This window comes from Endozoicomonas sp. ALC020, assembly GCF_049275935.1.
Classification (GTDB): domain Bacteria; phylum Pseudomonadota; class Gammaproteobacteria; order Pseudomonadales; family Endozoicomonadaceae; genus Endozoicomonas_A.
In genome coordinates this window covers 2087501-2145171 of record NZ_CP184830.1, presented here as the reverse complement: position 1 = coordinate 2145171, position 57671 = coordinate 2087501, and the positions used below count along the sequence as shown (strand labels likewise).

Genomic DNA, 57671 nt, shown 5'->3' with positions numbered 1-57671 from the left:
AGATTAGCCACGTTCAACGCATTAGACTCAATAAAGTCTCTTCGAGGCTCAACCTGATCACCCATCAATGTATTGAAGATCTGGTCAGCTGCAATAGCATCTTCAATGGTCACCTTCAGCATTCTTCTTACTTCCGGATCCATGGTGGTTTCCCAAAGCTGTTCGGGATTCATCTCACCCAGACCCTTATAGCGCTGAATGTTGTGGCGTTTGGTCGATTCAGTCATCAGCCATTCCAGACCTTCCTCAAAGCTTTCTATCGCTTTTTTGCGCTCACCTTTCTGGATGAATGCGGTCTCTTCCAGCAAGCCTTGTAGCTTGGCTCCCAGGGCTTTGATAGAGCCGTAGTCTCCGGAACCAAAGAAGTCGACATTCCAGATATATTCAGTTGGCACACCGTGAGAAATGATAGTGACCTTGGGCAACCACACCTGATGCTCACGGTCTTCAAACAGCTCAAAGCTCATCTCACGACCAGCCAGCTTCAGCTCCTGAATGCGAGTATTCAGGGTATCCAGCCAGGACTGCATTTTTGTCTGGTCTTTCAAGTCTTCCTGGGAAACTGCATCCAGATAAATCATCTCTTTCATGATTTCAGAAGGGTAAATGCGAGACAGACGCTCAATGGTTGCAATGACTTTTCTGTATTCTTTTACCAGAGATTCCAGAGCTTCATCACCAATACCCGGTGCATTTTCATTGACATGCAGTGTGGCATTTTCCAGTGCAGACTGGGTTAAATAGTCATCCAGTGCAATATCGTCTTTCAGGTATTGCTCCTGTTTGCCTTTCTTCACTTTATAGAGAGGCGGCTGAGCAATATAGACATAGCCATTTTCAATCAATTCTGGCATCTGACGGAAGAAGAATGTCAATAGCAGGGTTCGAATGTGAGAGCCGTCAACATCAGCATCGGTCATGATGATGATGTTGTGGTAGCGCAGTTTCTCAATATTGAACTCTGTGCGACCAATGCCACACCCCATTGCGGTAATCAGGGTACCAACCTCCTGGGAGGAAAGCATTTTGTCAAAGCGTGCTTTTTCAACGTTCAGGATCTTACCTTTCAGTGGCAGGATGGCTTGTGTTTTCCGGTTTCGACCTTGTTTGGCAGAGCCCCCCGCAGAGTCACCCTCCACTATGTAAAGTTCGGAGAGAGCAGGGTCTTTTTCCTGACAGTCAGCCAACTTTCCGGGCAGTCCAGCTATGTCCAGAGCGCCTTTCCTGCGGGTCATTTCACGGGCCTTACGGGCGGCTTCACGGGCTCTGGCTGCATCCAGCATCTTGTTTACAACCGCTCGGGCTTCTTGTGGGTTTTCCATCAGATAGTCCGCAAGATAACTGCTCATCTCCTGCTCAACAGCTGTTTTCACTTCAGAAGAAACCAGCTTGTCCTTGGTCTGGGATGAGAATTTGGGGTCTGGAACCTTGACCGAAATAATCGCTGTGAGACCTTCACGAGCATCATCACCGGAAGTGGAAACTTTCTGGTTTTTAGCAAAACCTTCGCGCTCAATGTAGCTGTTCAGGTTTCGGGTCAGGGCGGCTCTGAAGCCGGCAAGGTGGGTACCACCATCTCGCTGAGGAATGTTATTGGTGAAGCAAAAAATGTTTTCCTGAAAGCCATCATTCCACTGCAATGCCACCTCTACACCAATGCCATCTTCCCTTGTTTTTGTGAAGTGGAAGACCTTGTTGATATTGGTCTTATTGGTATTCAGATATTCAACGAATGCACTCAGACCACCGTCATAACGGAACTGATCTTCTTTACCTGTACGCTCATCAATCAAGCGGATAAAAACACCAGAGTTCAGGAAAGAGAGCTCTCTCAGTCTTTTTGCCAGAATGTCATAGCTGAACTGAATATTGGAGAAAGTCTCCTCAGAAGGTACAAAATGAACCTCTGTACCGCTCTTTTCAGTCTCTCCTATCACCTTCATAGATTCCTGTGGAACACCGTGAGAATAGACCTGCTGATGAACCTGACCATTCCTGCGAATGGTTAACTTGAGCTCTTTGGAAAGGGCGTTTACCACGGAAACACCAACACCGTGCAGACCACCAGAGACCTTATAGGTGTTGTCATCAAACTTACCGCCGGCATGGAGTACCGTCATGATCACTTCTGCGGCGGAGACACCTTCTTCTTCGTGGATATCTACAGGGATTCCCCGACCGTTATCACGAACGGTAATGGATTCATCCGGATGGATAATGACGGCAATTTCATCACAGAAGCCTGCCAAGGCCTCATCGATCGAGTTGTCTACCACCTCAAAAACCATGTGGTGAAGGCCGGTACCATCATCGGTATCACCAATGTACATGCCCGGGCGCTTACGAACTGCATCCAGACCTTTCAGCACTTTAATATTGGACGCATCGTAATTTTGTTCACTCATACTCTTTCTCCAGCGATTCAGTCTGGCGAATCTCACGCCCAGATTCCAAGTTCACAGATCCCTGTTTCACGTGAAACACTTTCAGATTGATTTCAGGCTCCCAGCAATCCACCAGTGCGCCCGGCTCTACGCAGGTAATAAATACCTGACTCTGCATATTCTGTAATATCTTGCACATAGCTTTTCTGTGGGGAGCGTCTAGCTCTGAAGGTAAATCATCCACAAGAAAAACACACTGGCTACGGGTCATTTTTGAAAAGAGATAACCTTGTGCCAGCTTTAACGCACAAACGACTAATTTCAGCTGACCACGAGAAAGAATATCAACGGCATTACTTCCTTCCAGACGCACCCTTATATCTGCTCGTTGTGGCCCTGATTGTGTGTATCCGGTCTGAGAATCACGAACTGTATTTTCTTTTAACACCTCAGCCAGACGTCGTTCTCTGTCCCAACCCCGGTAATAACTTATCTTGATATCACCCAGCGAGGTCAGCTGGTTTAGAACATCCTGAAAAACGGGTGTCAGTTGATCAAAGTATTGCTGTCTGAGTTGATCTACAGCCTCAGCCGCTTTTACCAGTTCCTCATCCCAGACAGACAGCTGAGATGAGTAGGATGAACCCGTTATTTTACCATGCCGAAGCAAACTGTTCCGCTGTTTAAGCACTTTTTGAGTTCGCTTCCAAAGAGGTAAGAATTCACGGTGTTTCACGTGAAACACCCCCCAATCAAGAAACTGTCTTCTTTGCTTGGGTGAACCTTCCAAAAGTTTGAAAGTGTCGGGATTAATAATTTGTAAAGGTAGAAGTCTGGCCAACTCGGACGTTGACTTAAGCGTTTCACCCGCGACCCGAATTTGAAAATTCTCTTCTTCCATATCTCGGGAAACGCCAACCGGTATCAGTCGGTCATTATTGGATTGAATTTGCGCAAATACCGTGCACTTACCCTTTTTATGACGAATGACCGGCTTAAGTCTGGCACTTCGAAAAGATCGAGCCAAACCCAAGAGATGAATAGACTCAAGAATACTGGTTTTTCCACTGCCATTAAGACCGTAGAGAATATTGATATCCGGGGAAGGGGAGAAGGTAGCGGATGCCAGATTCCTGACATCCTTAATCATCAGCTTGTGAATTGTCATCGGCTTGAACAAACCTCAGAGATGAGACTTTTCACAACGGCTTTCAATGATAAGAGGGCCTTTTTTTCTGAAAAGACCCAGAACACTAAAAAGGCCTTCAATGATGGTAAAAACACCTTCATTAAAGTCTCATAGGCATAACAACATAACTGGAATCACTGGCGTCAGACTCTTCCAGCAGGGCACTGCTATTAGGATCAGAAAGGGTAATCTTCACGGATTCACCTGAGATAACAGACAACACATCCAGCAAGTAACTGACGTTGAAGCCCATCTCCAGAGTTTCACCGTGGTATGCCAGACTGATTTCTTCTTCCGCTTCTTCCTGCTCAGGGTTATTTGCTATCACCTTTAGCAAGCCATCGGAAAGTATCAGGCGAATACCACGATACTTTTCATTGGAAAGAATGGAAGCACGTTGGAAAGCCTGACGAAGCTCCTGACGATCTCCAATAATAATCTTGTCACCACCACGGGGAATAACACGGTCATAATCCGGGAACTTCCCATCCACCAGCTTGGAGGTGAACATAAAGTCTCCGGTTTTCGCTCTGATATGGTTGGCGCCCAAAGTAATATGAACCATCTCGTCTCCTTCTGTCAGAAGACGGGCCATCTCCATAATCCCCTTACGCGGGACTATAACCTGGTGACGGTCTTGCTGATTAATATCAGCATCAACGGTACACATAGCCAGACGATGGCCATCAGTAGCAACAAAACGCAGCGTATTCTGGCTGACTTCTATCAGCATACCATTCAGATAGTAACGAACGTCCTGTTGCGCCATGGCAAAGCCAGAACGATCAATCAATCGGCGCAAACGGCTCTGACCAATGGTAAAGGTCATTGAACCCGGTTCTTCGTCAATACTTGGGAATTCATTGGCGGGCAAAGTCGACAAAGTAAAACGAGAACGGCCTGCTTTCAGTTTGACTCGTTGATCATCCTGAGAAAACTCAATCAAAGCGTTTTCCGGAAGAGACTTACAGATATCCATCAGCTTCCTGGCTGGAACGGTAATTTCTCCGCCCTCAGAGACCTCATCCAGTGTCACTCTACCGACCAGTTCTACTTCCAGGTCAGTACCTGTCAGAGAGAGTTGATCACCGTCCACCACCATCAGGACGTTGGACAATACAGGTAGAGTCTGTCTGCGCTCAACAACACCCGCCACCAGTTGAAGTGGCTTGAGCAATGCTTCCCGATTAATGGTAAATTTCATCGCTTTCCTTTCTCTTGGCTATCTGGAAGTAAGTCACAATGACCTTCTTCCTGAATTCATTAAATATCTGCTGGCTGAATCAAAATCAGCTAGTCAGAGATCTCAAAAGATTTTTGTAATCATCACGGATTTCACCGTCTTCATCCACCAGCTCTTTCACTTTACGGCAGGCATGAAGCACAGTGGTATGATCTCGTCCGCCGTAGGCGTCACCAATTTCAGGCAGACTGTGACTGGTCAGCTCCTTGGAAAGAGCCATTGCAATCTGTCTGGGCCGAGCCACAGAACGACTACGACGTTTAGATAGAATATCAGCTACCTTGATCTTGTAATACTCAGCCACCGTTCTTTGAATATTATCGATACTGACCTGCTTATCCTGCAAGGCAAGCAGATCCTTCAGGGACTCCCTGATGAGATCAATATCAATCTTGCGCCCCATAAAATGAGCACTGGCAATCACCCGTTTCAGAGCGCCTTCCAGCTCACGAACATTGGATCGAATTCGCTGGGCAATAAAGAAAGCCGCTTCATGGGGTAAATCAACTTTTTGCTGCTCTGCCTTCTTCATTAATATGGCTACTCGGGTTTCAAGCTCGGGAGGCTCCACTGCGACCGTCAGGCCCCAGCCAAATCGGGACTTTAATCGTTCCTCCACACCACTGATTTCCTTGGGGTAACGATCACAGGTCAGAATCATTTGCTGTCCCCCCTCAAGCAGGGCATTGAAGGTATGAAAAAATTCTTCCTGTGAGCGCTCTTTACCGGCAAAGAACTGGATGTCATCAATCAGCAGGGCATCGACGGAGCGATAGTAGCGTTTAAAGTCATTGATGGCATTTAATTGCAGCGCCTTGACCATGTCGGCAACAAATCGTTCGGAATGCAAATATACGACTCTGGAATTACGATTTTGACGAACCAGAGAATTACCCACGGCATGCATAAGGTGAGTTTTACCCAGGCCTACACCGCCGTATAAAAACAGTGGATTGTATGCAGCTCCCGGGTTTTCAGACACCTGACGGGCTGCTGCAAGTGCCAGCTGATTCGATTTACCTTCAACAAAGGTATCAAAGGTGAAGTGGGCATTCAGGGAACTGTTATGTTTTATTGAACCCTCGACTTCTATTTGTCGTCCGGAAGAAGGTTCTTCTTTCCTGGCAGGATGACTGCTGGCAGTGTCCTCTTTTGCTTTCAGAGGATTGACTTTCTTGGGTATGGCATGGGGCTCAATACTTTCAGACGACACAGGTTTACTAGTAGAAAGGCCCGATGCTTCACTGAGGCTGGACACCAGCTCCCGGGTCACCGCCTTCTTTTCTTCTACGACAGGCTTGGGTTGTTCAGGGCGTACAGGACTGCTGGCAGGCGAAGCACTCCTTCGGCTGAGAGACTGGGGGCGACGGTTCGAGACGGCCAGTGCCACCGCCGGAGCCTGTCCATCAGTCAGTTCATCAAGTATCTCTTCGATGCGCGGCAGAAACTTCTCTTTCACCCAGTCTGCGACAAAACGATTAGGAGCCAGCAGGCAAAGATCGTGTTCATCACCCATGACTTTCAATGGGCGAATCCAGGTATTGAACTGCTGTGAGGACAGTTCATCTTGAAGCAAGTCCACACACTTTTGCCAGAGCTCTAAGGGCACGGGCGCTCTCCTGAAAATGGGTGAAATGGAAGCCGGTCAGCCTGCCTGCTGGACGACTTCGCTAATGGCAGGAAACAGAATCTGTCCAGAAACACCTATTCCTCCACAGCAGAACAGTGCAGATACGCAAGAAGAACAGGCCAAAAAACAGCTTCAATTGTATCCTTTCAGGGAAAAGTTATCCACACCTTAAATTTGTTGAAAGCATGGCCAGAAAATAATCTTTTTACTTAATTATCAACACTCTATAAGCAAAAAGAGACGAAAAAAGAGACAATCAGTGATGAAAAAATAATGTGGAAAAGGCTGTGTTCACAAAGGCTGATGAAGGATGAGTGAGCTGTGAATAAGTATAATGCATCGACGTACTGTGTATAAGGTACCAAATTATACACAGGCTGTGAGCAGGCAGAGAACAGTATAGTCGCTTATTTTCTACACATTCACACACACGAACAAACCCAGAGTACAAAAGGCTTTACAGAACTTATCCACATAAAAAGTGTTGCCTAATATTTATTAAAAAAACAAAACACCATCACTCAAGTACATATGTATTATATGTACTTAATTTTCCAGAATGACTCTCAAAAGATTTTTAATTTATAAATGTCATTTGAAATTAGTGGTGTGTTATTTTTCCCTATATATAAGGGACGTAATTTCCCCTATAAAAATGCACTTTTACGATAACCCTACTTAATATCCGCAAAGAGCTGGCTGCCCTCTAAGGATTGAGCCCTGAGCCCAGGTGGCAAACTCTTGACAAATGCAAATTGACGCTTATCCCTCAATTACTTAGAATGCCCGTCTTTTTGTAAATCGATAAAACGAGTAACGTCATGAAAAGAACATTTCAGCCCAGTAATCTGAAGCGCAAGCGCACTCACGGTTTCCGTGCTCGCATGGCTACCAAGAACGGTCGTGCGGTAATCAACCGTCGCCGTGCCAAAGGTCGCAAGCGTCTGGCTGCCTGATTTGGACTGACAGGTGAGCTTCGCTTTTGGTCGCGATCTGCGACTTTGCTCAGCAGCTGATTTTAAGCAGGTTTTCAACCGTACGGATATCAAGGTCAGTAGTCGCCATTTACTGATACTGGCTTGCCAGAATGAGCTTGACCACCCCCGTCTGGGGTTGGTGATCGCCAAAAAAAATATCCGTAAAGCTACCGGTCGCAATCGAGTCAAACGACACATTCGGGAAACCTTTCGCCTCCATCAGGGGGAACTGGGAAACCTGGATATTGTTGTTCTGGCCAGAAGAGGTCTGGGTGAGCTGGAAAGCTGCGATATCAATAAACTGCTCACCCATCAATGGTTTAAACTGGCCAGACGTCGGAACGAGCAGAAGGTTTCCTGAATGGAGACCATTGCCTGAAACAGGCACTCTATGGGGCTGCGTGACAGTGGAGGTAGAAACTGCCTCCAGTCACTCTTCAGAAAGCCAGTCATACTGTCTCCACTCAAATCAGCCGATGCGTTTCCTGTCTATTCGGCACAGACAGAGTAAAGTCGACATGACCAGACCTGTGATTAATTTTCTCGTGCTTTTGCCCAGACGCTCTGCCATGGGATTGATCAAGGTGTACCGTTACTGCCTGAGCCCTATTATGGGCAGGCATTGTCGCTTTTACCCCAGCTGTTCCAGCTATTCACAGGAAGCTCTCCAACATCATGGTTTTCTGAAAGGCAGTTTTCTGACCTTGAAACGACTGCTGCGTTGCCATCCCTGGCATCCAGGAGGTTATGATCCGGTGCCTGCTCCCTTGGACAAGCAACGCCGGTCATCAGACGATCATATTCATCACCAAGACTCTTTGGCTCGGACATCATGGATCTGCAAAGAACACTCTTGATAGGTGCTATAGCCGTTGTTGGTGTGTTTACACTTCAGCAATGGAATGAAGATTACAATCAGACCCGGCCGGCCAGCGATGCTGTTGTGGCTAATGTCTCCACTTCTCAAAGTGGTTCTGATTTACCCACTATCTCACCATCATCTTCCTCTCCGGAAATTCTGGATGACAAGGTTCAGACTTCTGCTCAACTGATCAACGTTAAAACAGACACACTGAACCTTCAGATTGACCCCGCCGGTGGTGACATTGTCGGACTCAGCCTGCCCAAATACCCAGCCTGGCTGCCTGAAGAAGGCGAAAAAGCTACGCCTTTCCAGCTACTGGTTAACAGGCCCAACTGCACACCGGGTGAAGTGACCTGTGTCTACACTGCCCAAAGCGGCCTGATTGCTACTGATGGTCCCACCAACGATCAGAATCAGAGACCCCTCTACAGCACTGCACAGACCAGTTACACCTTGCCAGCCGGTCAGGACCAGCTGACGGTTAAACTGACTCGCAGCACTGGCGAAGTTCAGGTAACCAAAAGTTATACTTTTAAGCCCGGCTCCTATGAAGTCGTATTGGCTTACGAAATCGCCAACAACAGCGACAAGGAATGGCGTGACACCTTCTATGCTCAGCTGAAGCGGGATGGTTCAGAAGACCCAAGCTCAGTAAACTCCAGCGCCCCCATGAATACCTACCTGGGGGCGGCTGTTCGTTCTATTGATGAGCCATACAGAAAGCTGCCTTTCGATGATTTCCGAAAAGAGCCTTTCAAGGAAAGAGTCGAGGGTGGTTATGCAGCCATTCTTCAGCACTACTTTGTCAGTGCCTGGGTACCCGCTCAGGACAAGCCTCACAATTATTACACTCAGGAATCCCGTAACAATGAATACTATAGGGTGGGTTTCTACAACGACCCTCTGGTAGTCAATCCTGGTGAGAAAGTTGTCACCGGTGCAACGCTTTATGCTGGTCCTAAAGATCAGCCTGCCCTGAAGAATCTGGCGGATGGTCTGCAGCTGACCATGGACTTCGGCATGCTGTGGTTCCTGGCTCAGCCACTGTTCATGTTGCTGCAGTTTATCCATTCTCTGGTAGGCAACTGGGGTTGGGCAATTATCCTGCTGACAGTTTGTGTGAAAGCGGTATTCTATCCACTGAATCAGGCCAGCTTCCGTTCTATGGCTAAAATGCGCAAGCTGGGGCCAAAAATGCAGGAGCTGAAAGAAAGATACGGCGACGATCGCCAGAAGATGTCTCAGGCCATGATGGAGATGTACAAGAAAGAGAAGGTCAATCCAATGGGTGGCTGCCTCCCGATTCTTGTCCAGATGCCAGTATTCATTGCCCTCTACTGGGTGTTGCAGGAGGCTGTAGAGCTGCGTCAGGCACCCTGGCTCGGCTGGATTCAGGATCTGTCCCAGATGGACCCTTACTTCATCCTGCCGTTGATCATGGGTGCTTCCATGTTCGCGCAGCAGATGCTGAACCCGACACCTCCTGACCCTGTTCAGGCTAAAGTGATGAAGTTGATGCCGCTGATTTTTACCATATTCTTCCTGTGGTTCCCGGCAGGTCTGGTACTGTACTGGGTAACCAACAACATTCTGTCGATTATTCAGCAATACATCATTACCAAAAAGATCGAGAAAGAAGGCTCCTGAGTCTGAAAATCTCAAAAAAAACGGACCGCAATGGTCCGTTTTTTTAGATCCATGACGGCCATGGCACCAGCAGCCACCTTAGATTAGACTAATCATTTTTCTCATTTCTCAGCCAGTAATTGCTATGTCCGATCTCCGTGCACTCCATAAAGACACTATTGCCGCTCAGGCAACCGCTCCCGGAAGAGGTGGGGTGGGGATCATCAGGGTCTCAGGCCCTGAAGCTTTGTGGGTTGCCAGAGAGGTTCTGAAAATGGAGCCCAAGCCTCGTTACGCTCATTACGGTCCTTTTTACGATGAGCAGGATGAGGTTCTGGACGAAGGACTGGCTCTTTACTTTCCTAATCCAAATTCATTTACTGGAGAGGATGTCATAGAGTTCCAGGGACATGGTGGTCCTGTCATTTTGGACTTACTGTTGAAAAGAATTAATGCCCTTGGGGTCAGGCTGGCCAATCCCGGAGAGTTTTCCGAAAGAGCCTTCCTGAATGACAAGATGGATCTGGCGCAGGCCGAGGCCATCGCAGATCTGATCGACAGTACTTCAGAACAGGCAGCCAGATCGGCATTAAGATCACTGCAAGGCGCTTTCTCCAGAAGAGTCAACGAGCTGGTAGAATCCCTGATTGAACTGAGAATTTACGTTGAAGCTGCCATCGACTTTCCCGAAGAAGAGATTGATTTCCTGGCCGACGGCAAAGTGGCAGGCGATCTCAAAACCATCATCAGCCATCTTGCCCAGGTCATGAGAGAAGCGGATCAGGGGGCTATTCAGCGTGAAGGTATGACCGTAGTCATTGCCGGACGTCCCAATGCCGGTAAATCCAGCCTTTTGAATGCGTTATCAGGACGGGAGTCGGCTATTGTAACGGACATTGCCGGTACCACCCGTGATGTTCTCAGGGAGCACATCAATATCGACGGTATGCCCTTGCATGTTATCGATACCGCCGGTCTGCGAGAGACAGATGATAAAGTCGAACAGATTGGAGTAGAACGTGCCTTCAGGGAAATAGAAGACGCTGACAGAGTACTCCTGATGGTGGACGGATCAAGCACTGACGCAACCGATCCTCACGACATATGGCCTGAGTTTGTTGATCGACTTCCTTCCAGAGAAAAGCTCACTGTGATCCGTAACAAGATTGACCTGACAGGCGAACAGGCAGGCATAGAGGACGCTGGAGGGGTCCCCCTGATCAGGGCCTGTGCCATGAGAGAACACGGCCTGGACGCTCTCAGAGAGCATCTGAAAGCCTGTATGGGCTATGAGGGCGCCATTGAGGGTGGTTTTTCTGCCCGGCGCAGACATCTGGATGCGCTGCGAAGAGCAGAAGAGTTTCTGGATAACGGTCAGAAGCAGCTTGAATACATGGGGGCAGGTGAACTTCTGGCTGAAGATCTGCGACATGCCCAGAAGGCCCTGGGTGAGATTACCGGCGAGTTCTCCAGCGACGATTTGCTGGGCAGGATTTTCTCCTCGTTCTGTATTGGCAAGTAGGTGAAATTCAGAGGTTCAGTTTACTTTTTTAAGGTTTGCTCTGAAGTTTCAGGCTCTGCCTCCGTGGGTTTATCACCGGGTGGAGCCAGAAAGATCTTCAGGCGCTGCTTTGGTGTCAGGTGTTCACCTTTTGCTTCTCTAAACATATCCCGCCATTCAGAGAAGGTAACCGTCAGAGGGTTATGGCTGTTGACAGGCTTACTGACCCCGTAGCGCACAGTTTCTACTTCTGGTTCAAAGGTACCGAATAGCTTATCCCAGACGATCAGAACACCGGCATAGTTTTTATCGATGTAATGAGAGTTGATACCGTGGTGAACCCGATGATGGGACGGTGTGTTAAAAATAAGCTCGAACTTGCCAAGACTGCGAACCCACTGAGTATGGACAAAGAACTGAAGCCCCAGATTAAGCAGCACTGCAAAGATAACCCATTTAGGCTCAAAACCAATGATGACTAAAGGAACCCAAAACAGCCACATACCGGCAATTGGGTACATCAGGCTTTGGCGAAACGCGGTGCTGAAATTCATTCTTTGCGAACTATGATGTGCGACATGGGCAGCCCACATCCAGCGTATCCTGTGGCTGGCACGATGAAACCAGTAGTAGCAGAAATCCTGTAAGATCAGCAAAGCAACAAAGGAAGCTGCGTTCATTTCAATCTCTAGTAACTTCCAGCCAAAAAGCCAGAAATAGAGTTTGACGATCACCAGGCCTGTAACGATATCTGCCAGTTGATGCATACCTGCTAATGAGAAATTGCACAGTACTTCTGGCAGTTTATAGGCGGAATTTTCCGGAAGCATTCCGCCCCTTTGGCCGATGAAATATTCTGCCAACATTAAACCAATAAACAGCGGAGCCAGCAGCATCAGCAACCATTCGGGATGGTCAATAATCATTTGAAACTCCATCTTCTGCCTTCGTCAATAAGGGTTAACATTTGGCATAGTGATCTTTACTTTGCCCGGGTAAGTAGCCAAATAAACTAATGCTCTTTTGGGGCTTTAAGAGAGGCTTTCAGGTTGTCGAGCCAGAGCGTGATTCTTTTCTTGTTCGCGCCAAGATCGGAGTAGCCGTAATGTGAGCGAGAGTAAATGGCCAGTGTGCTGGTATCTTCCCCCTGACTATAAAAACGTACGGTAATGGTATCCGGATAGCCCATGAAAGGGGTTCTCTGAACGTAGTCGACCTGCTGACCATCGTCACTTGTCCGCAAGACTTCTACCTTCTCCTGACTTTGGGCAAGGTCTGAAAACCGCTCTTGCAGCTCTGTGACACCAACGTTCAGAACAGGGCTGATCTGATGGGGCTCTGCTAAAAACTTGCCTTCTGGCAAAACCAGATATTGATTGGGCTTTTCGTGTAGTTTTAATGTTTCAAAATCAATGACCCGGTCATCAATCGCTGTGAAAAGGAAGTCCAACATCAGATTTTCTCCGAATCAGTTTTCAGGGCGTCAGTATGACGGATCTGAGTGGAGCCTGAAAGACCCCTGTATGCGTTAAACCTCCCTAAGCTCATTTCAGGGCCTCAAGCATAATCAATATCCCTGATCACACCTTCGTCAGAAGTTTCCAGCAAAATCGGTTTGTGGATTTTGAGAATAGATTTAGCACCTTCATCACCACTGAGCAATGTTAAATCAGATTGCAGAAAAGCCGGAAATAAAACGGGATGAGCAGGGACGGGATCTGAATCTTCAGATTGATAGATTGGCCTGATGATTTTCTTGTACTCATTGTTTTTAAAGCTTTTTATGAGCTGCCTGTAGGTGTCAAATTCAATGTAAGGCATATCTCCCAGGCAGAGAAGGATGTTTTGATCTTCAGGAATATTGTTAATAGCTATAACAATGGATGAGCTCATACCTCTTTCAAAGTCAGGGTTTTCAGTGTAAGCAAGACCGTATTTGTCTAATGAATGTTTAAGAATGTCATCCTGAGGCCTGACGATCACTAAAACCTGATTAACATGGGGCTGGACATTCAACGCACTAAGAATGGCCATTGGGATGCCGTTAATCTCATGCATCATTTTATGGCCATTAAATCGCGAGCCTTTGCCTGCAGCTAAGATAACCGCTGTTATTTTCTCGCAAGGGTTGAATTTTTTGATGTTAGCTGATGTCACAGGCGGTCGTCTGACTTATTTGATCTTCTTTCTTTTCCAGCGCCTTACCAGGCTGTATGCCATTTTTAATGGCAGTGATTTCAGCAAGAATAGAAAGTGCAATTTCTGCGGGGGATTTACTACCGATATTTAATCCAACCGGGCCATGGAGCTGGTTAACCTCAGCATCACTGAAATCAAAGTGCTCCCTGAGTCGTCTGCGACGCTCCTGATTGTTGAGTCTTGAGCCAAGAGCACCAACATAGAATGCATCGCTTTTTAATGCCGTTAGTAAGGCCATGTCATCTACTTTCGGGTCGTGGGTTACTGCGACAATGGCAGTGCGGACATCGACATTTAAATCCTGAATGACATCATCGGGAAAGCCTTTTAATAACGGCAAGTCTTTTAAGGGCCAGTTGCTTCGATAATCAGGTCTGGGATCGCTAACCAAAACTTCAAATCCAAGGCCTTGTGCAAATTCAGCCAGATATCGGCCGGTTTCACCGGCACCAATCACCATTAATCGCCAGATTGGTCCAAAGACGTTTTGCCAGTGGGTTTGTGACAACCCTGGTTCTTGTTGCTTCCAGGGCGTATAAATCACTTGACCCGTTTCAAGGCTTACCTTTCTTAAGCAGGTTTTTCTCGCTTCAATGTGATCAATAAGAAATTTAACGTCTGCTATTTCATTGAGAGGCTCCGCCATGAGTTCCAGAGCCCCTCCGCAAGGTAATCCGAATCGGTGACGTTCTTCAGCAGTTTCTCCGTACATGATTTTTTGCACGAATCTGACAGGGTTTTGGGCTAGCTGTGCAATTAAATCTTCTTCAACACATCCGCCACTGACGCTACCAAAAAAGCGACCAGAAGAACTTACCGCTAAAAGGGAACCTACCGGTCGGGGTGAGGTGCCCCAGGTTTTAGCGACACTGACGAGGGAGATTTCATCACCTTGTTCAAGACAAGATAAACAACCTTTCAGAACGTCTAATTGTGAACCTTGCATAGTGAACCTTTGCTTATACATTCCAGGCAGGATTCCGTCCCTCAGGCAGCCTCTGGGCAGTAAACTGCTGCAATACCTATCCAGCGGTTTGATGCTGAGGGACGAAGCTCGACAAATCAACTGAGTTTAAGAGGCAAGCTTCTTAAACGATTACCTGTTGCTGCAAAGATGGCATTGCCCACAGCCGCTGCAATTGGCGGCAGGCCTGGTTCACCTACACCGCTTGGTGCTTCATCACTGTCAACGATGACTACATCAATTTCTGGTGATTCATGCATTCGCAGTATCGGGTAATCATGGAAGTTACTTTGAACCACTGCACCGTCTTTGAGTGTGATCTCTCCGTAGAGAGCAGCAGTTAAACCAAATAAGATGCCACTTTCCATTTGTTGGATAACTATTTCGGGGTTAACCGCTAAACCGCAATCTACCACACAAGTCACTTTGTGAACTTTGATTTGGCCGTTGTTCACAGATACCTGTGCGATTTCTGTCACATAGGACATGAACGAAGTATGAGCTGCTACGCCATGATAATGACCTTCTGGTAAAGGTTTTCCCCAGCCCGCTTTGTTGGCAGCAATTTTTAGAGTGTTCGCCAATCGAGGATTATTTTTCAAGTGTTTAAGGCGATAGTCGACAGGATCCTGTTTTTGCAAAATGGCGATTTCATCCATCATGCTTTCTTTAAAGAAACCACTGAATGAGTGACCAACACTTCGCCAAAAACCTATGGGCAGTCCCGGATCAACCGTGACATGGTCAACGGATTTATGGTCGGCATCATAGTCTTCGAATAAGCCTTCTACTGAAGTAGGATCTACCGTCCAGCCATCAAACAGGCCGTAACCGGCTTTACTGATCCAGTCGACCATACCGTCAGGCAGGAATGCTGGCATCATGGCATCGGCCAGTTCATCCATGGTATAAGGTATGACGTTTGCACCAGAGCGCTTAACGTTCCAGCTGTCGATATTACCGTCTTTATCTAAGCCAACTTGAAACTTAGCCAGGGTCGCAGGGCGGTAATAGTCGTGTTTTGTATCATCTTCGCGACTCCAGATCAGTTGCACTGGCAGGCCTGATGCCTTGGCTATGGAAACGGCTTCGGCAACAAAGTCGCTTGATATACGACGTCCGAATCCTCCCCCGAGGAATGTACTATGAATCGTGACATCATCTTTTGCTACATCACCATAAAAAGCACCCAGTTTGGCGGCAATTCCGGGGTTTTGGCTTCCTGTCCAAATGTCTAATTTGTCACCCGTGAATTTCGCAGTACAATTCATAGGTTCCATGGTGGCGTGAGCCAGGAAAGGGGCCCAGTATTCTCCAGATACAACGGTGTCGGAAGCTTTTAAGGCATTGCGACCCTCTCCTTCTTCGTGTGCATTATCCGCTTCATCGCTATCCAAAGCTTCTTTAAAGAGTTGTTTACCGTTACCTGCTTCAGTGGCAGCGCTGGAAAAGTTTGAAAGGGTTTCAGGTAATTCCCACTGCACGTCTAACAGAGGTAAGGCCGCTTTTGCCTGATAGTAATGATCAGCAACCACTGCTACACCGTTGAAGATTCTGACAACAGCTTTTACGCCGGGCATGCTTTTCACTTTGCTGTCATCAAAGCTTTTCACAGTGCCACCAAATACCGGGCAACGCTTTAACACAGCCCGGTGCAGGCCCTCAAATTCTACATCCAAACCAAATTCCGCCAAGCCTGTGCTTTTTGCTACAGCATCAAGACGTTTTGAGTATTTACCAATATATTTGAAGTCTGCTCTTTTCTTGATGGGTGTGTCTTCAGGAAGGCTCAATTGAGAAGCCGCTTCGCTGAATGCAGCGTAAGGTAGCTTTTTACCTTTGGCTACAATCATTCCATTATCAGTTTGAATTTGATCAACTGACAAATGAAGTACCTTTGCTGCAGCTTGTCGAATAACCATACGAACATTTGCCGCCATTTGGCGAAGTGGAATGAAATGAGTACGAATACTGTTGCTGCCACCTGTTAGTTGCAGCCCATATTCCGGGTTTGCATATTCTTCGCAGGCGCCAACCTGTTTAACCTTGATTTTATCTGGATGAACGTCGAGTTCTTCTGCCAGCACTGTGGTCAGGCCTGTGAATACGCCCTGTCCCATTTCCGAGCGGGGAAGATAAAAATAGATTTCATTATTGCCGGTAATTTGCAGCAAAGCATTGGGTTGCAGATCACCGTTCATAGTATTCGGGGATTTATTGCTGGCACAGGCAGCCAGGGGGATTCCAACGACCAGACCGCCACCAATAATGCCCAGTTTTTTAAGAAAGCTACGGCGAGAGCTGTTTTCTAATGTCTGATCGTTTTTCGTTAGCAATTTGTTTTGTTCAGTGACACTCATGATTGCACTTCCTGTGTTTCCAGTGAAGAAGTTGCCCTTGGATCAAACAGTTGCACGGCGTGCAAATGGCCTTTGCCATTTCTTAAATCTGCTGCTGCATTTTTGATGGCTTTTTTCACATTAGGATAAGTACCGCAGCGGCATAGGTTGCCGCTCATGGCGTTGTCGATGTCACTGTCACTGGGGTTTTTATTCTGGCTTAGTAATGCGGTAGCACTGATGATTTGCCCGCTCTGGCAATAGCCACATTGTGGAACGCCGACTTCTACCCAGGCGTTCTGTAAAGTGGACATCATTTCTGGATTACCAATGCCTTCAATGGTGGTTATATTTCTATTGGCCACGGCCTGAACGGGCATAATGCAGGTTCGGGAACTCACACCATCGATTAACATGCTGCAGGCACCACATAAGCCCATACCGCAACCGAATTTTGTACCTTTCATTTTTAAATGTTCGCGAACCACCCAAAGCAAGGGTGTATCGCCCGGTGCGTCTACATTGACTGTTTGTCCATTGAGTTTAAAGCTAATCACTTGTCCCACCCGGCTGTGCCAGTTTCTTATCTGGCTCATAAGTTTTGATAGACTTTGAGCCATTTATTATTTTTGTGGTTTACAGAAACCACTTTATATCCGTCGTTTATACTGCTTAAACAATTGTCCCGGCAGCCCGGCGAAAGTGGTATCAGTTGTGGGTCATTATACGGAACTCTACCCACAAACATAGTGGGAAATCTGGTCACATTTTCAAAGACGACAATGGCCTGACAGAGAGAGCGGGCATGAATGGTTCGTAGCAGCAGTTCGGATCAGCCTGACAACCTGATTTTGTTTTCAGGATACTCAGGCTTGGCTGCAGCGGGTAAAACATAAACTCTGAAGCATCAGATTGAATCCCCTTTCTGATCAAACAGAAGCAGGTCGTGAGGTCTTACCGAAATATCCACAGGTGTGCTTTCAGGGAACGGGGTTGAGTTTTCCACAACCAGAACATTTTCTTTCAGCTTAACCTCGGTCCTTAATCGGGTTCCCATAAACTGCTGGCTTTTGATCTGGGCAGGATTCACCGGTTTTTCGCACCGACACCTTTCAATCGAAAACATTTGTGGACGGATAAACAGCTCCGCAGTCTGACCGGGGTCTGCTGAAATATCAGTGGATGACTCAACGACACCGACTGGTGTTGAAACGGTGCGACTGTTTATTACTTCACAGGGCAGGAGATTTCCAGACCCCATAAACTCTGCCACAAAACGAGATGCCGGGCGGTTATAGACGTCGAAAGAGTGACCTCGCTGCAGAATATTGCCATTGTGCATAATGGCAACGGAATCGGCAAAGGCAAAACCTTCATCACGGTTATGGGTGACAAACAGTCCAGTGACTTTCTGTTGCTTGAGAATATCCCTGACCTCCCTCACCAGTTTCTGTCTTACCTGACTGTCAATATTGGAAAAAGGTTCATCCAGTAACAACAGGGAAGGGTTGTTAGCCAGGGCTCTGGCAATGGCAACACGTTGCTGCTGGCCGCCGGAAAGTTCATGAGGATAGCGCTTGTCCAGGCCAGAAAGGTTGACCAGCTCCAGCATGGCTTCCACACGCTTACGGGTATCTCTGCGGGAAAGGTTTTTCAAACCAAAAGCAATATTGTGAAACACGTTCAGATGAGGGAACAGAGCGTAGTCCTGAAAGATCATCCCCATTCCACGCTGTTCCGGGGGCAGTGTTCCATGGACTGAACTGACGACCTGACCGTGCAGGGAAATGGTCCCTGCAGAAGGCTGAAGAAGACCTGAAATGGCTTTTAAAAGCGTGGTTTTGCCGCAGCCGCTTCGACCCAGCAGGCAAACAATTTCTCCCTGTTCTACCTCAAGGCTCAGGTTAGAGAGTACTTCTGTCTGTTCATAACGGCAGCTCAGGCCAGCAATTGTCAGGGCGGTCATTTTTGTTCTGCCTCCAGTGAACGGTTCAGAAGTATCAGTGGTATCAGCCCGGCCAGTACCATTATCAATGCTGCCAGAGCAGCCTCTTCCAGTCTTTCATCGGAAACAAACTGGAAAACCCGGGTAGCCAGTGACTCAAAGCCAAAAGGTCTTAAAAGGAGAGTCGCCGGCAGCTCTTTCATGGATTCGATAAAAACCAGCAGAAATCCGGTCAACAAGCCTTTGCGAATCATGGGAATATGAACGCGCCTCACCATTTCTGAAGGTTTGCATCCCAGTGTTCGGCTGGCCATATCCAGAGACGGGGAAACTCTTCCCAGGCTGGATTCAACACTGCCAACGGCCACGGCAGAGAAACGAACGGTATAGGCGAAAACAAGCGCAAATATCGAGCCACTGAAAATAAGGCCAACGGGCGGTAACTCAAAGGCCATAATCAAATCATTCAAACCGTGGTCAGACAGGGTTAATGGGGTTAACACCGCTATCGCCAGAACATTTCCGGGAAGGGCATATCCGCTGGAAACCAGCCGGGAAGGAATATTGGCAAAGCGACTGCCCTGAAGGCGCTGATACAGTCCCAGAAATAAGGCGACCAGTGTTGCAGATGTGGCTGCGGTTAATGAAACCTTCAAACTGTTGAAGCTGTAAGTCAGCCATTCCTGGTTCCAGGAATCACTGAAATATCGGAAAACGTAATCCAGCAAAATAGCAGCAGGTAGAAGAAAGCCCAATATGACCAGCATCCAGCACCAGAACAAGGCCAGGGCCTTTTTCCAACCCCTCAAAACGGAGGCTTTCCTGTGGTCCTGCCCGGTGCTTTTCTGGTACAGCTGTTGTCTCCTGCGACTGAAGCTTTCCAGTGAGATCAGCAGCATCACTGCAACCAGCATGATAGCTGAAAGTTTGGCAGCGGCATTCAAACTGCCATAACCCAGCCAGGTATCATAGACAGCTGTCGTGAGAGTCGGTACAGCAAAGTAATCAACCGTGGCAAAATCACCCAGTGTTTCGATACCCATGAGGGCAAGGCCGGTGACAATAGCCGGTCTGGCCATGGGGATTGAGACCCTCAGAAAACTGGAAACAGGAGAGCATCCGAGCAACCGGCTGGCAAGCATCTGACTCTGGGAATGTTCAAGAAATGCGGTTCTGGCCAGTAGATAAAGATAAGGATAAAGCACTAGCGCCAAAATGATGACTGCGCCACCCAGACTGCGAATATCCGGGAAAAAATAATCCGCAGCACTCTGCCAACCCGTTAAATCCCTCAGCAGTCTTTGCACAGGGCCTGCGTATTCCAGCAGGTCTGTATAGATATAGGCGACCACGTAAGAGGGCATGGCCAGAGGCAGTACCAGAAGCCATTGCAGATAACGTTTACCGGGAATTTCACAGTTTGCCATGATCCAGGCTGCAGGAAGGGCAAGGATCAAACCCAGAATACCGACACCCAGGATCAACAGTACGGTGTTGAGGATATAAGTGCCCAGCACAGTATTTCGCAGATGAGCAAAAATCTCACCGCTAGGCGCCGAGGCCTCATAGACCAGAGCCAAAAACGGAGTAAAAAGCAGAAGAGCCAGCAACCAGCTGCCAGCTCTCCAGAAGATCGAAAGGCCTTGTCTTGAATATGACTTATCAATGCCACACTGCAAAGAGAGTGGTGATAAGTCATTTTCCTGTGTTTCTAAGGCGGTAAGCACCTGTTTCATGAAAGTCTGTTTAAATATCTGTCCGAACTCTGCCAAGCGGCCAATTTTACAGAAAACGGAATGAATATCAGTAAAATTTGCATCTCTCTTTCAAACAGCAACGCAATTAGGCGTAGACTTGCCTTTTAAATGCCTGCTCTCAATTGTGTACGGTAATAATGCACACCAAAGGTAGAGGTAATTTATGAAAAGTGTCAGCGTTAATCAGTTCAGGGATAACCTGAAAAGTTTTGTAGAGAAGGTTGTGGGCAACAGCACTCCGCTTAAGGTCACTCGGCGCGGTGGAGAAGACTTTGTGATGATCAGTGCTGATGACTGGGAGCAGGAACAAGAGACTCTTTATGTGCTGCAGAATAGTAGCTTGATGCGGCAGATTGCAGACTCACAGAGTACACATAGCCAGGGTGAGGGCTATCAGCCAAGTGAAGAGGATATCAGTGAGATCATTGGTCTTTGAGGGTAATACTTGGCAGGTATACGAAGCTCTACGCGAGAAAGTTGACATCCTCCCCACCCTGAAGAGGGGGTCGCAAAACTCTCTCCGCCGTGGGAACGCGCTGACTCCCGTCATTGCCGGCTTCATTCCCGCGAAGGCGGGAATCCACACTGACTCACCACCAGAACCATACTGCCCGGTGTCCCCCTGGCCTTGTCATCCCCGAGAAGGCAGAGATCCACCGTTGGCGCTGGATTCCCGCCTTCGCGGGAATGACGACTTCAGAGCGAGAGAACGAGCTGAAGTTTTGCGACACCCTCTGAAGAGGGTGTCGTAAAAGCCAAAATTCAAATCCAGTAGGACGGGGATTCCTGTTAGTCACCTGCAGGTTCCTGTTTCACAGTTCGTTGCTCAGGGAACAAGCGGAGCCGCCCTGGCTTGGTTCTCGCATACAAAGTAGTGAACTAAATCATTTCCTTTCTGTCTAAATATTAGGGCGATAGTACAAGTTACGAATAATTTACCCCTTCTCTTGAGATTGCCTTTAGAACTGTCATGAAGCATTAAATTTGCAAGGCAAATGAGCTAACCACAAGGACGGTATTAACAACAGCTACAACTTAATAAAGGACGATTAATTATGGATAATGTAAAAACTTTTGCTACCGGCTACGGCTATAGCTATCTGCCCGGTGTAATAGCTGCTGAAAATAGCTCCCCCACCTCAAGAGCTGTAAAGCCCTCACCAGTAAAAAATGGTGGTGAGATGAGCGTCGCTGACAACCCCAAAGAAATGACGGATTCAAGCGGGCAAACGCAGAGCCTGATGAAAAGGAAAATTGAAAATTCTAAAACTGCTGCAGACGGTGCAGTCATATCTGCACAAGGCTCAGAACAAAATCGTCCCTGCTCTGATAACCCTGACTTCCGATCTGATGATTATATTGTGGCAAATCAATTCGCATCTTTACGTCCGATAACTCCCTCTTACGAACGCTTCCCGGTAGGTGACAGTAGTAAGCCCATGGATGAACAATTTGCCAATAAAACGATTCATTGGCTCCAGCAACTTAACACATCATACGAAGAGCGGAGCTCAGTCATGACAAGATTTCGTGAAATACCTAAGACATTGGTCATAACTTACACCTATTCGAGCAGTGGTATACCCAGTGCAACCTTTACGTACGATTCTTCTCGTGTGCCAGAATTGTTGGAAGAAAGAAAACGCCTGGGTGTTTATTATGCTGAGGATTATAAGGCCTACGAACTTCCCGAGCTGTCAAAAGCCAGCGGCTTGGGATTGCTCTCACTGCCAAAATATTTTGATCATACTTTCAGATACAGCTTTGTAGCAAAGGATAACGGGCGTACACCCAGTGAGTGTCTGAATGCTTTTTTTCATGGTCCTACCATTTCAGACTGTGCGACAACTATTCTGGCCTGTCAGTATCGAGCCATTGAATCGATCATTGGCACCGACGAATTCAACCGAATCTTTGGTGCACCGGTCTCAAAGTTCAGAATTTCCTGCACGATTATGTCGCATACCAGCAAAAACTCTTCTAGCCTCGCGAATATTGCTGAAAAATTAGAACCGATCGACTTGAGCAACCCTATCTATAATCTGTTTCACGATCTTAACCGCACTGACGATAACTGCCCTGTCAGGAAACTGTCAGAACGGGATATCAAAAAGGGTGATCTCATCTACATTCAGGGCGTAGCGATCTACATGGAGAAACATAAATTCGGTACTGCTATAGGTTTTAATCTGATATGCACCGGGCAAAATAGCAGTGGACAGAATCTCTATCTGGGGTTTGGTCCGGATAAATTTGATGAACCGAAAACCTACGACCAAGTCAAAAAAATACTGATTGATGGTTACAACAAACCACAGAGTCCTGAAACAATCCATGCAATTAAAAGGGGGGGAACGCATTATGCAGACCTGAAAGACAGTATTCTGCCCTATGACTCCCCTATTGTTGGTATCACTCGTGGGCTTCGCTTCAGTAATGAGCGATGGGAAGATTTTTTGTCGCAGTGCGATCAAGTCTGGCATTGCCAACCACTGTTGCCTGTCACATCGACTATGGAACCAAAGCCGGTGCATCAGGTTTCACCGTTCACCATTGAAAATCTTGATTCTGATTTTGATCAATTCAAAGCCGACTCAATACAGCAGAAACTGATGAAAGGTACGGCCCTGAAGTTCGCACACACTGTGATAAATAATCAGTGTGAAGCCTCGCATAAAAAGCCCATGGGACTATTCTTGAGCGGATCAGCGGGAATAGGAAAAACACATCTATGTACAGCGGTTGCCAAAAAAGCAGCCGAATATGGTGTTGACACCCTTTATATAGACGATTTTACAGCAGGTACTCTGTTCGAGGACTTAGAGGGTAATGAAACGCTATGGGCTGAAAAGATCGACGAAAAGCTTGCCGGAAAGGAATTGGTGGTCATCGATGATGCCAACGGCTTACTTAGCAAAAAACTTCTGGCAAAAACAATGAGACATGTGATGACTCATAACAAAGCCATCATGGTCAGTTCAAATGTTCATATTCCTGCCAAAGATGCAACCCCTGGCATTATTGATCCCTTAACCAGGAAAGCTCATAACTTTCTTTACCTGAGCGATTTGCAGGGAGACAGTCACCGTTCCCAATGGTGGCATAGCCCTGAAGTTCAGACGGCTGATGCATTATCGCAACTGGGTCAGTATCAAGGCCCCAGGGCGGCAGCAGTCATCACTGAGAGGGCTATATCAATAGACGAAATGGCCAAAATACTCAGTATTCCGGAAGAACAGATCCGCCGGGTGGGTCCCCCTCTTTTGCCCGGACTCCCACAAAAAGCAAGCCCCGATTCCCATCTCAGCGATTTATCCAAAACACAGCATCAGGCTGTTTTTATGGAGTGTGATGCTGCTGGTGGTAAAATTAAAATTGAGCAGTTCATAAATATTGTTCAGAGAGTACACGATGAAGGCTTAAAGCTGGTGGTTAAAACCGAAGACCGCTCATTATTGTTAAAAGATGTACTGAATTATTTAGAGAAAGATTTCAGTATTAGAAAGTACAGGATCCGTATTGCTGACCGACTCAAGCATATGTTCCGGGATTTTTCGGAATCCGGACTGTAAAGTTGACTCGGGGCTCGGCCCCCAGAATTGCTTTTAGATTGAAAGCTAAGGCGCCGAAGCCTCGACCAAAGTCAGTCATTAGCAGAGCAAGAAGCCAGGCAGATCGTCGGATTTGGACTCACCCCATGAAACGACCAGTCAGCTTCAATTACACAATTTAGTACATTAGGGTTCAAATTCATTTGAGCCCCCTTCAGCAGTGAACTAAATCATTTCCTTTCTGTCTAAATAAATAGAGCGATAGTACAAGATTCGGATAATTTACTCCTTCTTTTTAGAGTGCCTGAACAATGAGTCAGAAAATATGATTTCGTATGGTTGAGTACTTAACCAGAAGGACGGTATTAACAGCAGATGCAACTTAATAAAGGACGATTAATTATGGATAATGTAAATGTTTTTGCTACCGGCCATCAGTCAGGTGTACCTCTCCAATACGGAAAAACAGTGACTAAATCATCTGAAATAACGGCTGAAAATAGCCCCTCTCTCACCACTTCCGGTTCCACCTCTAGAAGTGTAAAACCCTCGCCAATAAAAAATGGTGGTGAGATGAGCGTCACTGACTACCCGAAAGAAAGGGTGGATTCAAGCGGGCAGACGCAGAGCCTGAGGAAAAGAATAATTGAAAATTCCAGTACTTCGTTCTCCGCAAGCGGTACTGTCATATCTACACAAGGTTCAAAAGAATACCGACCCTACTTCTATGACCCTTTCGACGAAGTTGATCGGGGTATTCAAGAACACCATATTGAATCTTTGCGCAAGATAACTCCCTCTTACAAATCCTTCCCGGCAAGTGTCAGTAATAGGCCCATGGATGAACTATTTGCCGAACATACGATTCATTGGCTCCAGCACATTAACACATCATACGAAGAGCGGAGCTCGGTCATGACAAGCATTTATGATTTTTATAATTTTCATAAAAAAGCACCGTTAGAAAAAGTCAGTGTTACCAAATTGAACACTGGCTTAGACTCGACAAGTTTTTCTCTTTCTGACTCAGCCAGGGCAGACTGTTCTCCTTCCTTTGCTCAGATGTATGAGGGGATAGAACGGCTGGAGTTAAGAAAACGTCTGGGTATATTTTATCCTGAGGATTATAAGAAATATGAACTTCCCGAGCTGTTATACGGTATCTACCTCGGGCGGCACACACTACCAGAATTTTTTGACCTGGGTAACAGAAACAGCTTTGTAGCAGTGGATAACGGGCATACACCCAGTGAGTGTCTGAATGCTTTTTTTCATGGTCCTACCCTTGCGGACTGTGCAACGGCTTTACTGGCCTGTCAGTATCGAGCCATTGAATCCATCATTGGCACCGACGAATTCAACCGGATCTTTGGTGCACCGATCTCAAAGTTCAGAATTTCCTGCACGATTATGTCGCATACCAGCAAACACACTACTAACGTCGGGAATATTGATCCAATCGATGCCAGCAACCCTATCTATGATCTGTTTTACAATCTTTCGCTCAGTGACGAAACCGGCACTAATTTAACTGGCAGGGAACTGTCAGAACGGAATATCAAAAAGGGTGATATCATCTACATTCAGGGCGTTGAAAGCTACCTGGAGAAACATAAAAGCGGTTGTTCTATAGGTTTTAATCTGATGTGCACCGGGCAAAACAGCAGCGGACAGAATCTCTATCTGGGTTTTGGTCCGGATAGATTTGATGAACCGAAAACCTACGACCAAGTCAAAAAAATACTGATTGATGGCTACAATAAACCACAGAATTCTGTGACAAACTATGCAATCAAAAAGGGGGAAACGCAGTATGCCCGGCTGAAAGACAGTATTCTACCCCATGACCACCCTATTATTGGCATCACTTGTGCGCTTCGCTTCAGTAATCTGTTCTGGGAATATTTTTCGTCGCAGCGCGATCAAGTCTGGCATCATCAACCGCAGTTGCCTGTCACACCGACTATGGAACCAAAGCCGGTGCATCAGGTTTCACCGTTCACCATTGAAAATCTTGATGCTGATCTGGATCAATTGGAACCCGACTCAGAACAACAGGAACTGATGAGGGATATGTCCCTGAAGTTCACACACGCTGTGATTAATAATCAGGGTGGAGCCTCGCACAAAAAGCCCATGGGACTATTCCTGACTGGATCACCGGGAATAGGAAAAACGTACCTTTGTGTAGCTGTTGCCAAAAAAGCAGCCGAATACGGTGCCAACGTCCTTTACATAGACGAAGCTATGGTAGGCGATCTGTATATGGACTACCAGGGTAAAGAAGAGCAATGGGCCAGAAAGATCGACGAAATGCTTGCCGGTAAGGATTTGGTGGTCATCGATGATGCCAACACCGGATGCCTTAGCAAAAAATTTCTGGCAAAAACAATGAAACATGTGATGACTGATAAAAAAGCCATCATGCTCAGTTCAAATAATTATATTCCTGTCAAGGATGCAACCCCTGACGTTATTAATCCCTTAACCAGGGAAGCCCATAACTTTCTTTACCTGAGCGATTTGCAGGGGGACAGTCGCCGTTCCCAATGGTGGCACAGCCCTGAAATACAGGCTACTGATGCAATATCGCAACTGGGTCAGTATCATGGCCCCAGGGCGGCAGCAGTCATCACCGAGAACGCTGTATCAATAGACGAAATGGCCAGAATGCTCAGTATTCCGGCAGAACAGATCCGTCAGGTGGGTTCCCCTATTTTGCCCGAACTCCCACTAAAAATAAGCCCCGATTTCTTTCTCAGCGATTTATCCAAAACACAGCATCAGGCTGTTTTTATGGCGTGTGATCCTGTTTATAGACGTGATGTTGAGCAGCTCATAAATATTGTTCAGAGAGTACACGACGAAGGCTTAAAGCTGGTGGTAAAAACCGAAGACCGCTCATTATTGTTAAAAGCTGTACCGGATATCCTGGAGAAAGACATTTATCTTGAAACGTACAAGCTCCGAATTGGTGACCGATTCAAGCATATGTTCCAGGACTTTTCGGAATCCGGACTCTAGAGTTGACTCGGGGCTCGGCCCGCAGAATTGCTTTTACATCGAAAGCTAAGGCGCCGAAGCCTCGACCAAAGTTAGTCATTAGCAGAATAAGAAGTCGGCAGATCGTCGGATTTGAACTCAGCTCGGGAAGCGACCAATCAGCTTCAAATACGCAATTTAGTAGATTAGGGTTCAAATTCCTGATTTGAGCCCCCCTTTAGCAGTGAACTAAATCATTTCCTTTCTGTCTAAATAAATAGAGCGATAGTACAATATTCGGATAATTTACCCCTTCTTTTTAGATTGCCTGAAGTACTGTCATAAAGAATTAAACTTGCCAGGCAAATGAGCTAACCACAAGGACGGTAGTAACAGTAGATACAACTTAAAAGGACGATTAATTATGGATAGTGTAACTTTTACTTCTACCGGCTATCTGCCCGCTGTACCTTTCCAATTCGGAAAAACAGAAAATAGCCCCACTTCCACCACTTCAGGTTCCACCTCAAGAAGTGTAAAGCCCTCGCCAGTAAAAAATGGTGGTGAGATGAACATCGCTGAAAACCCGAAAGAAAGGGCAGATTCAAGCGGGCAGACGCAGAGGCTGAGGAAAAGAATCATTGAAGAGTCTAAAACTGCCGCAAGCAGTACTGTTATATCTGCACAAGGTTCAAAACAATATCGTCCCTCCTCTAATGCCTCTGTCTCAAAAGCTGATGATGCTATTATGGCAATTCATTTCAAATCTTTAGACGTGATAACTCCCTCTTACAAACCCTTCCCGGTAAGTCACAGTAACAAGCCCATGGATGAACAATTTGCCAATAAAACGATTCATTGGCTCCAGCAACTTAACACATCATACGAAGAGCGGAGCTCAGTCATGACAAGCTTTTATGATCCCGTCCCGTTTATGGACGAAAGTTCTACCCAATGGGACAATAGCTTTGTCACGGCAACCAACAATGCTTCCAGTTCGCCAAAAGTCCTGGAAGTAAGCAAACGTCTGGGTGTTTTTTATGATGAGGATTATATGGACTATGAACTTCCCAAGTTGTCAAACGGTATTAACCTCGTGAAACACACTCTACCAAAATATTTTGATAGGACTTATATAAACAGCTTTGTAGCAGAGGATAACGGGCATACCCCCAGTGAATGTCTGAATGCTTTTTTTCATGGCCCTACCATTGCAGACTGTGCGACAACCATGCTGGCCTGTCAGTATCGAGCCATTGAATCCATCATTGGCACCGACGAATTCAACCGGATCTTTGGTTCACCGGTGGCAAATTTTAGAATTTCCTGCACAATTAGCCAAAGCTCTTCTGACTTCGTGAATGGTGCTGAAAATTTAACACCGATCGAAATCAGCAACCCTATCTATAATCTGTTTTACAATCTTTCGCACCTTGACGAAACCGGCATTACTTCAAGTGACAAGGAACTGTCAAAACGGGATTTCAAAAAGGGTGATATCATCTACATTTCGGGCGTAAGTGACTACACGAAGAAACATAAATTCGGTAATGCTACAGGTTTTAATCTGATATGCACCGGGCAAAACAGCAGCGGACAGAATCTCTATCTGGGGTTTGGTCCGAATGAATTTGTTGAACCGAAAACCTACGACCAAGTCAAAAAAATACTGATTGATGGTTACAATAAACCACAGGGTCCTGAAACAATCCGTGCAATCGAAAAGGGGGAAAGGCATTATGCCCAGCTGAAAGACCATACAGTACCCCATGACTACCCCATTGTTGGCATCACTTGTGCACTTCGCTTCAGTAATAATTACTGGAAATATTTTTTGTCGCAGTGCGATCAAGTCTGGCATTGTCAACCAGTGTTGCCTGTCACACCGACTATGGAACCAAAGCCGGTGCATCAGGTTTCACCGTTCACCATTGAAAATCTTGATTCTGATTTTGATCAATTCAAAGCCGACTCAAAACAGCAGGAACGGATGAAAGATACAGCCCTGAAGTTCGCACACGCTGTGATAAATAATCAGTATGAAGCCTCGCATAAAAAACCCATGGGACTATTCCTGAGCGGATCAGCGGGAATAGGAAAAACACATCTATGTACAGCGGTTGCCAAAAAAGCAGCCGAATATGGTGTTGACACCCTTTATATAGACGATGTTACAGCAGGTACTTTGTTCGAGGACTTAGAGGGTAATGAAACGCTATGGGCTGAAAAGATCGACGAAAAGCTTGCCGGAAAGGAATTGGTGGTCATTGATGATGCCAACGGCTTATTTAGCAAAAAACTTCTGGCTAAAACAATGAGACATGTGATGACTCATAACAAAGCCATCATGGTCAGTTCAAATGTTCATATTCCTGTCAAAGATGCAACCCCTGACGTTATTGATCCCTTAACCAGGGAAGCCCATAACTTTCTTTATCTGAGCGATTTGCAAGGAGACAGTCGCCGTTCCCAATGGTGGCGCAGTCCTGAAGTTCATGCTGCTGATGCAATATCGCAACTGGTTCAGTATCAGGGTGGCAAGGCGGCAGCAGTGATCACTGAGCGCGCTGTATCAATAGACGAAGTGGCCGGAATACTCAGTATTCCGGCAGATCAGATCCGCCAGGTGGGTTCCCCTCTTTTGCCCGGACTCCCACAAAAATTTAGTCTAGATTACTTTCTCAGCGATTTATCCAAAACACAGCATCAGGCTGTTTTTATGGAGTGTGATGCTGCTGGTGGTAAAATTGAAATTGAGCAGTTCACAAATATTGTTCAGAGAGTACACGATGAAGGCTTAAAGCTGGTGGTTAAAACCAAAGACCGCTCATTATTGTTAAAAAGTGTACTGAATTATTTAGAGGGTGACTTCTATATTAAAAATTACAGGCTCCGTATTGATGACCGACTCAAGCATATGTTCCGGGACTTTTCGGAATCCGGACTCTAGCAGCCTGTCGGACTTAAGACTGTCCTACACGGCAACTGCTCCTGCGTTGCTCTAGCTCCTGCATCCATGCAGTCGTGCGGTTGCAATAAATTGGTCTAAAAATCTCTGTTTCTTGCAATCCTCGCTACGGACGCTTAAGTCCGACAGGCTGCTAGGAGCCTGACCGAGAATAGACTGCCCTACTGCGGCGGCAGCAAATTGGTCTGAAAATCCGCTTTTGTTCGTCAAATAGCTCGCTATTCTCCTCACAAAACCGAATTTTCATACTCAATTTTCTGCCGTCCTCGCTACGGGCGCTATTCTCGGTCTAATGGGATGGTCCGCCCCTCCTAAACGGCTTCAAATGAGCCAAAATGGAGTTAACCATTTAAACAGGATTAACCGGAGCGAACCACCCATGACTATTTCAGTACTTGGTATCGATATTGGCAAGAACAACTTTCACCTGTTTGGTGTTGATGACCAGGGTAGCAAAGTCATCAGAAAGAAGTTGTCCAGGAAGAACCTTCTGGAGTACGTGGCAAATCTGGAGCCATGCATTATCGCTATGGAAGCTTGTGGTGGTGCTCACTATTTGGCTCGGTTATTCAAGAACTATGGGCATACTGTCAAGCTGATTTCACCTCAATTTGTCAAGCCTTATGTCAAGACCAACAAAAATGACTACAACGATGCTGAAGCGATTGCAGAAGCAGCTTCACGGCCCAGCATGCGTTTTGTACCTGTTAAAACGTCAGAGCAGCAGGCCTGGCAACTTCTGCACCGCTATCGTCAACAAGCGGTTGATCAGAGAACTGCCCTGGTTAACCAGATCCGGGGGTCACTATTGGAAGAAGGTATTGTGGTTGCCCAGGGTATTGGTAAAGTTCGTGCACAGCTTCCACGAATTCTGGAAGATGCTGAAAATGGACTCCATTCGCTGACTCGTGAGCTGCTACATGGTTTATCAGAAGAGTTGGCCAGTCTTGACAAGCGTATTCAACAGTATGACCAGAAAATTCAGGAGCTGGCTGAAAACGACGACGAATGTCGTCGAATGATGACTATGCCGGGTATCGGAGCCATCACTGCCACAGCATTGAAGGCAGCCGTTGGTGATGCGACGTATTTTAAATCTGGTCGACACCTTGCCGCATGGTTGGGATTAGTTCCAAGACAGCATTCCACAGGCGGTAAGTCAGTCCTGCTGGGCATCAGTAAACGGGGTGATAAATACCTGCGCACATTATTGATACACGGCGCACGTTCGGTACTCCACTGCCTCAAAAATAAGGATGACCGCTGTAAAAAATGGGTTAGCCAACTTAATGAGCGCAGCAATCACAACGTTGCCGCCGTTGGTCTGGCTAATAAAATGGCTCGGATTGTCTGGGTCATCATGACCCGAAATGAAGTTTACAAGGCTGCATAATGAGGTAAAGGCGGCAGCGGCAAAGTAAAGCATAAGCTTAATCAAAGGGGACCCCCCGCAGATTGCGATGAGCATGTACAGTTGATGGCAAACAGGTAAAAACCGGCAACCTGAAACCTGATAGGAGCCTTGGCCCTTGAGGCCGTCGGACTGATAAGGCCAGGTTGCGCGGATACCCATCAGGGCCAGAGGGTTAGACCTCATGAATAGGCCGTATATATGATTGCAGTTATCTTTGTTTGCTAATTAACAAAACAGGCTCTTGCAAAACGGGGCGGACCATATAAGGCTCCTAGGAGCCTGACCGAGAATAGGCTTATCTGTTATGATAAGCCTTAAACCAACTCTGATTATGCCAAATGTCACCACCACCAAAGTTTAAGGACAGTCCTGTTGAGTTTGATCAGCATCTGCTGTTCCCAACCAACGTTTTCGATTTGCTTCCCAAAGATCATGATTGTTTTATTTATGAAAGCATTTTTCAGAACATTAATACGTCTGAAGTCGAAAAAAAATATCACCACCTTGGTCAGCACGCATACCCTCCAAAGCTCATTGTCGCTATTCTGATCTACGCATACAGCCATGGTGTTTTCAGTTCCCGTGAGATTGAGCGACGGTGTCGACAAGACTTGGCGTTCATGTATATCTCACAAATGAACTGCCCGAATTTCAGGGTTCTTGGTGACTTTCGTAAGGATAATCTGTCGTTTTTCCATGACTGCTTCAAACAGTCAGTCAAACTGGCCATTGAACTCAAAATGGCATCACTGGGTCATATCAGCCTGGACGGCTCCAAGTTCAAAGCCAACAGCTCAAAACACAAGGCCATGAGCTACGGGAGGCTCAAAGCGAAAGAGGCAGAACTCAGTGCCGAAGTGGATGAGCTGATCAAAAAAGCCAGTCAGTGTGATCAGGAAGAAGATGACGCCTACAAAGCAACCAATGGTTACAGCATTCCTGAAGACCTCCAGTTTAAAGAAGAGCGCCTGAAAAAAATCAAAGAGGCCAAGAAAGCACTTGAAGAACGTGAAAAAGCTTTAAATCCAGACAAACCAATAGACGACAAAAAGCAGATCAGTTTTGCAGATCACGATGCCCGCGTGATGAGCAAGAAGGGGTATTGTGAGTACAGCTACAATGCTCAAATTACAGTTGATTCCGATAACCAGATCATTGTTGGCCAGCATGTCAGCCAACACGCCAACGATGTACAGGAAGTGGAGCCGGCGCTGAGGGCATTATCAGGAGCCACTGATGGCGCGGCTGTAGATAAGTGGAGTATGGATAATGGTTACTTTTCAGGGTCAAACTTACATACAGTCGAGCGACATGAGATTGATGCCTATATCGCAACCGACAAGGCGGAGAAGCCTGCCGCTGACGACCTTGAAAGCTCTGACAGGAAGTTTGTCAAAGCGGATTTTGCGTATGATTCCGAAGCTGATGTATTTATCTGTCCGGCAGGGGAAAAGCTGGTAACGAACCCGGCCAGCAAAAGCAAAAGAAAAAGCTACCGGGCAAACAAGACGGTATGCAGGGAATGCCCTTATCGTCGGAATTGCAGTGATTCAAAGAAAGAGGCTGGCAGGGTTATCCGTACCGATAAGTTTGAAAAAGCACGTCAGGCTATGAATAAGAAAATGGAGACAGCCGGTGCGAAAGCCATATATGAGCGTCGTAAAGTTATTGCTGAGCCACCATTTGGACAGATAAAAGAATCTGGTTTCCGAGGGTTCAGTCTCCGCGGCAAAGAAAAAGTTTCAGCGGAATTTTCACTGGTATGCACTGCGCATAATATCAAAAAATTTGTAAAAGCGGCTTCCACGAGGTCAATCCGTCTTGAAGATTTGAAAGAGGCTAAAAAGGCAGCATAGAGGCTGTGAGAAGGCATAAATATGCAAAAATGAGCAAAATCCCACTAATAATTGGATATTTTTTGCTCATTTTAAGATTTGGGAAAACTTCTGTTGGTCTGGTTGCGCTATTCTCGGTCAGGCTCCTAGCAGAATTGCTTTTACATCGAAGGATAAGGCGTCAAGGCCTCATAGACCAGAGTCAGAAGCAGAGAGCCAGCAAGCAGCCGCCGACTCTCCGGAAGGTCGAAAGGCCTTTTAATTACAGATCAAAACGGACTTCGTCTAACAGTTTCTGAGCGGTCGCATAGTTCTCTGCCAGCTTGTAAACAGGCAGATCGTCGGATTTGAACTCACCCCAGGAAGCAACCATTTTGGAAACCGGTACATCAGGATTTACAGGGTATTCCATGTTGACTTCAGCGAAGGTGGCCTGAGCTTTTTGACTGGCCAGGAATTCCATTAACTTAACGGCATTGTCTTTGTTGGGAGCGTATTTGGTCAGAACCATACCACTGACGTTGACGTGAGAGCCATTGCCTTTCTGATCAGGGAAGTTGATGTAAACGGACTCAGCCCATGGACGCTGTTCTTCATTGGTCATCATCTTGCCGAAGTAATAGCTGTTACCGATAGAGAGGTCGCAAACGCCTTCCGTGATAGCTTTTACCTGGGCACGGTCATTACCCTGAGGGCGACGGGCCAGGTTTTCCTTGAAACCTTCAAGCCATTCTTTAGTCGCTTCCTCACCATTGTGAGCGACATAAGCAGCAACGAGACCTACGTTATAGGCGTTTTTACCACTGCGTGTGCAGATTTTGCCTTTGTACTTTGGATCGGCCAGATCGTCGTAAGTGATGCCTTCCGGCTTCTCTGAACGTTTGGTGCTGTAGATATTTCTGACACGCTTGGTCAGGGCAAACCATTCACCCTCAGGGTCTCTATACTGGGCAGGAATGTCGTTATTGATTGATTGGCTGTCAACGGGCTGGCTGAGATCCTTTTCAACCAGATTCATCAGTCGACTGATGTCTGTCGTCAATACCAGGTCAGCGGGGCTCAGTTTGCCTTCACGTTCGAGACGCTCACTCAAACCTTTTTTGGCAAACACCATGTTGACTTCAATACCAGTGTCTTTGGTGAACTCTGCGAACAGAGGTTCAACCAGAAAAGGCTGACGATAGGAGTAAACATTAACCACTTCTGCGGCCAGGGAGATAGCAGATGCAGCCATAAGACCTGCTGCTAAAAGTGCTGAAGAGACTTTATTTTTCAACATGGACGACAACCGTATTTTTATAATATCAATCTAAATAGGAAACATTATCATTCGCGCATTCTACAGAAATTTCGTCTTATCGCCAGTTTTTATGAACATAAGTACTAACTTTTTTGTTCTATTCGCATACCATATTTCACAAATAGCATTCATTAATTTGGAATAGTTTTTGGAATGAAAGTTCAAAACATTGTTGTCAATCCACCCAACTAAAGAGCAGGACCAGGATTCTGGGTTGAGCGAATGCCCTTCCTTATGGTTGAGGTGTCCTTGAGCTTCCATAACACTCTGCGTCTTATCTGATCTTCTTTTTCTCCATCCCTTCAGAAATTATCAGTCTGCGAAAAACCTTCCGACTATTCGAAGTCGCTCATACCCTGTTGTGGATAAAAAATACCGCTTTATAAGTCTAAATACGCTTCAAACGCAGGTTTTATCAACCTTTCATTGGCGTGGTTCTGTTAGAAATGCCTTGTGGAAAGCTACATAGAGAAACTATTTATAGATACCGGGATAAGATATTGATAAATTTCGATTGTGGAAAAAGGCTCTTTTATCCACAAGAAAACTACACCTTAACCGAAAGATTCCAACAGTAGACTGACACACTTATTCATTTTTTAAAATATTGATATATATATACTTTTTTTGCTTATCCACAGAAACTACTCACACTATTTATAATAAAAATATCTAATAAACACTACGTTAAAGACGGCTATTGTTTTTAATGTTACTCACAGGTAAGGACCTCTAGAAGCAGTAGGAAGACGACATACAAGATTTCGGGCTTTACGACTGAACCCCTGGCTGATAAGGCACTATGCTTTACGCCAATAGGAACAGAGCCTTTAACTGAACGAGTCCTCATCGGGAAAAACAGGCGGAAAGGCATTTGTCATGAAAGATGCATGTTGTGGACAAAAGAGCTGAGGTATAATCCGCCTCCTTTTTACCAGACCCATAAACGAACAAAGGTGATGTGACCTTGGCAGTGGACTTTCCAACCCGGTTTGATGTGATAGTGATTGGTGGTGGCCATGCGGGCACAGAGGCTGCTCTTGCTTCTGCACGTATGGGTGTTAAAACACTCTTGTTGACCCATAACATCGAAACTCTGGGGATGATGTCCTGCAATCCTGCCATCGGTGGTATTGGCAAAAGTCACCTGGTGAAAGAAGTGGATGCCCTGGGTGGTGCCATGGGTCGGGCTACGGATTTGGCGGGTATTCAGTTTCGGGTTTTGAATGCACGAAAGGGGCCAGCTGTCAGAGCCACCCGTGCCCAGGCTGATCGGGCACTTTATAAAGAAGCGATCCGAAACATTCTGGAAAACCAGGACAACCTGTGGATATTCCAGCAATCCGCTGATGACCTGATGGTTGAACAGAGTCAGGTTACCGGTGTGGTGACCAACATGGGGGTTCGTTTCCTTGCAACCAGTGTGGTCCTGACTGCAGGAACTTTTCTGGGTGGACGAATTCATATTGGTCTGGAAAATCACAGCGGTGGCAGAGCTGGAGACCCTCCCTCTATAGCCTTGGCCAATCGATTGAGAGATCTTGATCTGGCCGTTGAGCGTCTGAAAACAGGGACGCCTGCCCGTATTGACGCCCGTTCTGTTGATTTTTCGATGATGGCAGAGCAACCGGGTGATACTCCGGTTCCGGTCATGTCCTATCTGGGCTCTGTCGAACAGCATCCCCGTCAGGTGTCTTGTTATATTACCCACACCAACGAACGGACCCATGAGATCATTCGTAGTGGTCTTGACCGTTCACCTATGTTTACCGGGGTGATTGAAGGTATTGGCCCAAGATACTGTCCTTCTATTGAAGACAAGATCACCCGCTTTGCCGACAAGTCTTCACACCAGGTATTCCTTGAGCCAGAAGGTCTGAATACCAATGAGCTCTACCCCAATGGGATTTCTACCAGTCTTCCCTTCGACGTTCAGGTCGATCTGGTGCGTTCCATCCCTGGTCTGGAAAATGCGCATATTACCCGTCCGGGTTATGCCATTGAATACGATTATTTTGACCCGAGAGGTTTGAAATATTCTCTTGAAACAAAAGCGATCGGTGGTTTGTTCTTTGCCGGGCAAATTAATGGCACTACTGGCTATGAAGAAGCTGCGGCCCAGGGACTGTTGGCTGGTTTAAATGCTGGACTGAGAGCGCAGGGTAAAGAGAGCTGGTGTCCTCGCAGGGACGAAGCCTACATTGGCGTTCTGGTGGACGATCTGATTACCAATGGCACCAGTGAACCCTATAGAATGTTTACCAGCCGTGCCGAATATCGTCTGATTCTGCGTGAAGATAATGCCGATTTGCGTCTGACAGAAAAAGGTCGTGAGCTGGGTCTGGTGGACGATGAGCGCTGGTCGGCATTCTGCGACAAAAAAGAGCGAATTGAGAAGGAACATGAACGCCTTCGGACCACATTCATTCATCCAGAGACCGAAGCTTCTGCAAAAATCGACAATAAGCTCTCCAAGCCCATCAGTCGTGAATACAGCCTGCAGGAACTGCTGCGTCGTCCCGAGCTGACTTATGCGGATGTTGCCGCACTCTCCGGTGAACCGGAAGCTAATCCCCAGGTCTGTGAGCAGGTTGAAATTGCTACCAAATACGAAGGTTATATCCATCGCCAGACGGAAGAGATTGATCGTCTGCGCCGTTATGAGGGCACAAAGATTCCTGAGGCTCTGGATTACAGTGTGATCGAGGGGTTGTCTAATGAGCTGAAGCAGAAGCTTAATGATAACAGGCCTGAAACTCTGGGACGGGCTTCCCGAATTCAGGGGATGACGCCCGCAGCGGTTTCCTTGCTACTGATTCATCTTAAAAAACGCTCGATGGTTGCCTGATTTTGACCCGCTGACGCAGGCTTGACTTTCTGGTCGAGAAATCAAGCCTGCTTCGATTCGGGAATCGGTTACTCCTTTTCAGAGCCAAGTCACGGTATGACTGGCGCTTTGTTTTTAGAGGATTACGCGGAGCCACTCGTCCTTTTTTTACCGAATAGGGCGTGACGGGTTGAGTGATCAGAGTGGGTTTCCTGATATTCAGAGTCGATGGTGAAAAGTCAGTGATTAACTGAGTCTGCTCTCTAACAGTCAATCTGGTTTCTGACGGATCACCTGAGAAAAGATCAACCGCTGACTTAAGCCTGCTCAGAATAGTCTGTGAGAGTCGTTTGATTATTTTTTTCATAAGTTTGTTGATAACGCATTGTGTGACTTCCCAGAGAAATTAGTAGAGGCACAGCCAAGAGTTTATCATCACCATCTCTTGTCTGATCGACGATTTGTACTCCGACCTTTTCTTTAAACCTATCCGCCAAACCGGTTGTTCACCATCGAGAAGGTTTAATTTCAGCCTGCAAAGTCGCAAATCGGGTTCGATACTGTTTTTTTATCAATAAGACTATGAAAATTAACGTGCAATCAGAAGGTTATGAATTCGACTGAATCTGCTATTTGCAATACACTATCCATCAAGCCGTGAGGCTGTGAATCCATGTACCCTATCTGGACTGTTTCTTGATGTCTTTTCTGTCCTTACGTGAACGCATCTGCGAGGGAGCAGTTGCGCAATCTCTGATACTGGCGGACAGCCAGGCAGACTTGCTGACAGGTTATGTAGAGCTGCTTGCCAAATGGAACAAAGCTTATAATCTGACCGCCGTCAGGGATCCGCTGGAAATGGTGTCACGACACATACACGACAGCCTGAGTATTGCGCCCTTTATGGAAGGGGATCATCTGATGGACGTAGGTTCCGGGCCCGGTCTGCCAGGCATACCTATGGCGATCCTTAATCCAGAAAAGCACTACACCCTGTTGGACAGTAATGGTAAGAAAACCCGTTTTATGACTCAGGCCAAAACAGAGCTGGGTCTTGAAAATATCACAGTGGCGAATTGCCGGGTAGAATCCTTTGAGGCAGTCCAGCCATTTGACGTTATTATGTCCAGAGCATTCAGTTCTCTGGCTGATATGGTGAATGGCAGCCACCATCTGATCAAGGCAGGTGGTAAGTTTCTGGCAATGAAAGGCCTGTTCCCGGAACAGGAACTGGTCGATCTGAAGCAGCTAAGACCAGAAATTTCCCTGCTGGAAAGCCATGCCCTTGACGTCCCGGGTTGTGAAGCACAAAGGCATCTGGTTATCCTGAAGGCTGACGTGTAATTTAAACAGACAGCTTTTCACAAACATAAAGACGATACGGTAGCGATTGGCAGTGGGAAAAATTCTTGCGGTAACGAACCAAAAAGGTGGGGTAGGAAAGACCACTTCCTGCATCAACCTGTCCGCCTCTCTGGTAGCGACCAAGCGAAAGGTGTTACTGGTTGATATGGACCCTCAGGGAAATGCCACGACGGGAAGTGGTATCAATAAACATGACCTGGAGTATTCCTCCTATCAGGTTCTGACCGGGCGATGCGCCATCGATCAGGCTATTGAGAACGCTGAAGATGCGGGCTACGACGTAGTTCCCACTAACGCTGACCTCACTGCCGCTGAAGTAGAGCTTATGTCGATGGAAGCCAGAGAAACCCGACTGAGAAGTGCACTGGCTTCTGTCAGTGAACACTATGACTATATTCTGATTGATTGCCCACCGTCGCTTAATATGCTGACGCTGAATGCTCTGGTGGCTGCAGAAGGCGTTATTATCCCGATGCAGTGCGAATATTATGCGCTGGAGGGTTTAACTGCCCTGATGGAAACCATTACCGGTATCAGACAGACCATTAATCCGAAGCTCCATATTGAGGGGCTACTCAGGACTATGTACGACCCCCGAATGGGTTTGACCAACGAAGTATCCAGACAGCTGATTGGTCATTTTGGTGATCAGGTTTATCGTACCGTTATTCCACGGAATGTGCGTCTGGCTGAGGCCCCGAGCCATGGCAAACCAGTGCTGGCTTATGACCGAACCTCCAGGGGGGCGGTAGCTTACCTGGCGCTGGCGGGTGAGCTGGTTCGCAGACAAGAGGCTCTTAACAAGGGGCTCAAGACTGAAAGGAAGACAGGGACCTGATGGCTAAAAAACGTCTTGGCACCAATTTAAGTGCATTGATGGGAGGCGCTAACCTCTCATCATCGGTTTCCGATGAACTAACCAACCCGACAGAAACGCCTGAAGGCGAAACACTTCAGAATAAGGAACTTAAAGAGATTCCTGTCGAGTTTATGGTGCGTGGCAAATATCAGCCTCGTCGGGATATGCATCCGGATGCGCTGGAAGAACTGGCTGAAAGTATCAAAGCCCAGGGCATCATGCAGCCTATTGTGGTTCGTCCTCTGTCCCGGAATCGTTATGAAATCATTGCCGGAGAGCGTCGCTGGAGAGCCGCACAGCTGGCTGGTCTGGCGGAGGTACCAGCCTTGGTTCGGGATGTTCCTGACGAAGCAGCCATAGCGATGTCTCTGATTGAGAACATTCAGCGGGAAGATCTTAATCCCATTGAAGAAGCCATTGCGCTGTCCCGCTTGCAGAAAGAGTTTGAACTGACGCAGCAGGAAGTGGCTGAGGCCGTGGGTAAATCCAGAGCAGCGGTAGCCAACATCTTACGTCTGATGTCTTTGAGTTCTGACGTGAAGAAAATGCTGGAATACGGTGACCTGGAGATGGGTCACGCCCGGGCTCTGTTGCCCCTGTCTGATATGGAGCAGCTGGAAGCCGCAAGAACGGTTGTGGCCAAAGGACTCTCAGTTCGCCAGACAGAAGCTCTGATGCGTCGCATGGTGCAGGAAAAAGAACAGGGCAAGAAAAAAACCTCGATGAAAATAGATCCTGACATCAAGCGTCTGGAAGATGACTTATCGGATCGTGTCGGAGCCAGGGTTGCCATTACTCATAACGCCAAAGGCAAGGGAAAACTGGTGATTTCCTACAATAGCCTGGATGAACTGGACGGGGTTCTGGCGCATATTCAATAAGTGTCCGATACCCAATAAACACTAGGCAGGTTGTTCGCAAAACCCTGATACCAGCGTGATTGTCAATTAACCTGCCCGTTTTGTGGCGATAATATTGCAGGTACCGGAGAGGCGTTTGTTGCTTTCGCTTCCCCGGATGAAAATCGTCAGATTTTGGCAGATTATATTAGCCGAAGGAAAAGGTCAGGCTCCTAGCAAGATAGACCTGAATGTGACAGTTGAAACGGCTCCCGGCAAAAAAGAGAAGTTATTACAGGTAAAAAAACGGCTGCATAAAGCAGCCTAATACCTTGTCGTACACTGGTCAGCTTGGAAAAAGCTATCGGATTTTGTCCTGATGATCACGGGTTTAAAGAAACAAAATCCGATACCATTTTCACAGCATCGATTAATACATTACCAGATGCTGATAATAGATATTTTGTACATTTATTTTATCTTGTTGTGTTTTATTCTGATCCCTCTTATAGCAGCTTATCTTTCAATGTCGGAGGTTGAAGGTAGCGGCTATTTATAGCGCTTGATGATGGTGAACGAATTATAGAGTTCTGAAAGTCTTTCTGGATAATCAATAAAATTACAGGCGCATATAAGTCAAACTTATGGGTTGTGTGTTATTGTTACCGGGCTCCTGAAAACTGGCAAGTTTGTCGGTTATTAAAAAGTAGCTCAATGCATGGTCAGACAAGATTTAGCCTTGAAAAAGTGTTCGAATATTGTCCTGCAATAAGTCGCAGGAGCAGACAAAACCGGGTAACTTTTTCGAAGACCTGAATATTTCAAATGTTTATCTGCTTTACGGAAAAAAGCACCAAGATTATAAAGTGTTGATGAATACTTTCTCTTTTGTTTGCAGTACACAATCTTTTCAAGAACGGATGTTTGTTTTTTAAGATCAACCCAATGCTTTACATTTCGATCATTATATTCTTGGTACATAGCCACTCCTTCTTGGACAATTATCATAAAAATCTTTCTGAGTACGGTTTCAAAACAACTCTAAGATAAGTGTTATTATTGATCTGCGAGGGTGACTGCATTATAAGGAGTAGGCTTATTCCCTGAATAATCAATAAATCAAGAGAGTCTTATAATGAGCACTTATGAGTGAGTAATTGATAGACAAATGAGGAAAACCTAAATCTACTTAAAAATCTTGACGGTTTTATTACAAAAGTCGTTAAGGTTATCGAGGGATGACGTACTCTATTTTATAATGTGCGTGTAACGAAGGACCTCTTTCATTGCGGGTGTCATTTTTTTAGGCCAACCCAGGTTTTGGTGTCCTGTTCACTAATAACAACTCCTAAAATTTAAGGTGTTAATTTTATCTATGCCACCCGGGATTTCACCGTCCTTTTTGAGCTGGCAATGGATATCGGAGCAGTAAATGCGTATCACATTGAGGCAGCTTGAAATCTTTAAGGCGATCGCCCAGTCCGGCAGAGTTACAGCAGCAGCAGAATCCCTGTTTATTTCGCAGCCCGCTGCCAGTATGGCACTGTCAGAACTGGAAAAGCATTTAGGCCCCTTATTTGACCGACATGCTGGTGCGTCCATGGCATTAAACGACTCTGGTCGATCATTATTACCCATGGCAGCAGAGCTGATTGATCGGGCCCACGAGATTGAAACCCAGTTTATAGAGGACAGCTGCTATAAAGAGGGAACGCTGAAGATACATGCAAGTTCTACCATTGGTAATAACCTGATGCCTCGTATTCTTGGGAGGTTTTTCAAGGAATTTCCCCATATCAGGGCCGAACTGGCGGTCGAAAATACCCGCAGTATTCAGCAGAGAATATTGGCTATGGAGATTGATCTGGGCGTCGTTGAAGGCAGCTGCCTGCACCCGGAAATAGAAGTGATCCCCTGGCGCGAAGATGAGCTTGTTATTATTTGTCATCCTGACCACCCCATGGCCGGGAAGACCGTGGATCTTCAGTCCCTGAAACACGAAGAGTGGATACTCAGGGAGCCAGGCTCAGGAACCCGGGAACTGTTTGATGAAGTCTTGGCAACACGTTTATGTACACCTAACGTTATAATGAGTCTTAACCGGGCCGAAGCCGTCAAGCAGGCTGTTATGGAAGGGTTGGGTATTGGTTGTATTTCCAACCTGGCTATATGGCGGGCCAGGAATGCCGGTCTGCTATCGACCATCAACGTGTCTGACCTGACTCTGAATCGTCATTTTTATCTGTTACTTAACAGGAAAAAATATCGAAGTGGCGTGATCAAGAAAGTCTCTGAGTTTATTTTGCAATGGGATGACGAGCTTTTGGTCCATTAGCTATTGAACGCCATTCATTAGGACTCAGGGGATAATATTCTTCCGAAGTCGTATAGTGTCAACCTTTAAGATATTAGTTGAACGCAGGTGCATGTCACTAGTATACTTTCGCGCGCCGTAGGGGTGAAAAAAAGTTCTAAGATTTTCAGTTGTGTGAAGCTTTGCCATCTGATGTTTAACTGTATTCACACATCGCAAAGGCTGAAACCCCTGGTATTTTCTGAGGGGCGGATCAAGACTTATCAGACCTGTTAAGATACTCAGGTCAAGCGCAGGAGCCTGTGTCTGTAAAGACGACGTGGAGAGTCAAAAGTAAAGAGATGTTTAGAAGTGACAGTCGGGCCAGTTACCCGCATCTGCAACAGCCACGTATCTATCGTGTTGTCGTTGCTCAACTGTTGGCTACAGTATCTCTGACATTGCTTTTGCTGCCGCTGGGTAAGTCTTTCGCTATATCCGCTCTGTCAGGTGGTTTGGCATGCAGCGTCCCCAATGCTTATCTGGTCTGGAGAGCATTTCGATACCGGGGAGCCAGTGCGGCACAGAAAATAGTCAGGTCTTTTTATCAGGGTGAAGCGGGGAAGTTTGCCTTAACGGTTCTGGCGTTCGTTCTGATTTTTACACGGATACCGTCAATCGACCCCCTGACGATGTTCGGTGCATTTGCTTTGATTCAGGCGGTAAACTGGCTGACCCCTCTTCTTATTAAGAGTTGAGGCAGGTTTACTGACGACAGATTTATACAATGATGATGGTGTACGGGAAAATTCATGGCGACGACTGCAACTGAGTACATAGCCCACCACCTGCAGAATCTTACCTTCGGTAAGCTGCCTGCAGGTTTTGAACGTGTGGACAATTATGGCAATGAGCTGGGTGTTCTGTCGGAAGACACCTGGACCTTTGCCAGAACCGCTGCTGAAGCAAAAGAAATGGGTTTCTGGGCGCTGCACGTAGACAGTCTGTTCTGGTCTGTTCTGCTGGGTGTGGTGTTCATCTCGATCTTCCGTATGGTGGCCAGGCGTGCATCTGCCGGTGTTCCTACTGGCATGCAGAATCTGGTTGAAATGGTCGTTGAGTTTGTGGATGGCAGTGTCAAAGACTCTTTTCATGGCAGAAATAACCTGATCGCCCCGCTTGCATTGACTATTTTCTGTTGGGTTTTCTTTATGAACCTGATGGACCTGATCCCTGTTGACTGGATCCCGGGGCTGGCCTCTGCTTTGGGCATTCCTTATATGAAGATTGTACCGAGTACAGATCCGAATATTACTCTGGGTATGTCCCTCTCTGTCTTTATGTTAATTATCTTTTACTCGATCAAAGTGAAAGGTATAGGTGGTTTTATTGGTGAGCTGACCCTGCATCCGTTCAGCAGCCCTAACAAAGCTGTGCAGGCTCTGTTGATTCCAATCAACTTCCTGCTGGAATCTGTGACCATGATTGCCAAGCCCATCTCTCTGGCTCTGCGTCTTTTTGGTAATATGTACGCAGGTGAGTTGATCTTTATCCTGATTGCCCTGGTCGGCTACATGCAGCTACCTTTGCACTTTGGATGGGCTGTTTTCCATATTCTTGTGGTCACTCTGCAAGCATTCATCTTTATGATTTTGACCATTGTTTATCTAAGCATGGCAAGCGAAGACCATTAATTATAGATATTGTACGTCAGCTGACTGACGTAGTGTGTTAACTAACCTAAAACTTCAATTTAACAAAGACCACAATAGGTCGGGAGGAAATATGGAACTGGTAGTAGGTCTGACTGCAATCGGTGTTGCTTTCATGCTGGGTCTTGCGGCTCTGGCTACAGCTATCGGCTTTGGTTTGCTGGGTGGAAAATTCCTTGAAGGCGTTGCCAGACAGCCTGAAACGGCACCAATGCTGCAAACCAAAATGTTTATCGTAGCGGGTCTTCTTGACGCTGTGCCAATGATTGCTGTGGGTATAGCCCTGTTCTTCACCTTTGCTAACCCTTTTGTAGCTCTGGTTCAGTAATCGCTGCAGTGAAGATCCGGCTTGGCGTTGAAGTACGGCCGGTCTGAGAGCCGTAACGAAACGAAAAGCCGAATAAAGATCCTGGATGTACTCGTAGGCTGGGTAAGCTGATCTAAACAACTTTGTTGGGAGCGTCTTATTTTGCTAAATAGAAGTAGTACGCTCATTTGAGGCAGGATTTTAAGATTTTACTGGAGCATTTGGAGTTCGCATGAATATCAATGCAACTATCATCGGTCAGACGATCGCCTTTGCTGTGTTTGTCTGGTTCTGCATGAAGTATGTATGGCCACCCATCATGCAGGCCCTCAACGACCGTAAGAAACAAATCGCTGACGGACTGGACGCTGCAGCTCGTGGTCAGAAAGAGCTGGAACTGGCTCAGAAAAAAGTTCTCGAAGAACTGCGTGAAGCCCGTGAAAAGGCTCAGGAAATCATCGAGCTGGCAAACAAGCGTTCTGCCCAGATCCTTGACGAGGCTAAAGATCAGGCCCGTGAAGAAGCTGATCGCATCAAGGTGGCTGCGCAGGCTGACATTGAGCAGGAAGCCAACAGAGCCCGCGAAGCTCTGCGTTCACAGGTTGCAGCCCTGGCTGTAGTCGGTGCTGAGCGTATTCTGGGTGAAAATCTGGATGAGTCAGCTAACAGCCGTCTGGTTGATGACCTGGTTGCTGAACTCTAAAGGGGATTGACCATGGAATTGACTACATGTGCCCGTCCCTACGCCAAGGCCGCATTCAAGATAGCAAAAGAGCACGACCAGTTATTTGAATGGTCTCAGATGCTAACTTTATGTGCGAGTATATCCAGGCGTGAGGCTGTGGGCAGGATGCTGAAAGACCCGTCCACCACAGGGGACATGAAGGCAGACGCCTTTATCGAACTGTGCAAAGGCAGTCTTTCGGTTGAAGTCGAGAATTACATTCGGATCCTTACGAATAAAAAACGGATTTTTCTGCTTCCCCAGATCGACGCGATCTTTGAGCAGATGAAAGCACAAGATCAGAGTTATCAGGATATAGTCGTCACTTCGGCTTTCCCGCTGTCCGATGAACAGCAGGACAAAATCGCAAAGAAAGTTGAAAAACGACTTGGTCGATCAGTACGAATGCATACACAGGTAGATACCTACCTGATCGGCGGCGTCATCGTGAAAGCTGGAGACCTCGTTATCGACGGCAGTGTCCGCTCGCGGTTGACCAAGCTTGCCGATGCGATGATTTCATAATTACTTTTTTTTAAGTAAAAAGTTTGGCAGGTAAGCTATGCAACTGAATCCTTCCGAGGTCAGTGACATCATCAAGAGCCGCATAGAGCAGCTTGATGTGTCCAGTGAAGCCCGCAATGAGGGCACCATCGTCAGTGTCACTGACGGTATTGTTCGTATACACGGTCTGCAAGACGTAATGTACGGGGAAATGATCAAGTTCTCCGGCGGTGTATACGGTATGGCGTTGAACCTGGAGCAGGACTCCGTCGGCGCTGTTGTATTAGGTGACTATAGTCAGCTGGCTGAGGGCCAGACTGTTCAGTGCACCGGTCGAATTCTTGAAGTACCTGTTGGCAGGCAGTTGCTGGGACGTGTTGTTGACGCGCTGGGTAACCCCATCGACGGCAAAGGTCCCGTTGAAGCCACTGAAACTTCGCCAATCGAAAAAGTAGCGCCAGGCGTTATTGCCCGTCAGTCTGTAGACGAGCCGATTCAGACAGGTTACAAGTCCGTTGATGCCATGGTTCCTGTGGGTCGTGGTCAGCGTGAGTTGATCATCGGTGACCGTCAGACGGGTAAGACCGCTCTGGCCATCGACGCGATCATCAACCAGAAAGGTACTGGTATCAAGTGCGTTTACGTAGCGATTGGCCAGAAGCAGTCTTCTATCGCCAACGTGGTACGCAAGCTCGAAGAGCATGGCGCAATGGAACACACCATAGTTGTTGCCGCAGGTGCTTCTGATCCGGCATCCATGCAGTTCCTGGCGCCATTTGCCGGTTGCTCCATGGGTGAATACTTCCGCGATCTGGGTGAAGATGCCCTGATTGTTTATGATGATCTGACCAAGCAGGCCTGGGCCTATCGTCAGATCTCTCTGTTGCTGCGCCGTCCACCGGGCCGTGAAGCTTATCCGGGTGACGTATTCTACTTGCACTCCCGTCTGCTGGAGCGTGCTTCTCGTGTAAACGCCGAGCATGTTGAAAAGCTGACCGATGGTAAAGTGAAAGGCCAGACCGGTTCCCTGACCGCCCTGCCAATCATCGAAACCCAGGCAGGTGACGTATCGGCCTTCGTACCGACTAACGTAATCTCTATTACCGATGGTCAGATCTTCCTGGAAACCGATCTGTTCAATGCGGGTATCCGTCCTGCGATGAACGCTGGTATCTCCGTATCCCGTGTAGGTGGTGCTGCCCAGACCAAGATCATCAAGAAACTGGGTGGTGGTATCCGTCTGGCTCTGGCTCAGTATCGTGAACTGCAGGCGTTTGCCCAGTTTGCTTCTGACCTTGATGAAGCTACCCGCAAGCAGCTCGAACACGGTCAGCGTGTTACTGAACTGATGAAGCAGAAACAGTACGCGCCAATGTCTGTTGCTGACATGGGTGTTGTCATCTACGCCGCTGAAAAAGGCTACCTGGAAGGCGTTGAGTTAAACAAGATCCTGGACTTTGAAGCTGCCCTGTTGAGCTTTGTAAACTCTGAATTCAGTGAGCTGATGGCTCGCATCAACGAATCTGGAGATTACAACGGTGAAATTGAAGAGGGTATCAAAGCGGCTATTGAGAAGTTCAAGGCCACCCAGTCATGGTAACAGTTTTCAGTGGTCAGTGGTCAGTGGTCAGTAAAGCTGGCTTACTGGCCGCTGGCCTCGAAAGCCTGGCTTGAGGAACTGAATAATGGCAGGCGCAAAAGAGATCCGGACGCAGATATCGTCCATTAAAGGTACGCAGAAGATCACCAGCGCCATGGAAATGGTGGCGGCGAGTAAGATGCGTAAAGCTCAGGAGCGGAGAGAAACCAGCCGCCCTTATGCCGAGCGTATCCGTCAGGTTGTAGGGCATGTTGCTCACGCCAATGCCGAGTACAAACACACCTTCATGACAGAACGTGAGGTGAAGCGTGTCGGTTTTATCATCGTTTCCACGGATCGGGGCCTCTGTGGAGGTCTGAACATCAACCTGTTCAAGAAAACCATTGAGAGTATGACTCAGTGGAAAGATCAGGGTGCTGAAATAGATCTTTGCCTGATCGGCAGCAAGGCTGTTGGATTTTTCCGTAGTTACGGCGGGAACGTCGTAGCAGCCACAACACATATTGGTGACTCACCCAACATTGCTGATCTGATTGGTGGTGTAAAAGTGATGCTGGACAAGTACGAAAACGGTGAAATTGACCGTTTGTACGTTGTTCACAACCGCTTCGTCAACACCATGACACAGTCTCCTGAGGTATTGCAGTTGTTGCCTCTGGTTCCAGATGAAGATGAGTCACTGAAAAGACCCTGGGATTACATTTATGAACCTGATGCCAAACAATTGCTGGATGGCCTGTTGATCAGGTATATCGAGTCCCAGGTATTCCAGGCAGTAGTAGAAAATAACGCCTGTGAGCAGGCCGCGCGAATGATTGCCATGAAGAACGCAACAGATAACGCCGGCAATCTGATTGATGACCTTCAGTTGGTGTACAACAAGGCTCGTCAGGCTGCAATCACACAGGAACTGTCTGAAATCGTCAGTGGCGCTGCAGCGGTGTAACTAAGGCGGCTGTATAAAAGATTAAAGGGTAGAGGAAAGGCTATGAGTAGTGGTCGTATCTTACAAATCATCGGCGCCGTCGTTGACGTCGAATTCCCCAGGGAAAGTGTTCCCAAAGTCTACGACTCTCTGAACGTCGAAGACAAAGATCTGGTACTGGAAGTTCAGCAACAGCTGGGTGACGGTATTGTTCGTACTATCGCCATGGGTTCCACCGAAGGTGTATCCCGCGGTCTCACAGTGGCTAACAGTGGTGAACCGATTCAGGTACCTGTAGGTACCAAGACTCTGGGTCGTATCATGGACGTTCTGGGTAACCCTATCGATGAGAAGGGCCCTATCGGTGAAGAAGAGCGAGCGTCCATCCACCGTAAACCACCCACCTATGCAGAGCAATCCGCTTCCAACGAATTGCTGGAAACCGGTATCAAGGTTATCGATCTGGTCTGCCCTTTTGCGAAAGGGGGTAAGGTCGGTCTTTTCGGTGGTGCCGGTGTTGGTAAAACCGTAAACATGATGGAGCTGATCCGTAACATCGCTATCGAGCACTCCGGTTTCTCTGTTTTCGCAGGTGTTGGTGAGCGTACTCGTGAGGGTAACGACTTCTACCATGAGATGACCGATTCCAACGTAATCGACAAAGTATCTCTGGTCTACGGTCAGATGAATGAACCACCCGGAAACCGTCTGCGCGTTGCTCTGACAGGCCTGACTATGGCTGAGAAATTCCGTGACGAAGGTCGTGATGTACTTCTGTTCATCGACAACATCTATCGTTACACCCTGGCGGGTACTGAAGTATCTGCTCTGCTGGGTCGTATGCCATCTGCGGTAGGTTACCAGCCGACTCTGGCAGAAGAGATGGGTGTACTGCAGGAGCGTATTACTTCCACCAAGACCGGTTCTATCACCTCTATCCAGGCCGTGTACGTACCTGCGGATGACTTGACTGACCCGTCTCCGGCGACCACCTTCTCGCACCTGGATGCGACCGTTGTACTGAGCCGTGACATCGCTTCCAAGGGTATCTACCCTGCGATCGACCCTCTGGACTCTACTTCCCGTCAGCTGGACCCTCTGGTCATCGGCCAGGATCACTACGACGTGGCTCGTGGTGTGCAGACCGTACTGCAGCGTTACAAAGAGCTGAAAGACATCATTGCAATTCTGGGTATGGACGAACTGTCTGAAACAGACAAGCAGACAGTAACACGTGCCCGTAAAATTGAGCGTTTCCTGTCTCAGCCATTCTTTGTTGCGGAAGTCTTCACCGGTGCACCTGGTAAGTATGTTTCCCTGAAAGACACCATCAGTGCCTTTAAAGGTATTCTGGCCGGTGAATACGATCACCTGCCAGAGCAGGCGTTCTACATGGTGGGTGGCATCGAGGAAGCGATCGAGAAAGCCAAGTCCATGTAATGGCCGGGACGCTCTGCTTTTGAGGAGCGTCACCCCGTGCCGGGAATGGTTCAATCATTTCCGGTCTACCGTCCATGCGAGGACATAAGAGGAGGTGACACAAATGGCGATCACGGTTCACTGTGACATCGTTAGCGCCGAGGAGGAGATCTTCTCCGGACTGGTAGAGATGGTTATTGCTACCGGTTCTCTGGGTGACCTGGGTATTGCCCCTGGCCACACGCCTCTGCTGACTGATCTGAATCCGGGTCCAATCCGCCTGATCACCCAGGGCGGCGCAGAAGAGGTGTTCTACATCTCAGGTGGATTTCTGGAAGTGCAGCCTAACCAGGTTAAGGTTCTGGCTGACACGGCTCTGCGTGCAGACGATATGGATGAGCTTGCTGCTGAAGAGGCCAAGAAACTGGCTGAACAGGAGCTGACTAATCAGAGCGGTGAGTTTGATTACTCCCGTGCAGCCACTCAGCTAGCTGAAGCCGCTGCTCAGCTGCGTACTCTGCAGGCCATTCGCAAGAAGCTTGGTAAATAAGCAACTTGTGTCTTATAAAAAAACCCGGTTTATTCCGGGTTTTTTTATACCTGTAAAAAATCACCCGCGCGGGTACAACGGGATTGAAGTATTTTGTCTTTTTTATTGCTGCATGAAAAACCGGAAACCGTTGCTCCCTAGGTTATTTTCCAAAGAAGGAAGATCGGGTAATTCATCAACGTTAATGATATTGGGTTGACCGGGGAACGGATCTTGCTGATAGGCAAAAGTCCAGTGGTTTGTATTGATGAATACTAAGATCAACGCATTATCGATATGTTGAGGTACATCGGCAGGGTCAATGTCTTCCGGCTGGCCCTGGTTCCACACAGTCACCTGCAAATCAGAGCTGTGGTTGAATTGCGGGTGTATTACAACAACGCTCCTGCCGAATGCCAGTGAAGCGAAGGCAGCCATGGATATGTCAATCCAGCCGTCTGGCCCGTCTGATGATATCTGGGCTAGAAGTTCAGGGGCTAAGGACATAATGCTTTCGGGAACATAACCCTGGTAGTTTGAGGGGGACGCAAGAAAGATTTGTAATGCACGTCTTATGCTTTCTTCATCGTAACCCGGTAATTGCTGTGCTAATGCATGGGTAAAGCAGTGTCCATCGCCGGGAGTATCGCCCAGTGTCAGCTGTTTTTGTTCGAGAAGTTCATTGAGTTGCTTGGCATATTCAGACCCGTCTGTGGTAGTCGTTTGTAGTTTTTGGTGGATGGCCGATAGCTGCTGTGCAATATCTTCACGCGCCAGATGGTTAAATATGAATTTTCTTTTATAACCATCTATGTAATGCATATGGGGATGAACCGTTGCGTCGCCAACGCCGATCGCATGAAAGATCAATGTCCATAGTGCGCTGTGCAGCGGAGAGTAGCTATAAGCAGCAATGAAATTTATGGCATCAATTTCACTGTAACCGGGGCGCAGAAAACCAATGCTGAACATCACCTGCAGCATTTTCGAAATACTTATGTCATCAGTGTCAAGCTTGGCAATCCCTTCATTGAGCAACTCTGGTGCTGTAATGGGAGAGTTTACAACGACCTCCTTGATTCCTTCTGGAAGTCTATTACTACCCGCGCTAACCATAAAGAACCCCCGGGGTTTCTCGCTGTCATCCCTGCTGCGATGATCGGCATTGAGATCTGAGAAATCAGGTGTCGATGTAAAAGAGGGGACATGATTTTCTGTACTAAACCATTGTTGTTGGGTTTGCCCGTTTTTATATTTGTTCGCAGAGTTTTTCAGAGCTGAGTAGCTGACTCCACTGAGCGTAACAGAATCCTGGGGGTTAAAGGGCAATTGAGTCTTATTCTGATCCGGAAGCAATCGCAGTAAAGCATTAATATTTGATATGTGCCGGTTGACAAACAATCTCAGGGCCTGCTCTTGTTCCTGTGCAAATTTCCGTTGCTGTTCCAGCTCCCGGTCCGGGTCCCGCATGAACCTCATTGTCTTTCTCTGTCGCAGCCAGGGAACTGAGCTCATGTAAGTTGATTTTATGGTTTCATACACAGCCCCCTTTAGTTGAATGACCGAGCTGGATAATTTATGCAATTCCCAGGCAGCCAGTTCTTTCTCGCCATCGATTGGCTTGTTCTCAATAATGTCTAACAGCTCAGCTGTTGTCATATTATCGAAGTTAGTGGTGCTTAGTGCTTGTGATAAACGTTTATACAGATCAGCCAGAGTGAAAACCATACCCAGATGAAGTGCATCGTTGAGCCTTCCAACGAATTCTTTTTCCTGATCAGTCAACTGTGTCCATATTTCTTCTGATTCCTGATTGCTTCCTGTTGCCGGATCTGTCTGCATTGGATTACTAACTGGTGTTACCGAATAGGCCAGGAGAAAGTCGTTTTTCGGTTTTGTTACAGAGCCCCCATTGTCAATGAGTATAAGCCTTATTTGCATAGCCATTGAATAAAGCTCTGATGTATTGTCTCGTTTTGAAAAAAAACCGGGAAGCGGATAGATAATGTCTGAATTAAGAAGCTGTATCAGTTTTTCGGGGTATTCAGTGAAGTACTGAAAAAGTAGCCCGGTTATATCGGTTTTATCTTCAACGTTTATGCGGTTAACAAACTGCCAGAAAGAAGGCGTGGCATTGGGATCTTCAGGCTCATATTCAAGCAGGTCGTGAAGGCTTATCACGTTAGAGGCCTGAGTTGTAAGGCGTCCGGTGGACCTTTCCAGTTCAAGGTAACGATAGATTTTATTATTGTAATCGACTCTTGTCAGGTCCTCCCTGACATGGGTGTAAAAATTAAAATGGTCTCTGCATTTCAACCAATGGGCATAGCCATAGGTTGCAGGTAATAGTTTTTTAGCTGAATCAGCACAATGGCTGCTTTTAATCAGCAGAGAGATATCCAGCAGTTTTTTTCTTACCAGCTGATAATAGTGCTTTTGTTCTTCATTTTCTGCCTGAACCGGAGAGGCTGTATACAAAAGAGCGAGTACAAGTGCTTTAAATTGAGGTTTTTTTAATACAGCAGCTATTAATAAAGTTCTTGTTAACGCTGCCCTCAGCTTTTTAATATCCATAGTTTCTTATATCCTGTTTATGATTTTATTTAAGGCTGACAATTATAGTTGAAATTAATAAAAGTGCCGGTATTGCTAATTTTGCGTAAATAAAACCCACCACCCTAATCAGGAATAAATTGTTTGGCACGTAAATCCTAAATTGACACCCTCTAGTTCGGTGGGGTCTCACGCGAATTGAGCATAAATGCTGATTTTAATAAGGGAGAAGCAGACAGAGACTATATAGGGTTATTTCTTTATCAAACTATAAAATCATTGAACGCATATGCTATGCAACAGACTTCATAAGAATCAGTTTTTATAAATCGTTTATATACAATTTGCCGCTGAAATAAACGCTATACTCTCAGCTTTCCCCAGTATTACGGGGCCTTTTATTTCTGGATTCTGGACTTTACTGCAGTTGCCGCCGAGGAGCTTAAATATGAAACAAGTTTTAAGGGCTTTTCCTGTGACGTTGTTATCCATTTCTGTTATTTACAATGGAATAGCTCTTGCTGGGGTGCAAAGCTCTCTAGAGTACACGTATTCATATTTGAGTAACTATAAAAAGTTTATTACTGAGCTGTGTTTTATGGGGGGGGTTGATGGGTTAATGTTTGGAATAGGTTTTATGCTCGGGCGCAGTGCTGCTGAAGAAGCGGAAGCGGGCGAGAACGCGGAGAAAAAAAATCCACGGGATTTCCCATTGAGTCATGGTACTGTCAGCAGCAATTTAAATGCGGTAATGCGGACCACGCCAGTAACTCAGTATTACCAGAAAACAATTATCAACCAGTACAATCTGGTTCCATTTAATATTAGTGATGATAACTATGCTGACCCAGAGAAAAAGCTGGAGTACCTCTGGGCAAGGGCTACTTTCCTTGATGTCTATCCCAAGGACCTTATTAAAGGTGACCTCGAGCCAGCACTGTTTCCATTAAACACTGCATACGATCTGGCTTATACCTACGGGTCTGCAACCGAGCTTTGTAACTCTCCACTGCCGAAACCTTTAACCAAAAAATTCCGCTGCAATGATCAGCAACTGACCGGATTTTGTCGAATCAAGTTCATGCTCAATGGCAAGATCAGTACTCTGGTTGGTATGTTGGCCAACACACCCGATAATGTCAGCGGATGCCTTTTATCCAGCCGAAAAAGAGATAATTTCCTGGTGTCGTTGGGGGGTGAAACTCTGTTACCCAGAGATATTCTGGTCACCGACAAAAAGTATTATCAGATTAATGTTACATATGACAATGTCTCCTATCGATTTCAGCATTGGCTCTTGAATCTACCACCCTTTGCATCAACAGTGCTGTTATCTGGAAGTTTGCGTCATGAAAGTCTGTGCAAAGATGGAGTCAGTCCTGGAGTCCAATGGTACAACGATGGCGCTCATAGCAGCGAGAATCGATGCGAAGGCCTGGCAGCTGAGGCAGCAGGCAAGATATCCCACTTTATCCCTGTACGACAGAAAGCTGATAAAAGCAGACCGTCTCCTGTGGTATGGCAGAAAGTGCCATCACAACAAGACAAAGGGACAGTCAGCATCGAAGTTCAGAAATACTTTTGTTCCCCCAGAAAGCCTTACAAAGAATTTATACTGGGCTCCTTGGCAGGAGAGGGACCTGATAAATATTGTAGATACATTGGTACCAGTGGAAAAAGTGGTTACGTTGCTACCAATCAGAATGGCAGTACTGCTTCTGATTACCTGACTCCCTTGGTTGACGCTAACATTCGCTGGCAGGCTTTTGAGAGTGAGCTGCCTGATAAGGCTGTTATTGCCGGATATAGCTATTCAAGTTCAGGCAAAGAAGTTAGCAAAGTGCCGCAATATTTTTGTCGTTTTATGAACAATGGTTTCAATACCTACGGAAAGTATTTTAAGGAGGGCAAAGTCTGTAAAGCTTCATTTGCAACGCCGAGTGGAGACTCCCACGCTCTAGTTGATTCAAAGACCTTTGAAATTCTGGTCGGGGAATGACGGAATCAGTTGAAAGGGAAGTGTGTATTCCTGAAAATCTTTGAAACCAACTGGTCAGGTACTTTGTTCATAAGGATCAGTTTTTACAAATCATTTCTATACTATTTGCTGTTGGAGTAGACACTACACTCTTGGCTTCTTTGAGAGTTATTGTGGAGGAGCTTGGCTATGAAGCGAGTTTCACGGGCTTTATCTGTGCTGGTGTTATCTATTGCTGTCACTAACAATGCTATCGCTGTGGTTGGAGTGCAAGGCCGTGAGTTGCTTACGTACTCGTATTCACAACAATTAAAGGATTCAAAGTTATTTAGGGTACTGGCTATATTGGGCTTATCTGTGTTCGTTTTTGAGGTGGGGTTCTCGGTTGGGCATTATTCTACGCTATATGCTTTAGATCTTGAGAAAGCTGACAAAGCTGACAAAAAGAGTCCCGATAATCCACCATTGGCGCAGAGTAATGTCAGTCCCGGTTTCAGAGAGCCGATGCGTAGCACGCTGGCTACTGAGCATTATCAGAAAACCATTATCGACCAATATAACCTGCTTCCTTTTAATCTCAGTGAAGATAACTATACCGACTCAAATAAGAAGTTGAAGTACCTGTGGGCAAGAGCGACTTTTCTTGATGCCCAACCCTTGCATCATAATGAAGGTGACGTCCAACCAGCTCTAATTCCATTAAACACTACCTATGATCCGGCTAATCCCTACGGATCTGCAGACGAGTTTTGTATTTCTCCATTGCCGGCACCTTTAACCAAAAAGTTTCGCTGCAATGACCAGCATTTGACCGGATTCTGTCGTGTTAAGATCGGCGGGATCGGTAGATTGGTTGGTATGCTGGCTAATACACCTGATAATGTCAGCGGATGTCTGTTATCAAGTCGAAAAAGAGACAATTTTCTGGCATCTTTGGGGAGCGAAACTGTACTACCCAGAGATATTCTGGTTACCGACAAAAAGTATTACCAGATTAATGTTATTTACGGCAATACCACCTACCAATTTCAGGAATCGCAGGGGCATCCGGTACCCTTTGCGTCAACAATACTGTTGTCTAAAAGTTGGCGTCACGAAACCTTGTGTAAAGACGGTGCCAGTCCCGGGACTGAATGGTACAACGATGGTGCTCATAGCTGTGGGCATGGGTGCGCAGGCCTGACGGCTGATGCTGACTCAGTAGGCGATGTGTCCCACTTTATTCCTGTACGACAGAAGGCTCATAAAAGCAGACCATCTTCCGTAATATGGCAGAAAGTGCCGTCACAAGTAGGTAAAGGCATAATCAACACCGAAGTTCAGGAATACTTTTGCTCCCCCAAAAAGCCTTATAAAGAGTTTATACTGGGCTCACTGGTAAGAGAGGGGCCTGATAAGTATTGCAGATACATTGGTACCAGTGGAAAAAGTGGTTATGTTGCTACCAATCAAGATGGCAGCATCGCTTCCGATTACCTGACTCCTGTGGTTGACGGTAATATTCGCTGGCAGGCTTTTGAGGCTGAGCCGCCTGATAAGGCTATTATTGCCGGGTATAGCTTTTCTAGTTCAGGCAAAGAAGTCAGCAAAGTGCCGCAATATTTTTGTCGTTTTATGAACAATGGTTTCAATACCTACGGCAAATATTTTAAGAAGGGCAAAGTCTGTAAAGCTTCTTTTGCAACACCGAATCGAGACTCCCACGCTTTAGTCGATTCAAAGACCTTTGAAATCCTGGTCAGGGAATGATGGGCCCAATTAAAAGGAGGTTGCAGGCAAAATATTGACCTCCCTTTTGATGATGGTTTCTGGCAATGTAACACCGATAAACTACCCTGCTCTAGGTGGCGGGATATAAGACCCGAAGAGATTAATTAAACACCTCGAATTATGAAGAGTGACTCACTCCAGTTAATTATCATTATGAACACTTATGTTTCTGAAAGCCTTCAGCAGCAAGGGCTGCATGTATTCTTCGCAAAAAATTAGGTGTAATCCGATCTTTTGAAAAAGGCGGCTTAAGGGGTAAGCTATGTCTATCGGTCGGGGCTGAAGATGTATCGACTCGGTAGCCAGAGTGTCATTTCAAGAGCAGTAAATTGTAGTTGTTGGCAGTTATCCTGGTGAGTGCAGTTATGCACAACTCGCTGAACGGAGTTTCCATCTTTCTAGTGGAATGTTTAGCGATGTTTTTAAGTCTTTTGTTTCTCTTTCTTGAAACAATCGCTTGACAACGAGCGGCGTCAAGGTAGTATAGTCGCCTCACTGAACAGTGCTGGCAGCTGGTTTAGTCGATTAAAACCTTCTTGTTTTAATCCGGTTCTTTAACAAATTATCAGACAATTCGTGTGGGCGCTTGTGGGAATAGCATCGGTCAACAGAGCTTTGCTCTGAAATGATTTAAATGCTGATCAAGCAAGCGAACATACCCTTAAATTCTATGAGAATTTATCTTCTCATAAAGAGTTTCATGTACGTTTAATTGCAAATGATTGAGCAGCGGACTGTTTTCGGACAGGAAGCAAAACGATTTAAACTGAAGAGTTTGATCATGGCTCAGATTGAACG

General features: G+C 46.7%; 44 protein-coding genes and 1 rRNA gene (2 of these 45 running past the window's edge). 30 read left to right on the top strand and 15 right to left on the bottom strand.

Features of this window, described 5'->3' with window-relative positions; all coding sequences use genetic code 11:
• The 4 genes from gyrB to dnaA form a co-directional block, all read right to left on the bottom strand.
• Positions 1–2405, bottom strand: partial view of a DNA topoisomerase (ATP-hydrolyzing) subunit B gene (gyrB, locus tag ACOJUO_RS07285; protein WP_422136076.1) — the 5' portion only. 10 nt of this gene lie to the left of the window's left edge; only the first 2405 of its 2415 coding nucleotides appear in the window; its start codon is at positions 2403–2405; its stop codon lies off the left edge, out of view.
• Positions 2398–3552 carry a DNA replication/repair protein RecF gene (gene recF / locus ACOJUO_RS07280; RefSeq protein ID WP_422139392.1) on the bottom strand — a complete coding sequence of 385 codons (1155 nt, stop codon included), beginning with the start codon at positions 3550–3552 and terminating at the stop codon, positions 2398–2400. Before recF ends, gyrB begins: the two co-directional genes overlap by 8 nt.
• Positions 3553–3673: 121 nt before the next feature.
• Positions 3674–4777, bottom strand: a complete 1104-nt coding sequence (gene dnaN / locus ACOJUO_RS07275) for a DNA polymerase III subunit beta (RefSeq protein ID WP_422136074.1) — start codon at positions 4775–4777, stop codon at positions 3674–3676.
• Positions 4778–4862: 85 nt separating this feature from the next.
• The gene (dnaA, locus tag ACOJUO_RS07270; RefSeq protein ID WP_422139391.1) at positions 4863–6425 is read right to left on the bottom strand and encodes a chromosomal replication initiator protein DnaA; all 1563 of its coding nucleotides are present in this window, start codon (positions 6423–6425) and stop codon (positions 4863–4865) included.
• 842 nt (positions 6426–7267) lie between these two features.
• Between dnaA and rpmH the strand changes: the two genes are divergently transcribed.
• From rpmH to mnmE, 5 genes are all read left to right on the top strand, one after another.
• Positions 7268–7402, top strand: coding sequence for a 50S ribosomal protein L34 (rpmH, locus tag ACOJUO_RS07265; protein ID WP_252177766.1), 135 nt, complete (start codon positions 7268–7270; stop codon positions 7400–7402).
• Between the two features lie 13 nt (positions 7403–7415).
• Positions 7416–7784 carry a ribonuclease P protein component gene (gene rnpA / locus ACOJUO_RS07260; RefSeq protein ID WP_422136072.1) on the top strand — a complete coding sequence of 123 codons (369 nt, stop codon included), beginning with the start codon at positions 7416–7418 and terminating at the stop codon, positions 7782–7784.
• A gap of 115 nt (positions 7785–7899) precedes the next feature.
• Positions 7900–8280, top strand: a complete 381-nt coding sequence (gene yidD / locus ACOJUO_RS07255) for a membrane protein insertion efficiency factor YidD (RefSeq protein WP_422137051.1) — start codon at positions 7900–7902, stop codon at positions 8278–8280.
• Positions 8256–9935: a membrane protein insertase YidC gene (gene yidC, locus ACOJUO_RS07250; protein ID WP_422139390.1), complete on the top strand. Its 1680-nt coding sequence runs from the start codon at positions 8256–8258 to the stop codon at positions 9933–9935. Before yidD ends, yidC begins: the two co-directional genes overlap by 25 nt.
• A 124-nt stretch (positions 9936–10059) precedes the next feature.
• A complete protein-coding gene (gene mnmE, locus ACOJUO_RS07245) occupies positions 10060–11436 on the top strand; it encodes a tRNA uridine-5-carboxymethylaminomethyl(34) synthesis GTPase MnmE (RefSeq protein WP_422139389.1) in 1377 nt (458 codons plus the stop codon).
• A gap of 20 nt (positions 11437–11456) precedes the next feature.
• Here mnmE and ACOJUO_RS07240 read toward each other — a convergent pair whose 3' ends face one another.
• The 8 genes from ACOJUO_RS07240 to ACOJUO_RS07205 form a co-directional block, all read right to left on the bottom strand.
• A complete protein-coding gene (locus ACOJUO_RS07240; protein ID WP_422136069.1) occupies positions 11457–12341 on the bottom strand; it encodes a sterol desaturase family protein in 885 nt (294 codons plus the stop codon).
• Between the two features lie 86 nt (positions 12342–12427).
• On the bottom strand, positions 12428–12868 hold the full coding sequence (locus tag ACOJUO_RS07235; RefSeq protein ID WP_422136068.1) for a DUF1499 domain-containing protein: 441 nt from the start codon (positions 12866–12868) through the stop codon (positions 12428–12430).
• Positions 12869–12972: 104 nt separating this feature from the next.
• Positions 12973–13572: a nucleotidyltransferase family protein gene (locus tag ACOJUO_RS07230; RefSeq protein WP_422139388.1), complete on the bottom strand. Its 600-nt coding sequence runs from the start codon at positions 13570–13572 to the stop codon at positions 12973–12975.
• Positions 13559–14560: an XdhC family protein gene (locus ACOJUO_RS07225; RefSeq protein ID WP_422136066.1), complete on the bottom strand. Its 1002-nt coding sequence runs from the start codon at positions 14558–14560 to the stop codon at positions 13559–13561. The genes ACOJUO_RS07230 and ACOJUO_RS07225 overlap by 14 nt, the downstream gene beginning before the upstream one ends.
• Positions 14561–14676: 116 nt before the next feature.
• A complete protein-coding gene (locus ACOJUO_RS07220; protein ID WP_422139387.1) occupies positions 14677–16938 on the bottom strand; it encodes a molybdopterin cofactor-binding domain-containing protein in 2262 nt (753 codons plus the stop codon).
• Entirely contained in the window at positions 16935–17474 is a 540-nt protein-coding gene (locus ACOJUO_RS07215) for a (2Fe-2S)-binding protein (protein ID WP_422136064.1), read from the bottom strand. The genes ACOJUO_RS07220 and ACOJUO_RS07215 overlap by 4 nt, the downstream gene beginning before the upstream one ends.
• Before the next feature lie 350 nt (positions 17475–17824).
• Positions 17825–18883 (bottom strand): ABC transporter ATP-binding protein, encoded by a 1059-nt coding sequence (locus ACOJUO_RS07210; RefSeq protein ID WP_422136063.1) that lies wholly within the window; start codon positions 18881–18883, stop codon positions 17825–17827.
• Entirely contained in the window at positions 18880–20598 is a 1719-nt protein-coding gene (locus ACOJUO_RS07205; protein ID WP_422139386.1) for an ABC transporter permease, read from the bottom strand. Before ACOJUO_RS07205 ends, ACOJUO_RS07210 begins: the two co-directional genes overlap by 4 nt.
• A 184-nt stretch (positions 20599–20782) precedes the next feature.
• Between ACOJUO_RS07205 and ACOJUO_RS07200 the strand changes: the two genes are divergently transcribed.
• From ACOJUO_RS07200 to ACOJUO_RS07170, 7 genes are all read left to right on the top strand, one after another.
• Entirely contained in the window at positions 20783–21055 is a 273-nt protein-coding gene (locus tag ACOJUO_RS07200; RefSeq protein WP_422136049.1) for a type II toxin-antitoxin system Phd/YefM family antitoxin, read from the top strand.
• Positions 21036–21371: a hypothetical protein gene (locus tag ACOJUO_RS07195; RefSeq protein ID WP_422136048.1), complete on the top strand. Its 336-nt coding sequence runs from the start codon at positions 21036–21038 to the stop codon at positions 21369–21371. The genes ACOJUO_RS07200 and ACOJUO_RS07195 overlap by 20 nt, the downstream gene beginning before the upstream one ends.
• A gap of 303 nt (positions 21372–21674) precedes the next feature.
• A complete protein-coding gene (locus ACOJUO_RS07190; protein ID WP_422139385.1) occupies positions 21675–24191 on the top strand; it encodes an ATP-binding protein in 2517 nt (838 codons plus the stop codon).
• A 381-nt stretch (positions 24192–24572) separates the two neighbouring features.
• Positions 24573–27194: an ATP-binding protein gene (locus ACOJUO_RS07185; protein ID WP_422139384.1), complete on the top strand. Its 2622-nt coding sequence runs from the start codon at positions 24573–24575 to the stop codon at positions 27192–27194.
• Between the two features lie 382 nt (positions 27195–27576).
• A complete protein-coding gene (locus ACOJUO_RS07180) occupies positions 27577–30102 on the top strand; it encodes a DnaA ATPase domain-containing protein (protein WP_422139383.1) in 2526 nt (841 codons plus the stop codon).
• 397 nt (positions 30103–30499) lie between these two features.
• Positions 30500–31513: an IS110 family transposase gene (locus ACOJUO_RS07175; protein ID WP_422132667.1), complete on the top strand. Its 1014-nt coding sequence runs from the start codon at positions 30500–30502 to the stop codon at positions 31511–31513.
• Between the two features lie 359 nt (positions 31514–31872).
• Positions 31873–33390 carry an IS1182 family transposase gene (locus ACOJUO_RS07170; protein ID WP_422132798.1) on the top strand — a complete coding sequence of 506 codons (1518 nt, stop codon included), beginning with the start codon at positions 31873–31875 and terminating at the stop codon, positions 33388–33390.
• A gap of 241 nt (positions 33391–33631) precedes the next feature.
• On the opposite strand, the gene ACOJUO_RS07165 is transcribed toward ACOJUO_RS07170, so the two are convergent.
• The gene (locus ACOJUO_RS07165; protein WP_422139382.1) at positions 33632–34648 is read right to left on the bottom strand and encodes a Fe(3+) ABC transporter substrate-binding protein; all 1017 of its coding nucleotides are present in this window, start codon (positions 34646–34648) and stop codon (positions 33632–33634) included.
• A 994-nt stretch (positions 34649–35642) separates the two neighbouring features.
• Here ACOJUO_RS07165 and mnmG point away from each other — a divergent pair.
• From mnmG to ACOJUO_RS07140, 5 genes are all read left to right on the top strand, one after another.
• Entirely contained in the window at positions 35643–37517 is a 1875-nt protein-coding gene (mnmG, locus tag ACOJUO_RS07160; protein WP_422137050.1) for a tRNA uridine-5-carboxymethylaminomethyl(34) synthesis enzyme MnmG, read from the top strand.
• A 678-nt stretch (positions 37518–38195) separates the two neighbouring features.
• Complete coding sequence (gene rsmG, locus ACOJUO_RS07155; protein WP_422139381.1) at positions 38196–38840, top strand: 16S rRNA (guanine(527)-N(7))-methyltransferase RsmG; 645 nt, start codon at positions 38196–38198, stop codon at positions 38838–38840.
• 52 nt (positions 38841–38892) lie between these two features.
• The gene (locus ACOJUO_RS07150; protein WP_422136042.1) at positions 38893–39699 is read left to right on the top strand and encodes a ParA family protein; all 807 of its coding nucleotides are present in this window, start codon (positions 38893–38895) and stop codon (positions 39697–39699) included.
• Complete coding sequence (locus ACOJUO_RS07145; protein WP_422137049.1) at positions 39696–40601, top strand: ParB/RepB/Spo0J family partition protein; 906 nt, start codon at positions 39696–39698, stop codon at positions 40599–40601. The genes ACOJUO_RS07150 and ACOJUO_RS07145 overlap by 4 nt, the downstream gene beginning before the upstream one ends.
• 115 nt (positions 40602–40716) lie before the next feature.
• Positions 40717–40887, top strand: coding sequence for a hypothetical protein (locus ACOJUO_RS07140; protein WP_422139380.1), 171 nt, complete (start codon positions 40717–40719; stop codon positions 40885–40887).
• Positions 40888–41270: 383 nt separating this feature from the next.
• On the opposite strand, the gene ACOJUO_RS07135 is transcribed toward ACOJUO_RS07140, so the two are convergent.
• Positions 41271–41567, bottom strand: coding sequence for a hypothetical protein (locus ACOJUO_RS07135; RefSeq protein ID WP_422139379.1), 297 nt, complete (start codon positions 41565–41567; stop codon positions 41271–41273).
• A 424-nt stretch (positions 41568–41991) separates the two neighbouring features.
• On the opposite strand from ACOJUO_RS07135, the gene ACOJUO_RS07130 reads away from it, so the two are divergent.
• From ACOJUO_RS07130 to ACOJUO_RS07085, 10 genes are all read left to right on the top strand, one after another.
• Positions 41992–42894 carry a LysR substrate-binding domain-containing protein gene (locus ACOJUO_RS07130; RefSeq protein WP_422136039.1) on the top strand — a complete coding sequence of 301 codons (903 nt, stop codon included), beginning with the start codon at positions 41992–41994 and terminating at the stop codon, positions 42892–42894.
• A gap of 320 nt (positions 42895–43214) precedes the next feature.
• Positions 43215–43610: an ATP synthase subunit I gene (locus ACOJUO_RS07125; protein ID WP_422136038.1), complete on the top strand. Its 396-nt coding sequence runs from the start codon at positions 43215–43217 to the stop codon at positions 43608–43610.
• Positions 43611–43664: 54 nt separating this feature from the next.
• Positions 43665–44546, top strand: a complete 882-nt coding sequence (gene atpB / locus ACOJUO_RS07120; RefSeq protein ID WP_422136037.1) for a F0F1 ATP synthase subunit A — start codon at positions 43665–43667, stop codon at positions 44544–44546.
• Between the two features lie 91 nt (positions 44547–44637).
• Entirely contained in the window at positions 44638–44892 is a 255-nt protein-coding gene (gene atpE, locus ACOJUO_RS07115; protein WP_257253757.1) for a F0F1 ATP synthase subunit C, read from the top strand.
• 211 nt (positions 44893–45103) lie between these two features.
• On the top strand, positions 45104–45574 hold the full coding sequence (locus ACOJUO_RS07110; protein ID WP_422139378.1) for a F0F1 ATP synthase subunit B: 471 nt from the start codon (positions 45104–45106) through the stop codon (positions 45572–45574).
• A gap of 12 nt (positions 45575–45586) precedes the next feature.
• Complete coding sequence (locus ACOJUO_RS07105) at positions 45587–46120, top strand: F0F1 ATP synthase subunit delta (protein ID WP_422136035.1); 534 nt, start codon at positions 45587–45589, stop codon at positions 46118–46120.
• 37 nt (positions 46121–46157) lie between these two features.
• Positions 46158–47699, top strand: a complete 1542-nt coding sequence (gene atpA, locus ACOJUO_RS07100) for a F0F1 ATP synthase subunit alpha (protein ID WP_422136034.1) — start codon at positions 46158–46160, stop codon at positions 47697–47699.
• 85 nt (positions 47700–47784) lie between these two features.
• Positions 47785–48645 (top strand): F0F1 ATP synthase subunit gamma, encoded by an 861-nt coding sequence (gene atpG, locus ACOJUO_RS07095; RefSeq protein ID WP_422136033.1) that lies wholly within the window; start codon positions 47785–47787, stop codon positions 48643–48645.
• Between the two features lie 42 nt (positions 48646–48687).
• Complete coding sequence (gene atpD, locus ACOJUO_RS07090) at positions 48688–50064, top strand: F0F1 ATP synthase subunit beta (RefSeq protein WP_317144281.1); 1377 nt, start codon at positions 48688–48690, stop codon at positions 50062–50064.
• A 103-nt stretch (positions 50065–50167) separates the two neighbouring features.
• Positions 50168–50593 carry a F0F1 ATP synthase subunit epsilon gene (locus ACOJUO_RS07085; protein ID WP_422136032.1) on the top strand — a complete coding sequence of 142 codons (426 nt, stop codon included), beginning with the start codon at positions 50168–50170 and terminating at the stop codon, positions 50591–50593.
• A gap of 102 nt (positions 50594–50695) precedes the next feature.
• Here ACOJUO_RS07085 and ACOJUO_RS07080 read toward each other — a convergent pair whose 3' ends face one another.
• Positions 50696–53146, bottom strand: a complete 2451-nt coding sequence (locus tag ACOJUO_RS07080; RefSeq protein ID WP_422139377.1) for an OTU domain-containing protein — start codon at positions 53144–53146, stop codon at positions 50696–50698.
• A 427-nt stretch (positions 53147–53573) separates the two neighbouring features.
• On the opposite strand from ACOJUO_RS07080, the gene ACOJUO_RS07075 reads away from it, so the two are divergent.
• The 3 genes from ACOJUO_RS07075 to ACOJUO_RS07065 all read left to right on the top strand — a co-directional run.
• Entirely contained in the window at positions 53574–55124 is a 1551-nt protein-coding gene (locus tag ACOJUO_RS07075; RefSeq protein ID WP_422139376.1) for a hypothetical protein, read from the top strand.
• A 168-nt stretch (positions 55125–55292) separates the two neighbouring features.
• On the top strand, positions 55293–56852 hold the full coding sequence (locus tag ACOJUO_RS07070; RefSeq protein WP_422136029.1) for a hypothetical protein: 1560 nt from the start codon (positions 55293–55295) through the stop codon (positions 56850–56852).
• A gap of 784 nt (positions 56853–57636) precedes the next feature.
• Positions 57637–57671: ribosomal RNA gene (locus tag ACOJUO_RS07065) — 16S ribosomal RNA — on the top strand (it continues 1521 nt past the right edge of the window).

Excerpts from the sequence above, each read along its gene's own strand:
- ACOJUO_RS07105 (WP_422136035.1), top strand. The coding sequence starts at position 45,587 with ATGGAATTGACTACATGTGCCCGTCCCTACGCCAAGGCCGCATTCAAG.
- ACOJUO_RS07070 (WP_422136029.1), top strand. The coding sequence starts at position 55,293 with ATGAAGCGAGTTTCACGGGCTTTATCTGTGCTGGTGTTATCTATTGCT.
- ACOJUO_RS07130 (WP_422136039.1), top strand. The coding sequence starts at position 41,992 with ATGCGTATCACATTGAGGCAGCTTGAAATCTTTAAGGCGATCGCCCAG.
- ACOJUO_RS07220 (WP_422139387.1), bottom strand. The coding sequence starts at position 16,938 with ATGAGTGTCACTGAACAAAACAAATTGCTAACGAAAAACGATCAGACA.
- rsmG (WP_422139381.1), top strand. The coding sequence starts at position 38,196 with ATGTCTTTTCTGTCCTTACGTGAACGCATCTGCGAGGGAGCAGTTGCG.
- ACOJUO_RS07240 (WP_422136069.1), bottom strand. The coding sequence starts at position 12,341 with ATGATTATTGACCATCCCGAATGGTTGCTGATGCTGCTGGCTCCGCTG.
- atpB (WP_422136037.1), top strand. The coding sequence starts at position 43,665 with ATGGCGACGACTGCAACTGAGTACATAGCCCACCACCTGCAGAATCTT.
- ACOJUO_RS07190 (WP_422139385.1), top strand. The coding sequence starts at position 21,675 with ATGGATAATGTAAAAACTTTTGCTACCGGCTACGGCTATAGCTATCTG.
- ACOJUO_RS07175 (WP_422132667.1), top strand. The coding sequence starts at position 30,500 with ATGACTATTTCAGTACTTGGTATCGATATTGGCAAGAACAACTTTCAC.
- yidD (WP_422137051.1), top strand. The coding sequence starts at position 7,900 with ATGCGTTTCCTGTCTATTCGGCACAGACAGAGTAAAGTCGACATGACC.
- ACOJUO_RS07235 (WP_422136068.1), bottom strand. The coding sequence starts at position 12,868 with ATGTTGGACTTCCTTTTCACAGCGATTGATGACCGGGTCATTGATTTT.
- atpA (WP_422136034.1), top strand. The coding sequence starts at position 46,158 with ATGCAACTGAATCCTTCCGAGGTCAGTGACATCATCAAGAGCCGCATA.
- recF (WP_422139392.1), bottom strand. The coding sequence starts at position 3,552 with ATGACAATTCACAAGCTGATGATTAAGGATGTCAGGAATCTGGCATCC.
- ACOJUO_RS07170 (WP_422132798.1), top strand. The coding sequence starts at position 31,873 with ATGTCACCACCACCAAAGTTTAAGGACAGTCCTGTTGAGTTTGATCAG.
- ACOJUO_RS07125 (WP_422136038.1), top strand. The coding sequence starts at position 43,215 with ATGTTTAGAAGTGACAGTCGGGCCAGTTACCCGCATCTGCAACAGCCA.
- ACOJUO_RS07225 (WP_422136066.1), bottom strand. The coding sequence starts at position 14,560 with ATGCAAGGTTCACAATTAGACGTTCTGAAAGGTTGTTTATCTTGTCTT.
- dnaN (WP_422136074.1), bottom strand. The coding sequence starts at position 4,777 with ATGAAATTTACCATTAATCGGGAAGCATTGCTCAAGCCACTTCAACTG.
- atpG (WP_422136033.1), top strand. The coding sequence starts at position 47,785 with ATGGCAGGCGCAAAAGAGATCCGGACGCAGATATCGTCCATTAAAGGT.
- ACOJUO_RS07200 (WP_422136049.1), top strand. The coding sequence starts at position 20,783 with ATGAAAAGTGTCAGCGTTAATCAGTTCAGGGATAACCTGAAAAGTTTT.
- atpD (WP_317144281.1), top strand. The coding sequence starts at position 48,688 with ATGAGTAGTGGTCGTATCTTACAAATCATCGGCGCCGTCGTTGACGTC.
- ACOJUO_RS07075 (WP_422139376.1), top strand. The coding sequence starts at position 53,574 with ATGAAACAAGTTTTAAGGGCTTTTCCTGTGACGTTGTTATCCATTTCT.
- rpmH (WP_252177766.1), top strand. The coding sequence starts at position 7,268 with ATGAAAAGAACATTTCAGCCCAGTAATCTGAAGCGCAAGCGCACTCAC.
- ACOJUO_RS07205 (WP_422139386.1), bottom strand. The coding sequence starts at position 20,598 with ATGAAACAGGTGCTTACCGCCTTAGAAACACAGGAAAATGACTTATCA.
- ACOJUO_RS07185 (WP_422139384.1), top strand. The coding sequence starts at position 24,573 with ATGGATAATGTAAATGTTTTTGCTACCGGCCATCAGTCAGGTGTACCT.
- ACOJUO_RS07085 (WP_422136032.1), top strand. The coding sequence starts at position 50,168 with ATGGCGATCACGGTTCACTGTGACATCGTTAGCGCCGAGGAGGAGATC.
- ACOJUO_RS07180 (WP_422139383.1), top strand. The coding sequence starts at position 27,577 with ATGGATAGTGTAACTTTTACTTCTACCGGCTATCTGCCCGCTGTACCT.
- ACOJUO_RS07135 (WP_422139379.1), bottom strand. The coding sequence starts at position 41,567 with ATGATAATTGTCCAAGAAGGAGTGGCTATGTACCAAGAATATAATGAT.
- mnmE (WP_422139389.1), top strand. The coding sequence starts at position 10,060 with ATGTCCGATCTCCGTGCACTCCATAAAGACACTATTGCCGCTCAGGCA.
- yidC (WP_422139390.1), top strand. The coding sequence starts at position 8,256 with ATGGATCTGCAAAGAACACTCTTGATAGGTGCTATAGCCGTTGTTGGT.
- ACOJUO_RS07210 (WP_422136063.1), bottom strand. The coding sequence starts at position 18,883 with ATGACCGCCCTGACAATTGCTGGCCTGAGCTGCCGTTATGAACAGACA.
- atpE (WP_257253757.1), top strand. The coding sequence starts at position 44,638 with ATGGAACTGGTAGTAGGTCTGACTGCAATCGGTGTTGCTTTCATGCTG.
- ACOJUO_RS07110 (WP_422139378.1), top strand. The coding sequence starts at position 45,104 with ATGAATATCAATGCAACTATCATCGGTCAGACGATCGCCTTTGCTGTG.
- ACOJUO_RS07165 (WP_422139382.1), bottom strand. The coding sequence starts at position 34,648 with ATGTTGAAAAATAAAGTCTCTTCAGCACTTTTAGCAGCAGGTCTTATG.
- ACOJUO_RS07080 (WP_422139377.1), bottom strand. The coding sequence starts at position 53,146 with ATGGATATTAAAAAGCTGAGGGCAGCGTTAACAAGAACTTTATTAATA.